Source organism: Pseudomonas sp. AF03-9 (assembly GCF_020515815.1).
GTDB lineage: Bacteria > Pseudomonadota > Gammaproteobacteria > Pseudomonadales > Pseudomonadaceae > Aquipseudomonas.
Genome location: NZ_JAHPJF010000011.1, coordinates 169,825 through 221,847 on the forward strand (window position 1 = coordinate 169,825; position 52,023 = coordinate 221,847).

At 58.8% G+C, this 52,023-nt stretch carries 73 protein-coding genes (1 of these 73 only partly in view); 30 read left to right on the forward strand and 43 right to left on the reverse strand.

What is annotated here, in order from left to right; translation table 11 throughout:
- From LIY36_RS14710 to LIY36_RS14730, 4 genes are all read right to left on the reverse strand, one after another.
- Positions 1 to 2,969 carry the 5' portion of a phage tail protein gene (locus LIY36_RS14710; protein ID WP_226456095.1) on the reverse strand. 799 nt of this gene lie to the left of the window's left edge, so the window shows 2,969 of its 3,768 coding nt (coding positions 1–2,969); the start codon lies at positions 2,967 to 2,969; its stop codon lies beyond the left edge, outside the window.
- A 344-nt stretch (positions 2,970 to 3,313) separates the two neighbouring features.
- Positions 3,314 to 3,577 (reverse strand): hypothetical protein, encoded by a 264-nt coding sequence (locus LIY36_RS14720; protein WP_226456097.1) that lies wholly within the window; start codon positions 3,575 to 3,577, stop codon positions 3,314 to 3,316.
- A gap of 34 nt (positions 3,578 to 3,611) precedes the next feature.
- Positions 3,612 to 4,223, reverse strand: coding sequence for a tail assembly protein (locus LIY36_RS14725; protein ID WP_226456098.1), 612 nt, complete (start codon positions 4,221 to 4,223; stop codon positions 3,612 to 3,614).
- Between the two features lie 61 nt (positions 4,224 to 4,284).
- Entirely contained in the window at positions 4,285 to 4,635 is a 351-nt protein-coding gene (locus LIY36_RS14730; RefSeq protein WP_226456099.1) for a hypothetical protein, read from the reverse strand.
- A gap of 134 nt (positions 4,636 to 4,769) precedes the next feature.
- Between LIY36_RS14730 and LIY36_RS14735 the strand changes: the two genes are divergently transcribed.
- Positions 4,770 to 5,369 carry a hypothetical protein gene (locus LIY36_RS14735; RefSeq protein WP_226456100.1) on the forward strand — a complete coding sequence of 200 codons (600 nt, stop codon included), beginning with the start codon at positions 4,770 to 4,772 and terminating at the stop codon, positions 5,367 to 5,369.
- Here the strand turns inward: LIY36_RS14735 and LIY36_RS14740 are convergent.
- The 19 genes from LIY36_RS14740 to LIY36_RS14830 form a co-directional block, all read right to left on the reverse strand.
- Complete coding sequence (locus LIY36_RS14740) at positions 5,345 to 6,118, reverse strand: C40 family peptidase (RefSeq protein ID WP_226456101.1); 774 nt, start codon at positions 6,116 to 6,118, stop codon at positions 5,345 to 5,347. The two genes, LIY36_RS14735 and LIY36_RS14740, sit on opposite strands and share 25 nt — an antisense overlap.
- A 2-nt stretch (positions 6,119 to 6,120) precedes the next feature.
- Positions 6,121 to 6,873 carry a phage minor tail protein L gene (locus LIY36_RS14745; RefSeq protein ID WP_226456102.1) on the reverse strand — a complete coding sequence of 251 codons (753 nt, stop codon included), beginning with the start codon at positions 6,871 to 6,873 and terminating at the stop codon, positions 6,121 to 6,123.
- A gap of 11 nt (positions 6,874 to 6,884) precedes the next feature.
- Complete coding sequence (locus tag LIY36_RS14750) at positions 6,885 to 7,223, reverse strand: phage tail protein (protein WP_226456103.1); 339 nt, start codon at positions 7,221 to 7,223, stop codon at positions 6,885 to 6,887.
- Positions 7,223 to 10,306 carry a phage tail tape measure protein gene (locus tag LIY36_RS14755; RefSeq protein ID WP_226456104.1) on the reverse strand — a complete coding sequence of 1,028 codons (3,084 nt, stop codon included), beginning with the start codon at positions 10,304 to 10,306 and terminating at the stop codon, positions 7,223 to 7,225. The genes LIY36_RS14750 and LIY36_RS14755 overlap by 1 nt, the downstream gene beginning before the upstream one ends.
- A gap of 27 nt (positions 10,307 to 10,333) precedes the next feature.
- Positions 10,334 to 10,636 carry a DUF1799 domain-containing protein gene (locus tag LIY36_RS14760; RefSeq protein WP_012724063.1) on the reverse strand — a complete coding sequence of 101 codons (303 nt, stop codon included), beginning with the start codon at positions 10,634 to 10,636 and terminating at the stop codon, positions 10,334 to 10,336.
- A 17-nt stretch (positions 10,637 to 10,653) separates the two neighbouring features.
- Positions 10,654 to 11,034 (reverse strand): phage tail assembly chaperone, encoded by a 381-nt coding sequence (locus tag LIY36_RS14765; RefSeq protein ID WP_019816779.1) that lies wholly within the window; start codon positions 11,032 to 11,034, stop codon positions 10,654 to 10,656.
- 3 nt (positions 11,035 to 11,037) lie between these two features.
- Positions 11,038 to 11,694: a phage tail protein gene (locus tag LIY36_RS14770; protein ID WP_226456105.1), complete on the reverse strand. Its 657-nt coding sequence runs from the start codon at positions 11,692 to 11,694 to the stop codon at positions 11,038 to 11,040.
- 73 nt (positions 11,695 to 11,767) lie between these two features.
- Positions 11,768 to 12,184: a phage tail terminator-like protein gene (locus LIY36_RS14775; protein ID WP_226456106.1), complete on the reverse strand. Its 417-nt coding sequence runs from the start codon at positions 12,182 to 12,184 to the stop codon at positions 11,768 to 11,770.
- Positions 12,181 to 12,777, reverse strand: a complete 597-nt coding sequence (locus LIY36_RS14780) for a hypothetical protein (protein ID WP_226456107.1) — start codon at positions 12,775 to 12,777, stop codon at positions 12,181 to 12,183. Before LIY36_RS14780 ends, LIY36_RS14775 begins: the two co-directional genes overlap by 4 nt.
- The gene (locus LIY36_RS14785) at positions 12,774 to 13,142 is read right to left on the reverse strand and encodes a hypothetical protein (protein ID WP_226456108.1); all 369 of its coding nucleotides are present in this window, start codon (positions 13,140 to 13,142) and stop codon (positions 12,774 to 12,776) included. Before LIY36_RS14785 ends, LIY36_RS14780 begins: the two co-directional genes overlap by 4 nt.
- 17 nt (positions 13,143 to 13,159) lie before the next feature.
- Positions 13,160 to 13,663: a DnaT-like ssDNA-binding protein gene (locus LIY36_RS14790; RefSeq protein ID WP_226456109.1), complete on the reverse strand. Its 504-nt coding sequence runs from the start codon at positions 13,661 to 13,663 to the stop codon at positions 13,160 to 13,162.
- 59 nt (positions 13,664 to 13,722) lie between these two features.
- Positions 13,723 to 14,298 (reverse strand): hypothetical protein, encoded by a 576-nt coding sequence (locus LIY36_RS14795; RefSeq protein WP_226456110.1) that lies wholly within the window; start codon positions 14,296 to 14,298, stop codon positions 13,723 to 13,725.
- 49 nt (positions 14,299 to 14,347) lie between these two features.
- Positions 14,348 to 15,316 carry a major capsid protein gene (locus tag LIY36_RS14800; RefSeq protein WP_078825126.1) on the reverse strand — a complete coding sequence of 323 codons (969 nt, stop codon included), beginning with the start codon at positions 15,314 to 15,316 and terminating at the stop codon, positions 14,348 to 14,350.
- Positions 15,317 to 15,327: 11 nt separating this feature from the next.
- Complete coding sequence (locus LIY36_RS14805) at positions 15,328 to 16,038, reverse strand: hypothetical protein (RefSeq protein WP_226456111.1); 711 nt, start codon at positions 16,036 to 16,038, stop codon at positions 15,328 to 15,330.
- 83 nt (positions 16,039 to 16,121) lie between these two features.
- Positions 16,122 to 16,553 carry a hypothetical protein gene (locus LIY36_RS14810; RefSeq protein WP_226456112.1) on the reverse strand — a complete coding sequence of 144 codons (432 nt, stop codon included), beginning with the start codon at positions 16,551 to 16,553 and terminating at the stop codon, positions 16,122 to 16,124.
- Between the two features lie 31 nt (positions 16,554 to 16,584).
- On the reverse strand, positions 16,585 to 17,682 hold the full coding sequence (locus tag LIY36_RS14815) for a minor capsid protein (RefSeq protein WP_226456113.1): 1,098 nt from the start codon (positions 17,680 to 17,682) through the stop codon (positions 16,585 to 16,587).
- Positions 17,657 to 19,117, reverse strand: a complete 1,461-nt coding sequence (locus LIY36_RS14820; protein WP_226456114.1) for a DUF4055 domain-containing protein — start codon at positions 19,115 to 19,117, stop codon at positions 17,657 to 17,659. The genes LIY36_RS14815 and LIY36_RS14820 overlap by 26 nt, the downstream gene beginning before the upstream one ends.
- Complete coding sequence (locus LIY36_RS14825) at positions 19,117 to 20,604, reverse strand: terminase (protein WP_226456115.1); 1,488 nt, start codon at positions 20,602 to 20,604, stop codon at positions 19,117 to 19,119. Before LIY36_RS14825 ends, LIY36_RS14820 begins: the two co-directional genes overlap by 1 nt.
- A gap of 1 nt (position 20,605) precedes the next feature.
- The gene (locus LIY36_RS14830; RefSeq protein WP_226456116.1) at positions 20,606 to 21,205 is read right to left on the reverse strand and encodes a hypothetical protein; all 600 of its coding nucleotides are present in this window, start codon (positions 21,203 to 21,205) and stop codon (positions 20,606 to 20,608) included.
- Positions 21,206 to 21,292: 87 nt separating this feature from the next.
- Here LIY36_RS14830 and LIY36_RS14835 point away from each other — a divergent pair, with 87 nt between their 5' ends.
- Positions 21,293 to 21,505 (forward strand): hypothetical protein, encoded by a 213-nt coding sequence (locus tag LIY36_RS14835; RefSeq protein ID WP_078048333.1) that lies wholly within the window; start codon positions 21,293 to 21,295, stop codon positions 21,503 to 21,505.
- Between the two features lie 31 nt (positions 21,506 to 21,536).
- Here LIY36_RS14835 and LIY36_RS14840 read toward each other — a convergent pair whose 3' ends face one another.
- The 13 genes from LIY36_RS14840 to LIY36_RS14900 all read right to left on the reverse strand — a co-directional run bounded on the left by LIY36_RS14840 (position 21,537) and on the right by LIY36_RS14900 (position 29,014).
- Positions 21,537 to 21,965: a hypothetical protein gene (locus LIY36_RS14840; RefSeq protein WP_226456117.1), complete on the reverse strand. Its 429-nt coding sequence runs from the start codon at positions 21,963 to 21,965 to the stop codon at positions 21,537 to 21,539.
- 49 nt (positions 21,966 to 22,014) lie between these two features.
- Complete coding sequence (locus LIY36_RS14845) at positions 22,015 to 22,215, reverse strand: hypothetical protein (protein ID WP_226456118.1); 201 nt, start codon at positions 22,213 to 22,215, stop codon at positions 22,015 to 22,017.
- Between the two features lie 49 nt (positions 22,216 to 22,264).
- Complete coding sequence (locus LIY36_RS14850) at positions 22,265 to 22,609, reverse strand: hypothetical protein (protein ID WP_226456119.1); 345 nt, start codon at positions 22,607 to 22,609, stop codon at positions 22,265 to 22,267.
- Positions 22,606 to 22,944 carry a hypothetical protein gene (locus LIY36_RS14855; protein ID WP_010211438.1) on the reverse strand — a complete coding sequence of 113 codons (339 nt, stop codon included), beginning with the start codon at positions 22,942 to 22,944 and terminating at the stop codon, positions 22,606 to 22,608. Before LIY36_RS14855 ends, LIY36_RS14850 begins: the two co-directional genes overlap by 4 nt.
- Before the next feature lie 150 nt (positions 22,945 to 23,094).
- Positions 23,095 to 23,721 (reverse strand): hypothetical protein, encoded by a 627-nt coding sequence (locus LIY36_RS14860; protein WP_226456120.1) that lies wholly within the window; start codon positions 23,719 to 23,721, stop codon positions 23,095 to 23,097.
- Positions 23,722 to 23,847: 126 nt separating this feature from the next.
- Positions 23,848 to 24,393, reverse strand: coding sequence for a hypothetical protein (locus tag LIY36_RS14865; protein ID WP_226456121.1), 546 nt, complete (start codon positions 24,391 to 24,393; stop codon positions 23,848 to 23,850).
- Positions 24,390 to 24,965 carry a recombination protein NinG gene (locus LIY36_RS14870; protein WP_226456122.1) on the reverse strand — a complete coding sequence of 192 codons (576 nt, stop codon included), beginning with the start codon at positions 24,963 to 24,965 and terminating at the stop codon, positions 24,390 to 24,392. Before LIY36_RS14870 ends, LIY36_RS14865 begins: the two co-directional genes overlap by 4 nt.
- Positions 24,962 to 25,432, reverse strand: a complete 471-nt coding sequence (locus tag LIY36_RS14875; RefSeq protein ID WP_226456123.1) for a hypothetical protein — start codon at positions 25,430 to 25,432, stop codon at positions 24,962 to 24,964. The genes LIY36_RS14870 and LIY36_RS14875 overlap by 4 nt, the downstream gene beginning before the upstream one ends.
- Positions 25,429 to 26,226, reverse strand: a complete 798-nt coding sequence (locus LIY36_RS14880) for a hypothetical protein (RefSeq protein ID WP_226456124.1) — start codon at positions 26,224 to 26,226, stop codon at positions 25,429 to 25,431. The genes LIY36_RS14875 and LIY36_RS14880 overlap by 4 nt, the downstream gene beginning before the upstream one ends.
- On the reverse strand, positions 26,213 to 27,190 hold the full coding sequence (locus LIY36_RS14885; RefSeq protein ID WP_226456125.1) for a phage replication protein: 978 nt from the start codon (positions 27,188 to 27,190) through the stop codon (positions 26,213 to 26,215). Before LIY36_RS14885 ends, LIY36_RS14880 begins: the two co-directional genes overlap by 14 nt.
- 1 nt (position 27,191) lies before the next feature.
- A complete protein-coding gene (locus LIY36_RS14890; protein ID WP_226456126.1) occupies positions 27,192 to 28,043 on the reverse strand; it encodes a BRO-N domain-containing protein in 852 nt (283 codons plus the stop codon).
- Between the two features lie 69 nt (positions 28,044 to 28,112).
- Entirely contained in the window at positions 28,113 to 28,727 is a 615-nt protein-coding gene (locus LIY36_RS14895) for a hypothetical protein (RefSeq protein ID WP_226456127.1), read from the reverse strand.
- 50 nt (positions 28,728 to 28,777) lie between these two features.
- Positions 28,778 to 29,014, reverse strand: a complete 237-nt coding sequence (locus LIY36_RS14900; protein ID WP_017479602.1) for a hypothetical protein — start codon at positions 29,012 to 29,014, stop codon at positions 28,778 to 28,780.
- Between the two features lie 112 nt (positions 29,015 to 29,126).
- Between LIY36_RS14900 and LIY36_RS14905 the strand changes: the two genes are divergently transcribed.
- From LIY36_RS14905 to LIY36_RS14940, 8 genes are all read left to right on the forward strand, one after another.
- Positions 29,127 to 29,963 (forward strand): S24 family peptidase, encoded by an 837-nt coding sequence (locus LIY36_RS14905; protein WP_226456186.1) that lies wholly within the window; start codon positions 29,127 to 29,129, stop codon positions 29,961 to 29,963.
- Between the two features lie 4 nt (positions 29,964 to 29,967).
- Positions 29,968 to 30,213, forward strand: coding sequence for a hypothetical protein (locus tag LIY36_RS14910; RefSeq protein ID WP_226456128.1), 246 nt, complete (start codon positions 29,968 to 29,970; stop codon positions 30,211 to 30,213).
- Positions 30,210 to 30,428, forward strand: a complete 219-nt coding sequence (locus tag LIY36_RS14915) for a hypothetical protein (protein WP_226456129.1) — start codon at positions 30,210 to 30,212, stop codon at positions 30,426 to 30,428. The genes LIY36_RS14910 and LIY36_RS14915 overlap by 4 nt, the downstream gene beginning before the upstream one ends.
- 168 nt (positions 30,429 to 30,596) lie before the next feature.
- Complete coding sequence (locus LIY36_RS14920; RefSeq protein WP_060550193.1) at positions 30,597 to 31,538, forward strand: hypothetical protein; 942 nt, start codon at positions 30,597 to 30,599, stop codon at positions 31,536 to 31,538.
- A 101-nt stretch (positions 31,539 to 31,639) separates the two neighbouring features.
- Positions 31,640 to 31,984: a hypothetical protein gene (locus tag LIY36_RS14925; protein ID WP_176992363.1), complete on the forward strand. Its 345-nt coding sequence runs from the start codon at positions 31,640 to 31,642 to the stop codon at positions 31,982 to 31,984.
- Between the two features lie 167 nt (positions 31,985 to 32,151).
- Positions 32,152 to 32,460, forward strand: a complete 309-nt coding sequence (locus LIY36_RS14930) for a DUF2388 domain-containing protein (RefSeq protein ID WP_329959610.1) — start codon at positions 32,152 to 32,154, stop codon at positions 32,458 to 32,460.
- A gap of 198 nt (positions 32,461 to 32,658) precedes the next feature.
- Positions 32,659 to 32,871: a superinfection immunity protein gene (locus LIY36_RS14935; RefSeq protein WP_226456187.1), complete on the forward strand. Its 213-nt coding sequence runs from the start codon at positions 32,659 to 32,661 to the stop codon at positions 32,869 to 32,871.
- A 92-nt stretch (positions 32,872 to 32,963) separates the two neighbouring features.
- The gene (locus tag LIY36_RS14940) at positions 32,964 to 33,287 is read left to right on the forward strand and encodes a hypothetical protein (protein WP_226456131.1); all 324 of its coding nucleotides are present in this window, start codon (positions 32,964 to 32,966) and stop codon (positions 33,285 to 33,287) included.
- Positions 33,288 to 33,327: 40 nt separating this feature from the next.
- Here LIY36_RS14940 and LIY36_RS14945 read toward each other — a convergent pair whose 3' ends face one another.
- Positions 33,328 to 33,639: a DUF1654 domain-containing protein gene (locus tag LIY36_RS14945; protein WP_122753994.1), complete on the reverse strand. Its 312-nt coding sequence runs from the start codon at positions 33,637 to 33,639 to the stop codon at positions 33,328 to 33,330.
- A gap of 518 nt (positions 33,640 to 34,157) precedes the next feature.
- Between LIY36_RS14945 and LIY36_RS14950 the strand changes: the two genes are divergently transcribed.
- From LIY36_RS14950 to LIY36_RS14995, 10 genes are all read left to right on the forward strand, one after another.
- Positions 34,158 to 34,412 (forward strand): hypothetical protein, encoded by a 255-nt coding sequence (locus LIY36_RS14950; protein ID WP_226456132.1) that lies wholly within the window; start codon positions 34,158 to 34,160, stop codon positions 34,410 to 34,412.
- Positions 34,413 to 34,475: 63 nt separating this feature from the next.
- Positions 34,476 to 34,655 (forward strand): hypothetical protein, encoded by a 180-nt coding sequence (locus LIY36_RS14955; protein WP_226456133.1) that lies wholly within the window; start codon positions 34,476 to 34,478, stop codon positions 34,653 to 34,655.
- Positions 34,656 to 35,044: 389 nt separating this feature from the next.
- Positions 35,045 to 35,290 carry a hypothetical protein gene (locus tag LIY36_RS14960; RefSeq protein ID WP_226456134.1) on the forward strand — a complete coding sequence of 82 codons (246 nt, stop codon included), beginning with the start codon at positions 35,045 to 35,047 and terminating at the stop codon, positions 35,288 to 35,290.
- 62 nt (positions 35,291 to 35,352) lie between these two features.
- A complete protein-coding gene (locus LIY36_RS14965; RefSeq protein ID WP_226456135.1) occupies positions 35,353 to 36,540 on the forward strand; it encodes a hypothetical protein in 1,188 nt (395 codons plus the stop codon).
- Between the two features lie 50 nt (positions 36,541 to 36,590).
- Positions 36,591 to 37,085, forward strand: a complete 495-nt coding sequence (locus LIY36_RS14970; protein ID WP_226456136.1) for a hypothetical protein — start codon at positions 36,591 to 36,593, stop codon at positions 37,083 to 37,085.
- Positions 37,082 to 37,222 (forward strand): hypothetical protein, encoded by a 141-nt coding sequence (locus tag LIY36_RS14975; protein WP_198832548.1) that lies wholly within the window; start codon positions 37,082 to 37,084, stop codon positions 37,220 to 37,222. Before LIY36_RS14970 ends, LIY36_RS14975 begins: the two co-directional genes overlap by 4 nt.
- 10 nt (positions 37,223 to 37,232) lie before the next feature.
- Positions 37,233 to 38,099: an ATP-binding protein gene (locus tag LIY36_RS14980; RefSeq protein WP_226456137.1), complete on the forward strand. Its 867-nt coding sequence runs from the start codon at positions 37,233 to 37,235 to the stop codon at positions 38,097 to 38,099.
- Complete coding sequence (locus LIY36_RS14985; protein WP_226456138.1) at positions 38,096 to 38,767, forward strand: 3'-5' exonuclease; 672 nt, start codon at positions 38,096 to 38,098, stop codon at positions 38,765 to 38,767. Before LIY36_RS14980 ends, LIY36_RS14985 begins: the two co-directional genes overlap by 4 nt.
- A 9-nt stretch (positions 38,768 to 38,776) precedes the next feature.
- On the forward strand, positions 38,777 to 39,373 hold the full coding sequence (locus tag LIY36_RS14990; protein ID WP_226456139.1) for a hypothetical protein: 597 nt from the start codon (positions 38,777 to 38,779) through the stop codon (positions 39,371 to 39,373).
- Positions 39,374 to 39,442: 69 nt separating this feature from the next.
- Positions 39,443 to 39,772 (forward strand): hypothetical protein, encoded by a 330-nt coding sequence (locus LIY36_RS14995; protein WP_226456140.1) that lies wholly within the window; start codon positions 39,443 to 39,445, stop codon positions 39,770 to 39,772.
- Positions 39,773 to 39,813: 41 nt separating this feature from the next.
- Here the strand turns inward: LIY36_RS14995 and LIY36_RS15000 are convergent, their stop codons facing one another.
- Complete coding sequence (locus tag LIY36_RS15000; protein ID WP_226456141.1) at positions 39,814 to 40,473, reverse strand: hypothetical protein; 660 nt, start codon at positions 40,471 to 40,473, stop codon at positions 39,814 to 39,816.
- A gap of 410 nt (positions 40,474 to 40,883) precedes the next feature.
- Positions 40,884 to 41,069, reverse strand: a complete 186-nt coding sequence (locus tag LIY36_RS15005) for a hypothetical protein (protein WP_078825168.1) — start codon at positions 41,067 to 41,069, stop codon at positions 40,884 to 40,886.
- Between the two features lie 93 nt (positions 41,070 to 41,162).
- On the opposite strand from LIY36_RS15005, the gene LIY36_RS15010 reads away from it, so the two are divergent.
- A complete protein-coding gene (locus LIY36_RS15010; protein ID WP_226456142.1) occupies positions 41,163 to 42,032 on the forward strand; it encodes a hypothetical protein in 870 nt (289 codons plus the stop codon).
- On the opposite strand, the gene LIY36_RS15015 is transcribed toward LIY36_RS15010, so the two are convergent.
- Positions 42,033 to 42,737, reverse strand: coding sequence for an SLATT domain-containing protein (locus tag LIY36_RS15015; RefSeq protein ID WP_226456143.1), 705 nt, complete (start codon positions 42,735 to 42,737; stop codon positions 42,033 to 42,035).
- A 169-nt stretch (positions 42,738 to 42,906) separates the two neighbouring features.
- Complete coding sequence (locus tag LIY36_RS15020) at positions 42,907 to 43,137, reverse strand: hypothetical protein (RefSeq protein ID WP_226456144.1); 231 nt, start codon at positions 43,135 to 43,137, stop codon at positions 42,907 to 42,909.
- Positions 43,138 to 43,366: 229 nt separating this feature from the next.
- Here LIY36_RS15020 and LIY36_RS15025 point away from each other — a divergent pair, with 229 nt between their 5' ends.
- From LIY36_RS15025 to codA, 8 genes are all read left to right on the forward strand, one after another.
- Positions 43,367 to 44,041 (forward strand): hypothetical protein, encoded by a 675-nt coding sequence (locus LIY36_RS15025; RefSeq protein WP_226456145.1) that lies wholly within the window; start codon positions 43,367 to 43,369, stop codon positions 44,039 to 44,041.
- A gap of 46 nt (positions 44,042 to 44,087) precedes the next feature.
- A complete protein-coding gene (locus LIY36_RS15030; protein ID WP_226456146.1) occupies positions 44,088 to 44,417 on the forward strand; it encodes a hypothetical protein in 330 nt (109 codons plus the stop codon).
- Positions 44,414 to 44,791 (forward strand): ASCH domain-containing protein, encoded by a 378-nt coding sequence (locus LIY36_RS15035; RefSeq protein WP_226456147.1) that lies wholly within the window; start codon positions 44,414 to 44,416, stop codon positions 44,789 to 44,791. The genes LIY36_RS15030 and LIY36_RS15035 overlap by 4 nt, the downstream gene beginning before the upstream one ends.
- Positions 44,792 to 44,840: 49 nt before the next feature.
- Positions 44,841 to 46,058 carry a DNA-methyltransferase gene (locus tag LIY36_RS15040; RefSeq protein ID WP_226456148.1) on the forward strand — a complete coding sequence of 406 codons (1,218 nt, stop codon included), beginning with the start codon at positions 44,841 to 44,843 and terminating at the stop codon, positions 46,056 to 46,058.
- A gap of 49 nt (positions 46,059 to 46,107) precedes the next feature.
- Positions 46,108 to 46,605 carry a hypothetical protein gene (locus LIY36_RS15045; protein ID WP_226456149.1) on the forward strand — a complete coding sequence of 166 codons (498 nt, stop codon included), beginning with the start codon at positions 46,108 to 46,110 and terminating at the stop codon, positions 46,603 to 46,605.
- A 62-nt stretch (positions 46,606 to 46,667) separates the two neighbouring features.
- The gene (locus LIY36_RS15050; protein WP_226456150.1) at positions 46,668 to 46,880 is read left to right on the forward strand and encodes a helix-turn-helix transcriptional regulator; all 213 of its coding nucleotides are present in this window, start codon (positions 46,668 to 46,670) and stop codon (positions 46,878 to 46,880) included.
- A gap of 63 nt (positions 46,881 to 46,943) precedes the next feature.
- Positions 46,944 to 47,300, forward strand: a complete 357-nt coding sequence (gene queD / locus LIY36_RS15055) for a 6-carboxytetrahydropterin synthase QueD (RefSeq protein WP_003173033.1) — start codon at positions 46,944 to 46,946, stop codon at positions 47,298 to 47,300.
- A 92-nt stretch (positions 47,301 to 47,392) separates the two neighbouring features.
- Entirely contained in the window at positions 47,393 to 48,634 is a 1,242-nt protein-coding gene (gene codA, locus LIY36_RS15060; RefSeq protein WP_192300323.1) for a cytosine deaminase, read from the forward strand.
- Here the strand turns inward: codA and LIY36_RS15065 are convergent.
- Positions 48,627 to 49,601: a diaminopimelate epimerase gene (locus tag LIY36_RS15065; RefSeq protein WP_226456151.1), complete on the reverse strand. Its 975-nt coding sequence runs from the start codon at positions 49,599 to 49,601 to the stop codon at positions 48,627 to 48,629. The two genes, codA and LIY36_RS15065, sit on opposite strands and share 8 nt — an antisense overlap.
- 142 nt (positions 49,602 to 49,743) lie before the next feature.
- Between LIY36_RS15065 and LIY36_RS15070 the strand changes: the two genes are divergently transcribed.
- A complete protein-coding gene (locus LIY36_RS15070) occupies positions 49,744 to 50,895 on the forward strand; it encodes an MFS transporter (protein WP_226456152.1) in 1,152 nt (383 codons plus the stop codon).
- A 48-nt stretch (positions 50,896 to 50,943) separates the two neighbouring features.
- Here the strand turns inward: LIY36_RS15070 and LIY36_RS15075 are convergent, their stop codons facing one another.
- Positions 50,944 to 51,867 carry a hypothetical protein gene (locus LIY36_RS15075; RefSeq protein WP_226456153.1) on the reverse strand — a complete coding sequence of 308 codons (924 nt, stop codon included), beginning with the start codon at positions 51,865 to 51,867 and terminating at the stop codon, positions 50,944 to 50,946.
- Positions 51,868 to 52,023 lie beyond the last annotated feature (156 nt).

The following is a 52,023-nucleotide window of genomic DNA, read 5'->3' on the forward strand; positions in this document are numbered from 1 at the left end:
TGCAACTTCACCTGTTGCGCAAACTTCGCGGCGGCATCCCAGTTTTGTAGGGCGCCGGCAAGATCACCCTCCCCGTCATCCTCGCGCCAGCTTGCCTGGAGCGATTGCAGCGCCGAAGCGTTCGCCGTGACCTTGCCGTCCACGGTCTCGATTGATGCCTTGTTCTGCTGGATCTGGAGCGCCATGGCCTGGGTTGTTTGGGCAATGGTGCCCATGTTGAACCAGAACTCGACAGCGGGCGGCGGGGTATCCACCGGCACCGTCTTGAGCGCCTGCCACAGGTTCTGCCCGGTGCGAACAATCTGCCCAGCGCTGTAGGTCTTGGCCGGGTCGTAGACAAGGGCGTCCGTTACCTGGTCGATCAGAGCCTCCAGCTCCTGCTTGGCCTGCTCCAAACGATCATTGACCGAGCCGGGGCCGGACCCGGAAATCAGATCGATCTCATCAAGGATCTCTTTGGCCAGTTCGGACTCGCCCACCTGGCCGGCGATCAGCTCCAGGATTGGACTGGCGCTTGAGCTGGCCTGCCCCAACACGCCATTGACCACCGGATAGAACGGACCGACGTTGCCGGTGCGGTCCACCAGGCGCGCCCAGAAGAAGAACTGCGCGCCGGCCGCCAGGGCCTGCATGCTGTAATTCGCCTGGGGATACGCCAAGTCGGCAAGCTTGGTAGCCGCCGACAGGTCATTGGCTGCGCCATACCACAGCTCGGTGCGCTGAGTGTCCTCGGCGCCGGGCGGGAAAGCCCAGCGGATGCCGATGCCGAACAGTTCGCTGGTGGTGGTCAGGGACGAAACCGCCGGCGGCAGGCCGACTTTGCCTTCCAGGTTGGTCAGGTTGGAGCTTTTCCAGATCGACGAGATTTCAAAGGCACTCACCGAGCGAACACGAGCCAGATAGGCGCCGGAGTAGATGCCAGTGACGTCGACACTCGTCGAGCCGGTGCGCTGCAGCTTGATCCAGTTGCCGCTGTCCTTACGCCACTCCACGTCGTACGCGACCGCGCCAGGGACGGCAGGCCACGAGATGTTCATGGTGCTGATTGCCAGGCCCTGGTCCACGGAGTAATTCGAGGTGATGCCCACGCTCGACGGCGCGGGAACCACGGTGATCGGCACAACGCTGATTGGCCGATCCTCCAGCCGGGCGCCGGTATCGATGTGATCGAACTTGCTCGGGTCGTACTGCACGGCCGAGATTTCGAACACACCGGCTTCTGGGCGGGCCACGCTCACCACGCGGTAAAGCGGGATGGCGAGGTCGTCCGCATCCAGCGCCCACACCAGTTCGCGCTCAGGCGGCACGGAGTAGGCCAGGGTTACGGTGACCTGTCGGCCGCTGACCAGTTGCACGGTGCGGCCCTCGCACTTGCCGTCTGGCAGGTTGAGGATCAGCCGGTCGCCGGGCTTGGCCTGGGTGTCGCGGTCCAGGGTGATGACCTTGCCGTTCACCGCCGAGATACGGCCGCCCACCGGACGCCCCGCCAGCAGTTCGTCGGCAATCGGGATCACGTATCCGGGCAGCGGGATGCGCCCGTCGAGTCCAACCTTGAAGGTGACAGCACGGTCTTTGGAGTTGGTGAGCAGCGCCCACTTACCACGGCGCTGTGCCTCCGACTCGCGGGTGCAGCCGATGGCGCTGATCTCCAGCGGGTTGTCGCCGTAGCGCCGCTGGAGCTTGGCATCCGTGACCGCCGTGACGTCGGTGTCGTAGTTGTTGGCCGGGTTGTCGTAGCTGATCAACGCACGGGTGTAGCGCGTGCGCTCCGAGGCGCTGGAGTAGGTGAACTTGCCGTCGATCACGTTCGCCCGGGTGTAGGCGAAGTCGAAGTCGGTGGCGCGCGGCATGTCCGCCAGGGTGAAGACCTGGCCCTGGGCCCAGTAGGTCATGCCCCGGTAGATCGTCGAGATGTCTTGCAGCAGTGACCAGGCGTCGGCCTTGCTCTGCAGGTTCAAGTTGCAGATGAAGCGCGGCTCCTGGCCGCCCTTCCCGTTCGGCACCATCTGGTCGCAGTACTGGGAGATGCGGTAGAGCTCCCACTTGTCCACCATCCACGGTTTGATGCGCCGGCCCAGGCCGAAGCGGTCGGCCGTGGTGATGTCGTAGGTCATCCAAACAGGGTTGTCAGTCCAGGCCTGTTTGAAGGTGCCGTCCCAGATCCCGGTGTAAGAACGTGCCACGGGGTCGTAGTTGCTCGGCACCTGCATCTTCTTCAGCTTGGTCTCGACAGTCACGGCCGGAATGCTGCGGAACTGCTCGGCCGAAAATTCGATGTAGAGCAGCGCGGTGTTCGGGTAGCGGATCTTGGCGTCGATCACCTCGGTGAAGCCCGCGATCTGCATGGTGTCTGCGATTTTGTTGTTGTTCTGGTTGGTTGTCAGACGGGTGATACGCATCAGCCAACCGGTGGTTGCCCGGGGCAGATCGATACGACGGGTGCGCTCGTACAGGCTGGTGGTCTTACCGTCGACGGCCTCACTCAGCGCGTTCTGGTACGCACCGCCGTCAGTGGCCAACTCGACCTGGTACTCGATGCGGTAGCCGTTAATATTGTTACTCGAGTCCACGGACTGGAGCGCGGGCCAGGCAAACCGGACACGCACGGCCGATAGCTGAGTGTTGCTGATCGCCCGCACCCACGGAGTACCACTGCGCAGCTCAGTGCTGATGGCGGTCTCGTTTTCAATCGATGGAATACCCTGGATATAGGTCTGATCGACCGCCCCGGTGCGCCACTCCCACTTCACGTTCGGGAAGTTCATGTTGCCTTGAGGGTCTTGCAGCGGAGTGTTGTCGAGGTAGATGTCGCGCGCGGTTGGCGTTCCTTCGAACTCACCTTCGCCCACGGCGATCAGCATTTTAGCGATGGCGACAGAGCGCAGGCTGTCCGGGGCTTCCGTTGGCGTTTTGGGTTTCTCTTCGCCGCCCTTGGCGCCGTGGATGTCTAAGTTGCGTGCTGCGCCCATGCTTTTCTCCAGGCAATAAAAAACCGCCTCATGGGCGGCGTGGGTATCTGTACAGCGTGGATGAAACGCCAGTAACGCTGGTGCACGCCGGGGTAGTAGCGTTGCGACTTCTCACAACCAAGGAGCGGTCATGTCAATTCGAAGCCTGGCGACAAATCTTCCGAAAGATCCAGATGTACCCGGCAGTGTCCTGGGCTGGGCGGTAGTTCGCAGCTCCCCGTGGAGCTTTATCGACATCTACGCAAACAAAGAAGCCGCTGAGGCCGAGGCAAAGCGACTTGGTGGCGGACACTCTGTGAAATACGGATCACACGAACTCGGAACTGACAACTTCATAGGCGGTTCTACGCCTGAGTCATAGCCTTGAGTTCTCCCGCTGAAAATTGGATTCGCCCGGGGCCTGACGCAAGCTCAGCAGCTAGGCCCGGCTTTCCAATGTAGGTACGGCGATAGCCGTCGTCGCCTTGGTACTTCCCGGTGAACGTCATTCGATCAATTTCCATGCCGCCGTCCAAGATGGCAACTTCGGAGCTCGCTCCGCAAAGCGCGCCGCCCTGTGTGGTGAACAGATCCCAGATCGTCAATATGTAGCGTTGGGTTTGCTTCATGTGGATGCCCTTTGGTGACTTGCTTTTTCCCCAGCTACATCTGGTCTTCGGCATAAATGGCGGCACTGATGATCGCCCCTCCCACCCGCCGCTTGCCGTAGCACAGTGGGACCGGGTTGCCGGATGCCGTGGTGTTCTTGGCGCTGCCGAAGGCGTAGCCGGGGGTGTTCTCTGGCGCCGCGCTGGTCTTCAGGCCGCCGGCCTGGGGGCTGAGCATCTGGATAACACCGCCCAGCACCATAGAACCGCCCATCATGATCAGCGCAGAACCGAATGGCGCACCCGCGCCGAAAGTGCCGCCGGTGATGACAAGGCCGACAACAATCAGTACAGCGCCGATAATGGTTTGCAGCGCCCCGCCGCGCTTACTGCCGGTGATGACCGGGGCAATACGAATATCGCCGCCACCCGCAAATCCAAGCTCCTTTTCTGCCAGGTTCGTCTTTCCTCGGAATACGGCGAACTCAACCCCCCTTGATTTGGCGTTCGACAAAAATCGCTCGAAGCCGGGGATCTGCACGCACAGCGCCTTAATAGCCTCTGCCGGCGACTTCACTGCCATGCGGAAGGACCGGCCAAACTGTCGAAGCTGACCGTAAAGCATGACCGTAGTCATGGGCTGGTAATTGATGGCGAGTGCTGCCATTGAGTTTTCTCCAGACAATAAAAAAGCCCGCCGAAGCGAGCCTTTGATGAAATGGTGCGGCCTATAGGCAGCCTTGCAGCGCGGTCAATCGCTTATTCGCAATCCAGTTGCCGACCACTACGTAATACTTCGCTTCGGCCCCCGAACCCTTGGGCTGGATGTCAACGAAGTACTGAGACCCCTCGGTGAATACCGTGTATCCGGTGTCGCGGCCAGGCTGAAGGGTGGCGCCAGGCGTACCGCCGAAGATCGACTGGTTCTGCCATTCGTACTGGACGCATTTAGCCAGCGCAGCGTCCGTTTTTTTGGAAGTGAGAACCTTGTACGGGCCAGATTGGCGAGCCTCGTTCATGGTTGGCGCCATACATCCCGCCAGCATCGCCACCGCTACCGCTGCTATCAAAATCCGCATGATCGATCCTCGTCCTGAAAGTGGCGACTGTACCCCGGACCTGGCCAGGCATCCAGCGTGGATGGAATGCCAGTAACGCGTGATTGGGGAGCGGTAGTAGCCTCCGCCCAATCAAATGCTGGCCAGGAGGCCCCATGTCGTCCCTACTGTTCTACACGGATGAAAACGAAGCGATTGTGGCCACGGACACGCTTTTACATTATTCCGTCGATACGCCCCCAGGCTACGTGAGTAAAGCTATCGCCATCCCGCACATGCGCATGGTCATCGCAGCGACAGGCTCCGCCCTGCTTTTCAGCCGCTGGGTCGGCCTTGTGAATAACCAAGGTTTTGCCCTCGATGTAGACGCGGTCGATGCTCATGCGCCCCAAGAGCTTCAGGCCCTCTGGAGCGAATTGAATCGACATGCCCCCGCCCTCAAGGACCAATCTGCATCGATCTATCACTTCGGGATTTCCGACGACTCTGGAAAAATCCATGGATTCGCTTACCGTTCCGGGTCGGACTTTAAATCCGAGGCTTTAGATTATGGCCTTGGCGTAAAGCCAGAGCTTATGGATAAAGCGGGGATAGACTGGAGCTCGTTCCCAACGTGTGCACCCGAGATAATGCGTGCGCAATCGCTGCAGGAAGATGGAAAAACCAAAGATCGCGTCTATATCGGCGGCTCAGTGCATGTCACTCACCTGACAGAGGGCGGCTTCTCCATTTACTCCATGGGCAAACTGGCTTGAGCATCTTCGTGCCTGAGGATCAGGCGTGTTCGGTCATGCCAGGGTCCGCCATAGACAATGATCTCAGACGGCCTGCCATATAGGTGGTGCAGCAAAAAAGGGCCAGGGCCGAACGTGCCTGACTCTTCGCCAGGTAGCGCCGGATCAGTACCCAGATAAATCCCAGCATGATTCGGGTGAACCGTCCGGCCGACGTGCATGACGATCAGGTCACCGTGCTGCGGCTGATCCACCCGCACGAAGCCCGCGGCCTTGTAGTTCGCCTCGTACAGGCTGGCGTTCTCCGCACTCTCCCACCAGCCATCGGTGCGCTGGAAGGCTTCGAACTCAAGCCCCCATTCACGCTGGTACCAGTCAGCGCAGACCTGCCAGCAATCCCAGGCACCGTGTACAAATGGACGCATGAGCAGCGGCGTGCTGCCGGTGGGCGTGATCGTTCGTAAGTCTCCCTCAGGCCACGACAGAATATGCCAGGGCAATTCCGTGGCCTCGCACATGGCCAAGTCATGCGGTGAAGGCCTGCTGGTGGCGTCCGGGTGCGAATGAACAATCCCGATCACCTCGCCCAGGTCTTCCGCCGCAGCGTAGCCCTCTGGATCAAGCCGAAACTCTTCATTCGGTTCCGTGGCGATGTTCCGGCACGGGAAGTACTTCTGTGCCCGGCCAACGGCCAGCAACAGGCCGCAGCACTCACGCGGATATTCCGCCGCCGCGTGCGCCTGGATAGCCGCGACAATGTGTTTGCGCATGGTCAGCTCCTGGCAATGAGTGAAACAGCGGGGAATCCGCCGAAGGCCAATTCTTTGTTCTCGCCAAACCGCAACTTGCAGGAAGAAAGGCAACCCTTGCACTGATCCTTCGCCGGATCGTCCGTGGGGTTGTCCTCGTCATCGAACATCGCCGCACCGGTGTAACCGCAATCCGGTCCCCGGTAGCCATTGGTCATGGCCCAGTGGCAAAACGTGGTCATCTGCCGCCCGGGCAGGCCGTGGTTATCGATCTCGCCCGGGGAGGAAAGCTCCCAAACCACTGCCTCGCCGTCCTCACTGGTCTTCTGGTCGATGAACCAGATTTCCAGCGCCTCCTGGGTCGGATCAGCCGTTGGGTTCCCCTCCGGAAAGTTCGCCGCATCCAGGTACTGCACCAGAGTCTCGCGAACCGTCAGCTTGAACTTGAGCATGTCCTCGAAGGCCAGGCACAACGCCGTGACGCGCCCGTTGATGTTGCCAGCGGCGAACGTCGGGCGTGAGGCGGTGCCGTCGCTGCTGGAGGAAATGCCCTCGATCTGCACCGGCCAGGCCGCGTATTCCTCGCCCTGCCACCAGATGGACTTGGCGGGCAGATCCTCTTCCGAGTGTTCGTAGGCCAGCAGCTCTTCCGGCGTATGCGGAATCGCGTGCCCGTGGAAGCGCAGGTAGTCGGCGCCGTATTCGGTTCCGTCGATTTCAAACAGGCGAATCTCGCCGCCGGGCTCCAGTTTCTGGATGTCCGTGATCAGTGCCATGGGCGGCTATCTCAGGGGTGAAAGGTTTGCTGAAAGGTGGCGTTGATGGCGTAGACCTGGCCGCCGCGGTGCACGGGTTTGTAACCGTTGCACTTATAGAGGCCAAGTTCCCCGAGGGGCGGCGTCCAGAGGAACGCCTTTGCCCCCTTGTGCCGATCAAGGAACGCCTTGATCAAAATCACCCGAGGCTTGGCGCCAGTGAAGACGAGCGGCCAGGACTGTGACTGGCTGTTGAGGCCATCCTCCACCGACTGCTCGTACCCGTCGCCGAACTGTTTGGTGCGGACGCGCTGGGCAACATCCCCTTCCGCGCCCTTCTCCGTCTCCCAGATGAATCGTTCGATGGCCATCAGCGCCCCTTGATTGCTTTGTTGATGACGCCGCCCTGGCGCATGTCCTTGGTCCGCAGCTCCTGGTACTTCTGCTCGACGAACGTTGCCAGCTCTTTGCCGAACAGGTCGTAGCCAGGGTCGTCAGATGAGGACGACGCGTTGCCGTCGCCATTGATGTGCACTTCGACATTGATCTGCGTGCCGCCGGCGCCGCCACTGCCCATGGCCATAACGCCAAGCTTGCCGCTGGAGGTTCGCGTGAGCGGCATGATTGCCTCTTCGCCCGCCTCACCCATGATGCCGGTCTTGCCGTTGGCCATGCCGAACGCCGTGGGCTTGCTCACGACAGAGTTGGTGAAGGCACCGCCGTCGGCGAACATCTGCACGCCGCCGGACCAGGCGCCGCCCAAGGCTTGAGCGTACATCCCGGTGTAACCGGCTTGAGATGCCCCTAGGTTCGACGACGTGGCACCGGCAGACCCGGCCGCCATGCCATTCCCACCGCCGGCCGCGCTGCCACCGAAGTAGCTCGCAGCCGCGCCGACCAGACTTCCCAGCAATGCCGAACTGGCCTGGCGCGTGGCAATGCGCGCCATATCCGCCAGGATCGACTTGGTGAAGTCGGCAAACGACAGCTTCCCGGTCATGGCGAAGTTGACGACAGCGTCCTCCATGGAGCTGAAGGCGTTACCGAACAACGATTTGGTCTGACCCGCCACGTCCTGCGCCGAATCCAGATAGTTTTGCCAGGCCGCCGTCGCGCCGTTGGTCCAATCGCCCTGGGCGCTTTCCACATCCGCGTAGTTCTGCCGGATCTGGTCGGTGGCCTTCTTGTTCGCGTCGGCGAGTGCTTGCGATTTGCGGGTGAACTCTTCGTCCGACATCTTGCGCGACGGATCGGAACGCTGGTTTTCCAGCTCCAGCGACTGCTGAGCAAACCGGTCTTGCTGGCTGTTCAACTGCCCGTTGAGCGCGTTCTGGCGATCGCCCTGGCCAACGCCCAGGACGGCACGTTGCCCGGCCAACTCCAGCGCCCGCTGTTGCTGCCCCAGCGCCTGCACGTACGAACTGATCGCCCGCTCCTGCTTGGCGAGTCGCCCGGTCTCGTTGGTCGCCAACACTTCAAGCTGGCTGTCGGCATCCTTCTGCGCCTTGACCATCCCTGCGCGCGCGTCGGCGATCTTCTGGTCCAGCTGGATGCTTTGCGCGGCAGACGTGGTCTTCTTGCCCTTGGCGGCTTCCAGTGCGGAAATTTCGGACTCGTAGGCGGCCGTTACCTGGTCGCGTTCGTTGCCGATCAGCGCCTGGCGCCGCACCAGGTAGTCGGCCTCGGAGAGCAGGCCAGCCTTCTGCGCGGCGTCCAGTTCCTTCTGGTAGTTTTTGTAGTCGGCTGCGATGGCCGCCAGGTTGTTTTTGGCGTCGTTGAAACTGGTCAGGTCGACCTGGGTGCCGGGTGTTTTTGGGTCTTTGAACTTGTCGTTGATGTTGGCGATGTTCTTGTCGATCGTCGCCTGGGCCAGGCGTGGGTCATTCGGCGCTACCTTGCGGATGTCGTCGAGATGTTTTTTGTAGTCCTTGACCTCCTTGTTTCGCTTTTGCTCGTTGGACAATGAGGACTTGGTAATCGCGTCGATCTTGTCGCCGGCTACTATGGCTGCTTGCTGAGCTTTTCCCTGGTCATCGAAGTACTTGATACGAGCATCGTCTGCGTCGCGCTGCAGAGTGAGGAAGTTGATCTGCGCTTGAATCTGGGCGCGGACCTTCGGACTCACCTCCTGGGCGTTCATCCGCGTGCCACCGACATCGAAAGCTTCGGAACCGGTGAGCTTGGTCTGCAGCTCTTTGATCTGGTCGTTGTAGCTCTTCTGCCGACCTACGTCGCTGATTCCGTCCAGGGCACCGCTCGCAGCACTCTTGATGCCCAGCCAAGCTCTCTCCCACAGGTTCAGGTTCTCGATTACCTGGCGGGACCTAGTCTGCACAGTGTCGGCGTAGGTGTCGGTCAGCAACTTGGTGGCGCCGATCTCGTCACCCTGATCCTTGAGCGCGACGATCTGCGAATAAACAGAAGCAGTAAGGAAGTGATACTGCGCGTTCAACGATTTGGCGGCAGCTACCGGGTCGTCGGCGATCTTGACGAATTCGGCAACAGTCGCCTCGATTGATTTGCCGGTGGCCCTCTCCATGGACAAGGCCGCCTCGGCTATCCCCACGAAACTGCCGCTTGCGAGTTTTCCGCTTGCCGCCAGGGTGGCCAATACATCAGCTGCCGCCCCTGTAGTGCCAACGACTGCGGACACTTGGCGCGACATGTCACTCAGCTGGGTAGAGCTCGTCCCCGCAAAGTTGCCAGTCAGAATCAGCGCCTTGTTGAAAGCATCCGTTTCTTTGTTGCCGCTGTAGTAGGCGTATGCCAACCCACCTATGGCAGCAGCGACCAAGCCAATCGGCGCGACCATCGCCAACAAAGAACTGGCCGACGCGCCCGCCCCGGCGCCCAACTGAGCCACGGCACGAACGCCGCTACCCCAATCCCCCGACGACAGCGCATTGCCCAACTGCACGACGTTTTCCTGCGCCTGACGGGTGCCCAGGCGCAGCTTGTCGAAACCGGTGGCCGTCTTTTCGAGCTTGGCGTAATCCTTGTCGATCTTGCCCAGGGCCTTGTTGTAGTCCTCCTGGCTCAGGCGCCCCTCGTCCAAGTGCTTGCCAAGCTGCTCGACCTGGGTGTCCAGCTTTGCCAGCGCAGCGCGGGCCGGGTCGATGGCACCCAGCAGGCTATTCAGGGCCTTCTGCTCGTCCAGGGCAGACTTGGCCAGGGCTACCTGCTGCTTGTCCAACTGCGCGGAGATCTTCGCCGCCTCGGCCTCGCCATAGGCGCCGGTCTTGGTCAGCTTGGCGAGTGCATCACGCTGCTTTGCCAGGTCCTGAGTGGTTTTGGCGCTGGTGGACAGCGACTTTTCCAGGGCCTGCATTTCGTTCATCAGTGAAACGGCGGACTGCTCGGCCCGGCCGCCGGCCTTCGCCATTTCGTCCAGGCTCGTTTTCGCCTGGATTGCATCGGCCGAGTCGATCTTGACGCCGAGTTCTGCAATGTTCATCGACTCACCTTGAATAAGTGCCCGTGGTTACGGGCTGTTTTCCCTTTCCTCTGCCATAACGCGCAGGGCTTCGCCTTCCAGCACCTGAAGGTCAGGGAAGATTTCAGCGAGTTTCTTTTTCTTGATGCCGAGGAACCCGGCCACGTCGCGTATGCAGCTGTAGTCGAGACCGATCGCGCCGCCTGCGCCTGCTCGCCACTGGGTGGACATGCGGTTGAAAAGGAGGAAGGCCGGCCAGTTGCATGGCCAGACCTCCACCTCTTCAACCAGGTCGCCAGGGGCAAGGCCGAACATGCCGATAATCGCGTCGGGCACGCTTGGCGAGTACATGGCGCGGGCAGCGTCGGTCAGTTTCCCAGGCGGGCCTGGCTGTATGCGCCTTCGTAGGCCTTAACGACCGCCTCGGCGGCACCCTGGCAGGACTTCACGAATGCGACGATGTTGTCGTCGTTGTATTCGTCGTCGAAACCCCAGCCGATTACCAGGTCCTTGATTTGCTGGGTTTGCTGCTCGGTGTCCACGGCGACCACTTCCGACCAGGACGGCTTGTCGCCTAGCGCGGCCCGCGCCTTGTTCCGCGCCTCGTTCCATTCATCGAACAGCGCTGCAAGCTCGGTGCGATCCCGGTACTTGAAAGTGAACTCCACCTTCTCGGGTTCGCTGCCGACGATCGGGATCAGCACGGGCGCATTGAACGTAGCCTTTTGCGCAATACGGATCTTAGCCATGGGTTACACCGCCGCAGTCAGGTAGCGGGTCGGCTCTGCCTGCAACGCCAAGCTGATGGTACGGGTCAGCAGATTGTTACGGGACACCGCCGGCTGTTTGGAGAACGACGTGTAGGTGCCGTACAGCAGGGTGTCGTTACCGGGCAGGTTCAGGCGCGCCGCTTCGACCTGCTTGCCCGCGTCCGCCTTCAGCAGTACCCCGTTGAACGCCTGGGCCGGGTCATCGGCGATGGTCAGCACCATGCTTGCCGCAGATTTGTCGGTGGGGATCTGCTTGCCCTGGTCATCCTCGAGGAACACCACGTCGAGGTAGTTCTGCTCGCCGCCGGAGAAGGCTACGTCGGAGATCTGAGGGATCTGCACCCAGGTCAGCACCTTGCGCATCGTGCCCGCGCCGCCAGCGACCGGATAGACCTGCGTGTCGGTAGTGTCGATGCCTTCCAGGGTGATAGCCGTGGCGGTGGCCGCCTTCACGCGCACCACTTTGCTATCCAGCTTGCTCCAGCCGGACGTGAGCAGAACAATATCGCCGGCAGCGATGGTGCCACCTACAACGGTGGCCACCGCCTCGCTAGCGTTGCTGATGGTGGCGAACGCCAGTGCCGCGGCGTAGGTTGCGGCGTGTTGGAAGGTGCCGCCGTTCGGGAGTTTGTAGCCCATGGGGTATTTCCTCATTGCAGATGTAAAAAAACCCGCTCGATGGCGGGTTCTCGGGGTTGCCCAATGGGCGGGATCAGTTGGTGTCGGCTCGGTACAAGAACGAAACTGGAACGGTATAAGTTGAATCGCCCGCGATGCCAGGGCCTGGGTCAACTGGCGACATGGTCACCACGGTGACGGCGCCCTTCGTGTCCCTGGCGTATAGCGGGAACAGGTCTACCAGCTCGGTGGTGATCGGGCTGGTCTTGGTCTTGCCGGTGCCCGCCGGCGCGATGATGCTGACCTGAAACACGCCGGTGTACAGCCGGTGATCGCCGCCGAGCGTGTTGCTCGCGGTATCGCCCGGAATAGTGAAGGCTCGCAGGTAGGTTTCGTCCGCCGCCGGCGTGTAGGCCGTATTCTCGAAGACGATCTTCAGCTTCTCCGTTCTGGCTGCGTTCCAGGCGATGAGCTTGGCCTCGTAGATCGAGGCGATGATGGCGTGACTCATACCTGATTGTTCCTGATGGCCTCCAGCACGATCTGCTGAAAGCGAGCCACGGTGACCCGTACCATCCCGCCAGGGGCCTGGGTCGAGTGGCCGAACTCCAGCGGAATCGCGTAGGGCAAGTTGTTGATGATGTAGGCCATCTGGCCCGCGGTGAAGTCGCTCATTGCAGCGACGAGCGCGGCAGTGGTTTCGGCGCCACTTGGGTCCACCTCGTCGAAGGTGACGCTCTCGACCACGCCCAGCGAGATGTGCCAGTTCGCACGGAAGCGGCCTCCGACGTAGCCTTCGGGCGCCTTGATGTCCATGCCGTCGTTGAGCTTGCGGCCCTTCTTCAGCCTGCCGCCCTTGGTGAGGTTGGCCGGATCGCTACGCAATGCGCTGTTGTGGTCGTCGACCGCCTTGTTGTACTGAGTCGCGACGGCGTTCTCGGCCCAGATCTCCGGGTTTCCCACGGGCGACATACGGATCAGGCTGCTACCGACCTCAATGATGATCTCGCGCACGCTGCCATCGATGGCTTCGCTGGTTTGGGCGGCGAACTCGGCCAGGCTCAGGGCAAAGCTGCCGGATTGGCCGTTGCCTGCCCGACTCAAGAGCGCACCTGTAGCTCATACAGAATCGGCGTGCCGGCGGGGTTGATCTCTTTCAGGGGTGGGACGATTGACCATGTGCGACCCTGGGCCACGACCTTGTCGAGCAGACCCGGCACCCAGGTCAAACCCTGCGCGGCGATCTTGAGCTTCTTGTCGCCCTGCCTGATGAGGCTGTTGTTCTGGAATTCTTGGCCGGTGAAGTCGAGCAGGATGCCTTGGGCAATTTGCTCGACAGTCGCGCCTGGCGCTTCGCCGCCCGTTTCCGGGTCGTACTCGCCGGGCTCCGTCTTGCTGATGGTCACGGGCTGGCCGAACTCTGTGATCATCTCCAGAGCCATCACGGCCATTTCGTCGTAAAAGGCCATGATGGTCTCCATTACAGCTATGCGCGCACTGCGAACAGCCCGCGCTTTTGTAGGTAGTCGGCAAACTGCGTGGCACTCGGCCGGTCCGGCGCCGCCGGCAACAGCCGACCGCTGGTGTTGGAGATCGTGGCGTACTCGCGAGTTACCGCACCCTCGACGCGCTCCAGAGTCACAGCCCCTTTGCGCTTATCTACTGGATCGATGTCGTCCTGATGGATCTCGGCGGCCAAGGCCATCTGGCCGTACTGGATCCGCGCCGGCAGGTAGTTGTTCGGCTTGATCTCGCGATCCAACAACACTTCCCGGCGCGGCCAGGACAAGCCCTGCTCGCTGTTGGTCTTGCGCCCCTTCCAGACCATGCCATCCATCGCCAAGGCCGCCCGGCGCAGCAACGCTTCCTGCTCGGCAACGCCTGCGGGGATTACCGTTCCGAACTTCACGGCATACATGGCCAGGTCCTCGGCGCTCGCGTAGCTTTCGGCGTCAGGCTTGCCGGTGCCGTCCTCGATGATGAGTGTCATGCGTCAACTCGCAGGAATGGTTTGAAAATTGGCCGCCGGATCACCGACAGCCAGCAGTATTACTCCTTGGGCAACTCGGCGACGAGCTTTTCCAAGGATTCTTTCGAGGCGTTGGCCCGGTATGGCACCTTCGCTTCGTCGAGCTTAGCCTTCAGTTCGGCGATGTCCTTCGCGTCCGAGTCGTCCAGGCGAGCTTTGGCTGCCTGCTGGAGAAGGTCGTCCACCTGCAGTTGCAGGACCCTGACTTTTTCAGCTTCACCGTCACGCTCGCGGATGAGGCTTTCAACGCCGGCGCTTACCGCCTCGAACACCTGAAACAGGCGATCAGCGATCGGGCCAAGATCGCCTTCGGGGCGCATCAGCGCTTGATCAGCGAATGACTCGACGATCAGGCCGACAGATTCGAGTTCGGCACGAAAGGCATCGATGTTGATGCTGGAGCTTCCGCCATCGATCAGCAGTACCGTCGGCACTTCCTTGACCGTCACGTCAGGTACTTCGTCGGCGGCATCTTCACGACTTTCGGTAGCGCTCGCGTCGATGATGCGCAAGCCATGATCCTTGGCCAGTGCCTTGACGTCTTCTTGGTACTGATGGAATGGACCAGGCAGATACCAGATGTTCTTGTTGCTCATGATCATGTCCTCGCCAAGCCGGGCACTGGGCCCGACTCAGCTGTCAGGGTTACTTGGAGGCATCACCGATCAGAGCCACACCGGCGGTGTGCTTGATGCTGGTGGCGGTCTTGTCCCAGTTGGTACCGGTCGCCAGTTCGGCGTCGGTTGGCGACTTGCCGCCGGTGGTGGTGTCCCAGGTGTAACCCTTCAGGCCCAGGCCGAAGGTGTAATCGGTTTGGAGTGTGGTTTCGATACGCTCCTTGCCGTTGGTGGTCTGGACGTTGCTGATGATGTCGCGGCCGTCGTGAACCAACGCAGCACCTTGCACCAGGGACAGGATGATTTCCTTGTTCGGGGTGCCGGCCTGCATCAGCGCCGGGGCATCCGTCACAACGGAGATCTTGCCGAGGATGTCCACCACGCGGACGTTGCCAGCCTGGAACAGCTGCTGCTGGTTCGCCAGGTTCTGGCCGACCAACTTGTGATAGCTGGTGCCCTGCATCACCTGGGTGACCAGGTTCTGGCTTGCGTCGCCGAACTTCGCGTGCGCGTTGTTCAGGCCAGCGTAGGTGATGCCAGCAGTAGCCGACACATCGTTGACGGCAGCAGCCTGGGCAGTGATTGCAGCAACCAGGGCGGCGATCGCGGTGTTCAGCTGATCCTTCAGCAGGATTTCAGCGAACGCACGGCTGGCGACCTCGATGCCTTGCGCGGTTGGACGCTCCAGCCAGGTCATCTGCGATGGCTCGTAGCGGATCGGGCCGAAGCCGCCGGCTACCTTCACCGAAGTGTTCTTCAGCTCGGTCAGATCGGTTGCAGCGACAGTAGCGTTCGCGCTATAGCGGTCCACGCGACGCTGGGCAGCGGCCAGAGTCTGGAAGAACGACTCTTGGAGGAAGTCACCAGTGAAGCCGTCCGGAGACAGCACGATTGCACCGCGGCTGGCGGCGTTGAAAGCGGCGAGATACTGATCCAGCGTCTCGAGAGTCGCCGGCATGATGTATTCGTTGAAAACCTGCATTTGCGACAGGGACATGAGTTTTTTCCTTACGATTGTGGGAGATCCGGGAACCGGCTCGCGATTGCGGCCGTACGTTCCTCTTTGGTGCCGCCGATTTTTCCTTTTGCGGCCCCGCCGCCACCTCCAGCACCAGCAGCCCCGCCGCCAGATGCCTTGCTACCCGCGATCAACGGCGCGAAGGCCGTGTCGTTTGCGAATTCTGCTTTCAGCTCATCCAGCGTTGCCGCCGAGAGCTTGCCCTGCTGGTCGAGGACGACCACGACAGGCTTCCCGTCGCGCTGTTCGACGCTCAGACGGCGCTCGATGTGCGGCAACAGGGCTTTGGCGCTGCCTGGGATTGCCAGGGCAGACGCGATGTCAGTAGCGGTACGGCCGACGGTCAGATCCCGGATCTGAGTGCTCAGCGTTCCACGCTCCTGTTCCAGCATGCTGTTCAGCTCAGCTTCGCGGCGGTTGTATTTTTCAGACCAGGACTTTTCGAGCTCCTCGACGTTGCCGGACTTGCGAGCGGCCTCTTCACGCTCCAGCCGGGCCTGCTCTTCAGCATCCTTGCGAGCCTTCTCGGCGGCTTTCTTCTCGCCGAGCAGCTCTTCCACCTTCGACTTTAGGCCGGATACATCTTCTGGTTGCGGCAGGCCTTCGATACCGAGGACAAACTTGCCTTCCTTCTCGGTGTATAGCGATTTAACGGAGTCATCGAGACCGTCAAGAGTGTCCAGCTGATATTTCAAACCCATTTGATTGTCTCCCAGAGACGTGTACAGGCCCTGCCTGCGGACATAAAAAAACCCGCCGAAGCGGGTTTAATGAAGTGAGTGATCTAGTAATGGGACATTTCTAACCAATTGACATGTTCCTGGTTATAGGGCGGGGCCCAGTCCTCTTCGTCTGCGCGAGCTATTGCATTCCAGATTGGAGTGGACTTGACGAGCGCATCGTACTCAAGTGTTTCTAACGAGTAGATCTTGCTCATGAACACAGGATCTAGAGGCGGATTTGTATCGAACCAATCTATAAAGCGTTTGCGGTGAGCCTTAACTGATGCCCGGATAGACGGTGATCCGGTCAGCTGCTGGACGTAGAGCACTGCGCTGGCCTTATCAACAAAGCATTGGTGTGCTGCTTGATCAATCTTATCAGAAACCCCTTTTTCCATGACCGCTCGAAGCATCTGGTCATCGTACTCGCACATAATGGCGATAAGACTTTCTCGCAACAGGATCCTTTCCCCGAAAGGTAATCTGCCGAACATAGTTACTCTCATCCCTAGTAAATGCCCGATGTTATCCAATAACATCCAGGCCCGCACGCTCAAATGCCAGTGGCTCAAGGGCTTTCATCTGCTTCAGCGTCAGCGGCGCAAAGTTCCGATCCAGCTGCAGCTCGGAGAATCGTTCGATGCTCAGGCCACCTTCGCGGAACAGCTTGGCGCGGACCGGGCCGATGGCCTTGTCCTGAAACGCTGCTGGCTGCTGCTGGAGCCAGTCGTAATAGCTGAGGTCTGCCCTCACCTGCTGGGCACCGCCGTCGCCGATGGATGCCCGAGTGGCATCCTTGGCGAACAAGGCGCTGAAGCGCGTCACCGCAACCACCGTCGAGCGGCAGTTGATGTGGATCGGTGGCCTTGGCCCCTCAGTCAGCTTGAACCGTTGCTTATCCAGCGTCCGGCACTGGCTGGTGGTCTTTGAATCCAGGGTGCTGACCCACTCCACCGACTGCACGACGTCGCTGTTCTCCTTCAGCGTCTCCATGCGCGCTTGGGTGGCGACGTGCTGAACCGCCGTCCGCACGATGGCGCCGGCGTTGCGGTTGGTCGTCGCCAGGATGCCGTCGTTGTACTGGAGCGCCTTGGTGCCGCGAATGTTCTTGATGATCTGGAAGTTGGTCTGGCCTTCGAAGAAGCCCTGCCTGATCGCACCTGTGAGACGTTGCCGCTCGGTGGCGGTGAAGCCATCAATGAACGACTTGAGCAGCTTCCCGCCATCCGCACCGCGCACGCTGAGCGGATTGGTGAGGATTGCCGCCCTGATTGCCGCAGCACCTGGCACCGCCGCGTCGAAAGTGACGCCCACCGGCGCCGCCCGGGTCAAACTGGTCGCCTCAAACTCGGCCTCGTAGTTGGCGATGTCCACCAGATCGAGGTTAAGCTTCTCGCTATACCGGTCGAAGATGCCCAGCAGTAGGCTATCAACCTCGCTCAGCAGCCGCTCCAGGCGGGCGACGGTGTAATCCGTCAGATCCGCCCGGGTCAGCCGCTCACGGATCGAGCGGTCGATCTCCTTGAGGAAAGGCGCGAACTTGGCTACCTCGCCCGACTTCAACTGCTCCAGAAACACAGCGTGCCGGATGGTGGCGTCAAGGATTGCTTGGTTTGCCGCCATTCAGGTTCGCCTCGTCGTCATCCAGGTCGGGGCCGGGATTCTCCGTTTCCAGTTCGTCGCGGATCTGGTCGTCGGTCTTCTCCGGGTCAATCACCCCACGGTCACGCAGGTACTGCCAGAAGTCACCCGCCGGCAGCTTGCCGCCCTGCACTGCGTTGAACAGTGCAACCAGAACCGTTGGGTCCAAAGTGATTTGGCTGAAGTCTTGGTTGAGTTTGTAGACCGCTTCACCGGTGGCGTTCACGAACTCGGCCATCCAGGCCAGGCACTGGCTATACGCTTCGCTAACGTTGCTCACCACCAGGGAGAGAACGCTGTGCTCAGCGGCACTGTCGTTGTCGGCCTGGGTTGCGGTCTTCACCGCGCTACCACGCTCAATCAGTCGGGCGCCCAGGGACACCATGTCCTGCTTCTTGGCGTCCATGGCCTCCTTCACAAGCGTGTTCGGCTCAGGCTGAGCAAAGCCACACGACCCGCTGGCAGGAAGCGTCAGCGGCGCCCTGGAGCCGACATAAATGCCATTGGCCTCAAGGTGATCGCGCCAGGCCTCGTCCAACCCCGAAATCCAGAACTGCGGCTGGCCCGAGAACCAGACTGAGTCCTCATAGTCAGCGCTGTTGCAGTAATGGCCGATGTTCAGCACGGCCATGTCGTACAGCGGTGAGTCATCGATGCTGGTGTCGTTGTTCTCGCTGCCGAGAAATTGAAAGGGAATCACGCGCCATGGTTGCCCGGCACCATTGAGCGGGGTGAATGGTGGGATGACCATCGCCGTTTCGCTTGAGCTTTCCTGCCATAGCTCCTGGGTATACACGCCGGCGACATCCAGACGCAGCACGCGGTACTGCACAACCTTTTCGCTACCAAAGCCATCATCAGTGTCGATGTCCGCCTCTTCGCGCAGCACCACCAAGCTTAGCAGGTGCTGACCGCCGACTTTGCGGGTCTTCCAGTTCCTGATTGATTCAGCTGGGTAGCTCGCAACGTTCGCACGGGCGCGCCCAGCCTGCTCGTCTGCCTTGCTCACCGTACCGGCCTGCACCGCGGCGTAGTCCACCAGCAAGCCGTGCCGACCAACCTCAAGCAGATGCCCGATGACCGACTGCGACTGCTGATAAACGCTCACGCCCTGCCCGTCGATGTCCGTGGCGACGTAATCCAGTGCACCGGGGACCGTCAGCGTTGGCCAGGTACGAAACACCGCACCAACCAGGCTGTGTTTCGTGCGCCCCGTGGCGTTGTAGTACACGGCCCGCTGCTTGTACGACTTGTACCGTTCAAGATTCTCAGGGCTGGTGTCGTGCTTGTTGGGCCTGGGCAGATAAACATCGCCGCGCCCCTTTACCGTCTCGGAGCCCTTGCACACGTCGCGCACCAGCCGCCAACGGGACTGTGCCGCGTCGTACTCCGGGCGGGTGTATGTGACGTCTGCCATTAGCGTGCGAATCCCATTTTGATTGATTTGACCGGCTTCTTTGCGCTCTTGGCGACAGCGAAGTACCGGAATGCATCGGAGCCGTGAGACGTCCAGTCATGCAGCGGCTTGTCTTTCCAGCAGCCCTTCTTGTCGTCCCACTCCTTGCGATAGTTCTCGAGGCAGGCAATGCCCTCTTCGCACTTGGATTCGTCGAAAGCACACTTGGATAGAATTTCCCGAGCCTGCTCGATGCCGTCGTCCACCCCGATTTTCGGGACGACCTGGAACGTCATCCGATAAACCTGCCCGTCGATTTCGTAACCTTCTCGGGCGATGTCCTTGCGCGTCTTCGCGTCACTACCGAACTCACGGTTCTCAATGTCATGCGGCCCCCAGTGCTCGGAGTAGGTGTAACCCTTGTCCTTGAGCACCTTCATGTAGTGCCGCAGGCCTTCGCCTGAGTTCTCGTAGTAATCGATGACGTGATACTGCTCGCCAACCTGGCGCACGAACCAAATGGCGGTGGAGTCGCTCACGCCGATGTCCCAAATGGTCATCACCGGCAGGTGGCTGTTGTCGGGCAGAGTGCCGATGCGCTGAGCGGCATACAGCTTGGTGAACTGCTGGGCGTAGTAAGCGCCCTCGACCGACTGCTGGAAGGCTTCGACGGGGATCGACGGGTACTCCCGCTTCATGTCGTCGCCGAGTGTCTTCTCCTTGGCCGCATACCAGGCGCGCTGGCCCGGGCTGGTGTCGATACCATGCTTGGCGAACAACTCGTTGAAGTAGTCGGTCAGGCGCTGCGGCAGCACCACGTCGGTCGAGTTAAGGCTGTAGGCCTTGTTGTTCCACCAGCTGAAGAAAAAGAACTTCCAGTCGAGCAGGCCAAGCGGAACACCGGCTAGTTGCTGGCGCTCTGCTGACTGACTGTAATCAAAGAAATACCCGGCTCGACCTTCAGCCGTCGACTCGATGGTGACGAAACACTCAGCAGCGACAGCCTCGAAGGCGCCGGTGACGATCTCCCGCGCCTTGTGCGGAAACTTGGCGCAGATCTTTCCGAACTCGGATACGTGCAGGTAGCGCAGCGTGCCGCCACGGAACGAGGTACTGACGTACAGCGAACCGCCCTTGCTAAACACCAACTCACCGGCGGCGTCATTTCGTGCTGGGTTGGCAGCGCGAAGCTCTTTCGGCAGGTTGTCGTAGGCGTATTTGACCTTTTCCCTGAAAAGTCGCTTGGCATCGTTCAATGTGTGAGCGATCAAGGCGCACTTGGCAGCCTCGAACAGCGCCGCATCCAGCTGGACGATGCACACCAGCGTCGTGAAGCCAAGCTGACGCGCCTTCAGGATGATGTTCCGGGTATGCATCCCCTGGAAGTAATCGATCTGCTCCTGCGTCATGCGGAAGCGAACCTTCTTGCCCTGCTTGTCGGTGATGAAGTAGAGATTATTCAGTCGCCAGAATCGATCCCGAAGCAGTTTCATGTGCTCGGGTTTCATATCAGGCGTCCTGTGATAATTCGTCCATCATCTTCGAGATCTCGTCGGCGTCGTCCGTCTTTTCCTTCTCGTCCAGGCTGAATGCCTGACGCTCCAGAACTTGCAGGTTCTTCATTGCAGAGGAAAGTTGAAACAGGGTTTTGGAATTGCTGGGTAGCGCCACGGCGGCGAGCATCGAAGCCCGGCGCATTCCGTTGCTGTCTTCCGAGGTTTCATCCTCGATCGCGTCTTCGATCTCTTCGCGGCGCTGAATGGTATTGAGCAGGTCATCCATCAGCAGGTTCGCAAGGTTCGTGGCCTTGCGAATGTCTCGGCGATGGCTGCGAACCACCCTGGCCCCTTCTTCTGCGGCCTCTTCGATGATCTCGGCGTCAAGTTCGCAGTTCGCGCCTTGGTCGTTGCGAACCTCTCCGCGAACCAGCTTGCTGCGAACCTCTTTGCGCACTTGGTCAGAAAGGTCTCTCGCCCATCCTTGAACCTTGGCTTTCTTCCGGATTGCCGTGTCGCTCACGCCTTGGCGCTCAGCGATAGTCCTGATGGAAAGCGAACCGGCCCGGTAGGCGCGTTCGATTGCCTCCCAGTCGGGTTGCTTGGTTGTCATAAATTGTCTCAGGTAGACCTAAAGGCGGGATTGAAATAGTGGCGCGTTGCCGGTATTGGTGGCATTCAATTCAATGGAGATCGAGTCATGACGGAAGGCATCAAAAATATCGGCAATATTTCATCGCACACATACCGCAGCCAATCAGCTGAATCGCAAAGAGCGATGGCGGTAGCTGCCGCCTTGGATCTCATCGCACTGAATGTGAGCGGGGCTCACAGTGGCGGCCTCTTGGAGTCCGAACTCAAAAGCCTTGGCGATTACGCAGACAAGATCCAAGAGGCATTAAAATCTAAGTGATTCATCCGTGCCGCATTCACCTGCGGCACATCTAAATTAGATAGGTGGCAAAAACCTTCGTTGCCACATAGCAAGCAAACGACATGAATAGAGTCGTATTGCGCGCCCTATAAAAAATCAATGTTCGGTGCGAGCTCCTTTTAAGAGCAGTCTGGTACCGGTCAAAACGCTCTTCGGTTTTGACCTTGCCGGTCTCCAAATCCGCCAGGTATTGAGAGTTGAATTTCACCATCTCAATCACCGCTTCGATTCGCTTAAAGCCAAAAAAGGCTGCTGCCGCCATCACGACCAGGGTCCACAGGTACATCGTTTCAATGTTGTGACCCAAGGGACCAAAAGGAATCGTCTGAGCCATATAAGCGCAAGCAGCTAAAGTGGCACCCAAGACAAATCGGTCAAACCCCATCGATTCAGTGCTAGCCGATTGATGAAGCAGCACACTGCGCATATCCGTGCTCATTTTCGCTCCTTGAGATAGTCATTCATCTCATGATAACCCTCTTCAATGCTCATCCAGCACCCTGAGTAACCATCTGATGCGTCTGCGCGTGGGCGTGCCCGTGGAGCAACCCAACGATTAGACCTTGGGGCAGTCCTGCTTTCTTGGCAGCGTCCACTGCATCAGCTACGGCCTTGTCGAGACTGGTTAGCGCAGCATTGATGTCCTGGCTCATCGGCAGCGCGTGGCGCAGTCGGGTGACGCTGCTCATCTGCAAAACCTCGCGCCACGATCTGGCGCATTCGAAAACGTGGTGCGGATTACTTGGATCGACGCTCGATGCCGCCCGGCGCCTTGTCACAGTGCAGAGAGTGCTCGCAGTTCAGCGTCCGGCACAGCCAGACCTTTACCCGCTGCCAGTACGTAACCATGAAGATGTGCCGGACACCGGCGAGAGCCAAGGCGACGTGCAGCGTCAGGCCCGCGGTGGTCGGGCCGAAGAAGATGTTCTGGCTGCGCACCGACACGACGAAACCGGTGATGGCGATTGTGGTGTAAATCAGCTTCCCGAGGATGCCGTCCCTAACCTTCCCGCTCAATACGCACCAGGCTGCCCACAGCGCGACAAGGCCGCAGGCGATGGAGTTGATCAGTTCAAGATTCATGGTGGATTGCCTCCCCCGAACCGCTGGCGAATAAGCGCCCAGAGGTCAGCGGCTTTGATGGCTCGATTGATCGCTGCCAGGAGCGAACCGCCGAACGTGCCCAGGAGAAAACCAATCCCGGCGACGATCTTTGGCTCTGTGACATTCAGGTAGGCGCTGACCATGCTCGTCAGGTACAGCGAGCAGGCCACCCCGGTGATCAAGAACACCATCCAGGCTCGCCAGTCCGACAAGTCATCCTTGTGCCACCAACTCGCAACAACAGCTCCAATAAGGCCCGCAATCAACAATTCAAACCTGTCGATCTTGTCGAGCAGGCGCTGTAAATACTCCATGCGCTCGACTCCGTGGGGCATGTTTGAAATAGGTCAGCCCCGGCGGCACTCCCTGCTCAGTGCGAAGGGTGTGGCGAGGCCGAAAACGAAAAAGCCCCGGCGAATGCCGAGGCTTGAATGTGTATCCCGCTGTAGAAAAAGGACGCCTGACTACTCAACCTCCGTCAGGCGGGGCAATGTACGCTTTATGACCTCTTTTTTGGTTTCCTTCCATGCTTGATGCAAGTCATGAAAGTCTTCATCAACACCCCAGCGATGACCAAAGGACGGGAGGTCAAAACTTTTCCTCAATTTGCATGCCAACAAGTGGGCCTCGTAACCAAAGTAACCGACCACTTCAGCCTTATGATTGTGTACCTCGGTCGGATCGAAAGAGGACTCATAAATCCAATATAGATGCTCACTTGCCAAGGCTTTTTCAGTGGACAGCCATGCTAGATCACTTGCATGCTCAGCATCTAAATGCTTCAGCGTGTCCTCGGTGACCTCTAAATCAGGATATGAACATCTTGGCCAGTTTTGGTAGTGAGTGTGCGGATCCATTGGACCGGTTACTTCGTGATAGTCCCGAACGTTTTGCCGAGATTGAATAACATAGAGGTCCAGCCTCGCAATGACCCCTATTGCAGCAAATTTTGCGTCTCTCACCCTGTCTCGACGCTTAAAGAGCCAGTCTTTGAACCAGCCGATCGCAGAGGCGACCACACCACTTGCCAAGACAATTTTTAGAATGTCTCCCCAGCCGAGAACGGTAGCCCCTACCTGAACCGATTCCATCACCTAATTCCTTATAAAACAAAGCCCGACTCAGTGGCCGGGCTCTCGGTATCAATCCCTAATGCGCAAGATCGACAGGATGGATAAATATTCTCTCACTTTCTCACTCAGCGCAATGGCTTTTTGCTACGCCGCGCAACTTTCGATAAGTCCCTCTGCGTCGAGGAGTTCCTGAGCGGCAGTGAGCGCCTCGTTCACCTGGTCATCCAGTGTCTTGCGAATCGTCGAGCGCCACCGGTACCGAGTCGATTCCGGCTTGCCGTCGTTATCCCAATTTGTGATGTCGTACCAGGCGGCGGGCAGCAACGCGGCGGAACGCTTGCCCTCGGCGCCGGCCACTTGTGGAATCGCCCAAGTCAGAACCGCACATTCACGGAACCGTTTCGGTGCAGGAGTACGCACCGAGTTGAGCAGTTCCAGGATGGCGCCGTGCTTGCGCTCCTGGTGCGTCGAGTACTTCGCTACAAGTGCTCGCCAGTGCGCCGGGGTCAACGCCTTGTGTAGCCGACCGAACACCCAGCAGTCCTGGAGAAACGCCGCCTCCTTGCCGACGATCCCCCCCTTCTGCTTGGCGCACTGCACCTTTGGCTCGAAGTCGCAGCCGCCGGCGGAACTGATGGTCTCGGCCGCGAGCGCACGAACTACTGCTGAAACAACGTTGCGATAGGTCATGCTGCAGCCCTCTTGAGTTCACGGGTTTTGGCTCGGTAGTCGGCCTTGATGGCCTGCAACTGCTCGATGGTATGGCGCTGGGGATCATGAGGTCCTTCCAGCCAATCCACTTTTTCGGCACCGATGCGCCTCACCAGCTCCAGCCGGTAATTCACAATGTCGCCCGACTTGTGGTTGTTGCACGGCGCGCACTGGCGCCACACGTTCAGCGGCTCGAAGCGAAGCTCTGGGTTGCCACCGACAGTGCGGTAGTGCCCGGCGTGCCATTGGCCGTTGTGGTGCCGGCCGCAACTTACGCACGGCAGGCCGATATCCCGCTCGCGGATCCAGGCGTTGAATGCGGCCTGTGCCTCCTTCATGTGCTGGGCACGCGGCTTGATCTTCACTTTCGCGGCGCGCAGTTCCTTGCGGCCGATCTCGGCCAGCGACTTGCGCGCCTTCGCCTGGTTCACTTCCTTGATGGCCAGACCGCACTTCGGGCTACATACGGCCTGGCCGAACCGCTGCGGCGGGAAGCTGATGCCGCATGCCGGGTTCTTGCACTTCTTAGGTTTGGGTTGCCTGGCGATCATGCAGCCTCCTTGCTGAGTAGATCAGTGAAAACCACACCTTGGCCTGTGAAGTAGGTGGCGATGCGGTCGGTGTAATTGATGCCTTGAGCGCGATTGAACAGGCTGGTCACCGGGAAGCCATCAGGGCCGAACAAATGACACTCCCCCATCATGGCCAGCTTCGTTTCATAGGGCAGATGGCGCATGACCCGGTACCACTCGGCCTGAAAGCCGGCATCCTCGTTCAACAGGATCTGCACGCCGAAGTGCAGCTTGCAGTAGCGCCGGGCGTCAGCCGCGTCACCGATCTGGGTCATTTCGGCGATGCGCTTGTACATCCCGAACCACAGCCGGTTCTGGTCGAGCGTGCGGTCCTTGCCCGGGCGCAGGGTTACCACGACAAACTTCTTGTCTTTGTACATGGCGCTGATTTTGGTGATGACTTCGGAGAGCTTGGCCTGGCAGTTGACGCTGATCTTGTCGGTCATTGCGCTGCCCTCTTCTCTTCCAGTTCCCGGGCTTGCTTTATCAGCAGCGCCCGGCGATCCGCCAACTCATTGGCCGCTTCAATCCGCATTTCGGTTTTTCGTTCGGCGCTGGCCTTGCGCATCTCCAGCATAGAGTTTTTGACCAGTTCCAATTTCTGGCGCAGCACTGGTGCAGGCTGGGTGACGGCGCCGGTGAGCAAACCGGCAATGGCGCGGCCATCCTCGGTAACTGGAACAATGCTCAGGTCAGCCAAGTACTTCTGGCCGTGCTCTTGGGGAATGCGTTTCAGCTCCAACGCCTTGGTGACGGCCTGGATTCGCCGGTTGGAGTCGAAGCCTACGGATACATGCCAGTTGACCGGCTTCGCGTCCTCGCGCGCCTGGCTCACGAACCGCTGGTAGGCGTCGATAAACGCCATGCGCGCGCCGATTTTGTCCCCGCCATCCAAGATGGGTTTCGCAGCGGCCAGGGCCAGCTGGATTTCGTCGGTCAGCACCACGGTTTCAAATTCGTCGTTGGTGGTCATGGCGATAGCCCAGGCCTCATCCTTGCCGGGACGGCCGTCGGAGGACTGGACGCGCTGCAGGATGTCAGCCATTGCCAGCTTGCCCTTCACTTCGAAGCGGCAGGCCTTCAGCGCGGCTTTGACGACCGGCACCGGGTAGGCGCAAAGGTCTTCGGCCATCATTGCGGCAGTGCCTGGGTTCATTTCCTGGCCCATGGCCTCGGCGGTGGCACAGATGGCGGCGGCCAGCCCGGCAACCTGCTGGTCGTTCATTTCAGAGGTATTCATTGCGGTCACCTGCTTGGCGTTTGGCCAGAACCATCTGGACGGCCTGCTCGGCTGCGGAGTGGTTCGCCTCGGTCCGCTCCATCTGGCGGGCGGTTGTCCCGTTGATGCGCTGCCCGGTCACCCACTGGGTGTGGTAACTCTCGGCGTTGGCCAGCAGTTCGTTGAGGCTGTGGCACTTGCGCAGAACGGCGGCATCGCTGGTTTTCAGGAAGTGAGCGGCGACGTGGTGGGCGACATCGGCGCCGAGGCGGTCAACCAGTTGGCCGAGTTGGCCGCCGACCTTGGCATTCCACACCGGCCAGGCGCCGTAGCGTTTGCGGTAAGCCATGGCGTAGTTCGCCCAGACCTTGAAGGTTTTGCAGGTCTGATCTTTTGGGCCCGGCATGTCGGCGGGGATCTCGACCCGCGGGGTATCGGTACGATCAACCACCAGCACCAAGCCGCGGGACTGAGCCGGCTTGCCGGTGGCGTCCTGCAAGTCCTGACTGGTGTCCTGATTGGTACCCTGATGATTGGTATCCTGATTTGTCGGAGATTTATCCGACCCTTGCCCGGATTTTTTTCCGACCTTGCTCGGAGATTTATCCGAGGTAGATCGGATTTTTTTCCGACCCTTATTGTTTGGTGGGGTCGGATATTTTTCCGACCCGTCGAGCTTCTGGTTCCACTCGATCGCTTTCTCTGTGAGGCGAAAAAGCGTGATGTTCGAAGTGCTGGAAAGCTCAATCAAACCGGCCTCTTCCAGGGCCTTCAGCATGCGGTAAGCGGTGTCCGGCTTATCGGTGAGCAGCGGCAGCTCCTCGATGATCTTGGCCTTGCTCAGCGCGAAGAAGATCCCGTCATCAGTCTTGATTGGCTTGGTCCAGCTCGGGCAGCCGTAGACGAAGGCGAACAGCAGGGCTTGCTGAGAATTCAGCCCCCACTCCAGCGCCTTCACTTGGTTAATCGTGACGGTGTATTGCATGTCAGGCCTTCCCGACCTTAGCGGCCAATTCAAGGAAGCGATCCACGTACCAATGAGGTTGCGTCTCGCGGGGGCATTGAGGGCTGGTGAGGTTCTTGCCGTAGGCCTGACCCTTCTCGGTCACGGACCAGAAATCCACCATTTCCTGCTTGGAGTTTTTGCGCTGGAGCAGAGTCAGGAAGCCGTGAGCCTTGAGTGCAAGGTTGAAGGCGCGGGCCGTGCTGGCGATGGCGTGATCTTTGATCAGGGCGGTGATTGCCTTGGTCGGCATCGAAGAGCCGCCAGCGGCGTCAGGGGCGGCATCAACGGCGTAGCCTGGGAGGAACTTGGCGTCCAGTCCGTTGCTGGCGGCGATCTTGGCCAGCATCATCATCTTGCTGGAGTTCGCGGGCTTCAGCAGACGGTCGAAGCATTCCAAGATGGCCAGCTCACCGACGATTTTGGAGTTGTTCGGGCCCTGGGCAGAAAAGGTGCCGGTCTTGCGAATGCTCGGCAGGACCTGACCCACCACCCACTCTTCAAACTTCTCGGCGGCCGGCAACTTGGACTTCATCACCAGCCGGTACAGATCGCGCTCAGGAATGATGGTCATGAAACCACCACCCTGTTTCGGGGTAGTGGTCGCAGCCTTGCAGTGACGGGCCACGGCGTTCTCAGGCTTGGAGTAGCCGAGGGCGTCGGCGACGTCGCGCGCGACAAACCACGGATCGCCAAGCTTGTCGGTAATGACCCGGATTGCGGCGCCGTCGAAGTCGAACGGAATCACTGAGGAATTGCGCGCCACGTTTTCAGATTGCGAAAAACGTGGCGCGAGATTGTTGGGGCTATTGATCGATTCGGTGTGTTGGTGCATGATTCGCTCCAGTTGTTTACCGCTGTAGAAAAAGCCGACCTCGTACGTCGGCTTTTTTGTGTCTGTAATTCAGGCGATGGATTTCAGTGCAGGCTTGCCGTTGATCAGTGCCTCAGCCTTGCGGCGCAATTCCCCCGCCTTCGCTTCAACCTGACGGCACTGCTTGGCGAACGCTGGCAAGTGCGGCAGGTCCTGCTCGCACATCACCTGGTCGTCAAACACTTCGCTGCCGGTGTCGATCACATCGCCGAGCGCACGGATGAGCGCGCCGAAGCTTTTGTTCGCGCATTGGTCGCTGGTCATCTGGCGGGCGCCGGTCAGGCCGTGGCGGCTCGCCAGTTCGTTTACGCAGTGATCACGGAATTCAGGCTCAAGGGCGTTTACCCACGACTCTTCCAGCCACGAAGGCATTTCCTGATCGCCGTTCAGCCAGCGCTGTACACGCTTGAGCCAGCGGCCGGTTGCTTTCACGAACTCATTCACGTCGCCGGTCAGCTCCACAGATTTGAAGTCCGGGACGTCTTTCTTCTTGGCGCGATCAGGAATCGACAGGTGCAGTTCGCGGCTCAAAGCCTGAGCGAAGTCGTCCTGGCTCAAGCTGGTGCGCGCGATCTGGTTTTGAGCATGGGCGACCAGCACCTGATCACGGGTTTGTACGGTGTGTCTGGAACTGGACGTTTGCATGGGGACTGCTCTCTTCTAATCTGGCTTCAATGGAACGGCGGACAGGGATGTCAGGCGGCGCCGCGTAGGACTTTGTGCGCTAGATCGAGAAGATCAGGGCGTAAGCCTGCGATGGTGATCTCACCACCGGACGCGTCTTGAAGGCGTTCAGCCAGGTCTGCCGATGCCTTTCGGTGACCGCCTGCTAGCTGCCACAGGTGCCCTACCGTTGTCTTAGCAGCGGCAGCCACTGACTGGCGCCGTTCGTTTGAAGCGCTGGCGAGCCAGTCACGCAGATGGTCATTCATGGGATCTCTCCTTAAACATAGGAGAAATTTAGCTTATGGCTAATATATCAGCAAGGAATATTTAGCTTTGAGCACATTTAGCATTGAGCTAAACGCTGGCATTCTTGCCCGCATGGATATTTATGCGATTCGCAAGCAGAAACTGATCAGCCTCATAGGAACCCAGCGGAAAGGCGCGTGCGCCGAGCGCTGGGGGATGGCTCCTGCGCACCTGAGTCAGATTTTGTCGGACAAGACTGCGAAGAATTTGGGAGACGACGTAGCGCGGAGAATTGAGGCGATCGAGAAGCTGCCCAGAGGTTGGTTCGATTCCATATCTCTGGGCGAGTCGATGACTCTGGGCGACGATCAGATATCGGGCGACGAACCAGGTGAGGCTTCAGCGCAGACCGCAGCGGACCAGATAAAGCAGATGCTTTCGAGGGTCAAAGGATTAACTAGCACCGCTCGTGACCGGATCATCGCGGCGGCTGACGAGACAAGCAACGTCATTACCGTCGACTTCTCACGCCCCGGCCAGGTCGGCGACGAGGTCTGGATTGCGCATTACGACGTGCGCGCAGCGATGGGCGGCGGGCAGATCCCGCACGAATACCCGGAAATGCTCCAGGACATCAGAGTCAGCCCCAAGCATCTACGCGATCTGGGCGTCACGTTCAAAGAGCACTTCCACCTCAAGATGATCACAGGGTGGGGTCAGTCGATGGCGCCGACGATCAAGGATCGCGACCCGCTCCTCGTGGACATCACAATCCGGGAGTTCACCGGCGACGGCATCTACCTCTTCTCGCACGACGACATGCTGTACGTGAAGCGCTTGCAGAAGAAAGGCAAGGATCGCTTCAAGATGATTTCGGACAACAAGCACCACGACCCCGAGGACATCCGTGTCGACGACACCCATATCCTGGCTCGGGTGCTTTACGTGTGGAACGGACAACCGGTATGACTCCATGGCCCTGACCAAACCCAACCAGCAGCTGCGCCGCGACCTGAAAGATGCTGCGGCCCTGCTCAAGTGGTCGGGCGTCGACCTGTTCGGAGTCGCCAAGCGGCTTCTCGCTGCCGGCGATGAAATTAGCGCAGATGAGCTAATGATGATCGCGCTGAGCTACCAGGCGATGGAGGACAAGCTTGCGGGTTATGCGGATGAGGTAAAAGCGGGTCAGATAAGCCGGGATGCGGAACAGCGTAAATGACTGCATGGCGAGAGCAGAGCTTCTGGAGCAAGGTTGGGGTAATTGCTTGCCTGGCGTTGCTTATGATGATCCCCGGCTACTCCGACGCAGCTGGTCTTAGCTGGAGCTCATCCGGTCGTAAGCGAGTGTTCAGCCCTGGCTTCGTTGTGCTCTGCGCCATCGTGGCTGTGGTTGAGCTGATAGCGCTGAACCACTTCTACGGCGCGGGCGGATGAGGTGAAGACGCGGAAGATAAATCGAAGCAAGCCCTCGTAGGCGCGTGGCTTGGAGTGGCGGGAAGTTATAGCTGTATTGCACTAGACATTCGCTTGATACAAGCACAACTCTGGACAAAGCCATGATGGGCAACTCCGGCCAATGGAAAACAATGAGAAGGGATCGTCATGTCTGATTTTGTGCTTCTAGTCGAGCATTCTGTAAAATATACGAACAAGCAGCCGCTAGCGGTAAAGGATGTAATAGACTCACTTTCTGCCCTAGAAAAGGTATCGGTTTACTTTCTTCCTGAGGCGCTTTCAGAGCTAACCGGTGCGGGTGTGATGTCAGCAGAATTGCTGATTGAGGGCTTCCAGCACGGATCGTTTATTGAGGACACGCTTATCAAGCTGGTCTTCAAGAACAAGGAAGAGATGGACAAGTTCTTGGACAGGGTTCGTGAGGGCGGAAAGAATGTGTACAGAAATTTACCCGGCAACGGAAGCCCGGTCTTGAAAGGCGCGGTAGCCGTGACATGTGTAGTTGGCGCACTAGTCGCTGCTGGTGCTGGCTGGGCTATCATCAACAAAGCGCCTCCATCCCCCTCCCCTGTATCCCTAAATATCACCGACAGCACTTTCGTCGTTATAGGCGCGGAATCGTATTCCATGTCGCCTGAAAAATTCGCGGAAGTCATCGAGAAAGTCGGTTCCACCGACAAGAAGAAGCTCGCTCAGGCGGCGGTGAAAATTATTGCGCCCGCCAAAAAAGAGGAAGGCGCTACGGTCGTGATGGGTCAGGAAGACAGCCTTTCTATCCCGGTCGAAACTGTTGAACAAACACCAGACGCCATTGATTTTGAGCCATTTGAGATCGATGAGCCTCACCCCGACGCAGACGTAGAAATTCGGGCGACTGACCTGGACTCTTCGAGCAAGGGTTGGGCCGCCATAATTCGCGGCCTTGTGGATCGAAGAGTTAAGCTGGTTTTGGAAGACGGGGTTGACCCTCAGAGCCTGGCTGGAAAATTTAAAGTCCGCGCTGACGTTATAGTAAAATTCCGCATGTCTGCTAAAACAAAAAAGATGGAGCCAGTATCTATTACGATTCAAAGAATGATCGAAGACTAGAATTTTGTTGAATCACCCAAAATCCCGGCCCTGCGCCAGGCTTCTTGTATCTATGCCCTGAGCTGATAAAATCTGTGCCCCTCTCGAATGGACTCGTTTTCATGCGCCTATCCTCGATGCCGCTGGCCTTATGCGCCATCTTCACCTGCATCTCCTTAACCGCCCAAGCCGATACCAAAAAAGAAAGAGACATCCATTGCGCGGCCTACTACGAAGTGCTTTCAGTAGCTGGTGACCAGCCAGACATAAGCCGCAGTCAGTCCTCAAGAGCCTCCTATGTACTATTGGTGCATGCCGGCTATACCCCGGAGGCTCAGGAAGAAGTAGCGCAAAAAATGGTGGAATTGCACAAAGAGACACCAGGGCGGATGACGCCAGCTAGCACTGCCAAGCTGCGTGAAAAATACGATGCCGAATGCAAAGTCCTTCTGAAGGCCGCCTTGTGAAGATCCTGGTGCTTGTGAGAGCTGCTACCCTGGCGGTAGCAGCATAAACAGCCATCAATGAGCCCGGCCAAGCGCCGGGCTTCTTGTTTCTGCCAAGCGCCCTACTCTGCTATCGTGACGCCCTCAGATCGCAACGGAAGCATCGAAGAATGTACCCATGGAAGACCTTGGCGATCGCCCTCACGGTGTTGAGCAGCGCTGACGCTATAGCGTTTGAAGTCAAGAATCCCGTCGAAAGAACACTAACCGTCACCACCATGGTCCCAACGATGATCCTCGGCGGAACCACAGCATTCACAGTCTACGGCCCCTCAATGATGATAAAGGCGAAAGACGACGCCCTTGCGTTCATCGGCTCCGATGGCGAGATTCGCGGCGCTCAGTTTGAGCAAGCAGTTCACTTTTATCGCACGACATACAGCCCTCCCCTGATGACGGACCAGCAACTCGCCCTGGCAATTGCGACTACGTTCTGAAGTCGGCGCTGGATGCCCCCCAGCGCCACACTAGATCAGATGAACAGCCACTACCCAAAGAAAACGCAGCGTGGTACCAATTGGCCATCGCCAAGTTTTCACGGAGAAGCTGCGATGAGGGTATTTGGATTAGCAATGCTCGCCCCGACTTGCCTGATCAGCTATTTCATCAGCAACGGCGACAACTCAGTCGCGATAATGGCTAGCATCGTGTTCTGCGTTAGCGCCACGGCCATTTACCTATTCCCTTCAATCTGCGTCGCACTGGTACAACCAATTCCCCCTCGCCGGATATTTATCATCAATCTGCTAACAGGGTGGACATTGATCGGCTGGTGCGTTGCCTACTACTTAGCGTTGTGCGATCCACAAAGCCAGCAAGTCGAGGACGAGTCCCGCGAGCAGTTGTAGACTCGGAAGAACTCGCTAACGCACAGCCGAGCCTCAATGGTGGCTGTACGCCACGAATGCTAAAGTACTGACTCAATTATGGGAGGGATCCAATGAAAGCAATGATCGCAGCCGTTCTTATCTCGACGGTTACGGCCTCATCTGCCATTGCGGCAAACAAAGCATACGACTGCCCTCAAATGGATAAGATGGCCGAATCTGTGATGAAGGCCCGCCAAAATGGCGTTCCCATGGCAAAAATGTACGAAGCGTCCGTGACCGATAACAGCTATACGTCCAGAGTCTTCAAAATGCTTATTGATGGTGCGTACAAAGAGAGCGCCTACTCATCTCCCAAGTACAAAGAAAAGGCAATCGTGGATTTCAGAGATACAATCTTCCAGGCCTGCCTTCAGCAACAGGAGCAAAAAGGCTAAGGATCGCAAAGCCCGCCAAGCGCGGGCTTTTTCATACCCGTCAGAAAGGCGCCAACTCCTCTTCCTGCTCAAACTCAAGCTCTCCCCTCCCCGCCACCTCGACTTCCTGCTGCTCCCACCTCACCGTTACGCTGCCGTCGTCATTGAGCGTCAACTCAAGCTCGTCTGTTTCAGCGATCACGCCCAACACTTCTTCCCACTCCCGATCTCCATCCGTGTCCAGGCGATGAATCGTCACCCAGCGCTGCGCCTGCGCCACCGGATGATTGATCATCGATGAGACGCGCAACCCCAGCCGCTCAATGCCGCTCATTTCCTGTCGTGCTGCCGGTGCCGCCTGCTTCTTCGCCATGAAATTCCCTCCCATAAAATGCTGTATATCCATACAGCTTAAGGAAAATCATAGCTCACTGCTAAGCGCCTCGTAAAGCGCATATAGAACCCATCTCCCCGCAGGGAGTCGCAGCAATCCATCGTATTAATTTCGCCAAACGCTAAATATTTAGCTTGGAGCTATTGACGATATTTTAGCTTGAGGCTAAATTGACTCCATCGCAGCATCACACAGCCACTGCGAAGGGCCTCCGCCCGCCGCTCTTTGGTTTCACCCCTTGCCGGATCACCACCGGCCCAGATTCAAAGGCAGCGATGAACCGGCCTAAACGGTTCAGAGGGTTGGCAACTGACCCGGGCGTGCAGCGTAAAGCGCCAAGAACAGTTATCCAGCGGGAGAACAAGCCGAAAGGCCCGCGGCTGGAAGAACATTTGATTCAAGCCGGTGACCGACGCCAGTAGCGGGTCACGGCGGAAAGCATCACTGAGCAGCCTTCTCGCGAGGGCTGCTTGGGATGACAACCGGGAGTAAGTGAAATGCCGAAGTACATGCTCGACTACATCCGGCTCTGCCGGGAGTGCAGCCTGGATCTGCGAACGATCGGCAACATGATCAACATCGTGATTCCAGCTCTGCAGCTTGAGGCAGTCGGACTGCGCAGCGCGGTCAGCGAATTTGCCGGGGAATTCCCTGAGCTTGAGCAGGACGCCGAACTGCTGGAATCAGCTATACGGGCCGGAATCCAGCGCTGCGCGCCTCAGCCGGGCCAGCAAGACCTGTTCGCAGCATGACGGACCTTTTCACTGATGCCCATCCAGAGCGGTGGGCATTGGGAAAACAACCGGAGCAAGACGATGACACGCAACGATTACGAAGAAATTGAAGCATATGCAACGGTAGCGATGATGGGGCTACTGTCCGCAGGTGGGGCTGGATCACCCCCGCAGGTTGCTCGCGATGCATTTGAAATTGCTGAGGAAATGCAAAAAGAACGCATAAAGCGCTTGGGAGACAAGCCCCCTTACGACTGCTGAACCATCCTCCTGCGCACTCACAGAGTGCGCAGCGGGATGCGGACGAAACCGCGGCCTATAACCGCCCACCTGCATCACCGCAACAAGCAGATGAATGCCCAGGCTGATGGGCAAGTGTAAGACCTGAGGGGTCGCGGGAATCGTGGCCGGTAGAGTGAGTAAGCGCCCAGATGGCCACGGCGAGTCCAAGAATAAGCGGCTGAAACCTTCGCCCCGGTGAAACTCCGGTGTCACTAAGGCCGCTAATAGCCATGCCGGGATCAGCTCCGGCCATCTGCCACCCCCTTCCCCACCTCTATTGCGTCAGCACTCCTCCCCCGCGCCCATCGGCAACCAGCGGGAGGAGTGAGTGTTGACGAATACAGGTGAACCAACGAATGGAGTTGACCATGAATCAAAGTCAGCACGCTTACTGCGATGTAGCGCTCGCAATGAATCAGCGCCGCAATATGGCCTTGGCGCTTTGCCTCGGCCTGGTCGGCTCCAGTGCACCCAAGACCTCGCCGCTTTATCGCGTCATCCCGGCAGGCAATGAGTTCTTCCACGTCGTAGATTCCACCACCGGCAAGGTGAAAGGGTTTCGCCGCGACCACAACGAAGCCTGCGCCCTCGCCCGCAAACTCGAAAGCAAGTAACTACCCCTTCCCTACCCATATCCGAACCAAGGCGCCCCGCAAGGATGGCGCGGGAGACAGTCATGTCTAAAAAAATCGTCGCCTTCCGCAACAAGGGTGTTATTGACCCGAAAAGCATCACCACCTTTGGCGTGTCCTCCAAGGAAGGTGAAGGAGCCATCGGGTTCTTCGGCACCGGCTTGAAGTACGCAATCTCCATCATCCTGCGCCAGGGAGGCTCGATCACCATCTACGCCGGCATGGACAAGATGGAATTCGGAACTCGCCAGGAAAAGATCCGCGTCGACGAATTCACTTTCGTAACCATGAACGGCCAAGCGCTGGGGTTCACAACTGAGGTCGGCAAGACTTGGGAAACCTGGCAGGCCTTCCGAGAGGTTTACTGCAACACGCTGGATGAGCAAGGCGAGTGCTTTGTGACCGATGAAGAGCCTGAACCAGCAGAAGATGAAACACTGATCATTGTGCGCGGCAAGGACTTCTACGATTCGTGGGTAAACCGTGACGCCATCATTCTTGGCTCGGAGCCACTGCACACGCTTCCCGGCCTGGATGTCCATGCTGGCACCTCTGAATATGTTTTTTATCGCGGCATACGGGCGTTGAAGCTCTCGGCGCCGTCGATGTACACCTACAACATCAGTTCTGGCCTTGAGCTGACTGAAGATCGCACGATCAAGCACTCGTTTTACGCAGATCACTACATCCGTCAGGGATTGAGCCAACTGACTGATAAGTACGCAATTTCACGCGTTGTTGTACCAGCAGATGGTTTTTACGAGCGGTCGATCGACTTCTCCAACACGACGCCAAGCGAAGAATTTTCGACGGTCGTTCGTGTGCTGGCCAAATCATTCACCAAGGACTTAAACCACACCGCCGTCACCGCATGCCGGGGCAACCTGCTCGACTCGCTGGCAAATGTCGAGCATATGCCTCTGACCAGCGTTGACCAGGTGCGAATGGATCGCGCCATCGCATTCTGTAAAGGCATCGGCTTCTCGGTTGATGAATATCCCATCGTCGTTACCGAATTCCTGGGTGAAGGCGTACTTGGTCGCGCCCACAACGACCACATCTTCATCAGCAAACGCACGCTGATGATGGGCACCAAGATGCTTTGCGGGACGCTGATCGAAGAGTTCATTCACCTGCGCCACAAGCTGCGTGATGAAACCTACGAAATGCAGAACTTCCTGTTCGATGCCCTGGTTTCGATGGGCGAGCAACTTACCGGCGAGCCCTTGTAACTCACCCTCACATCGCACAACGCGGCATTCAACACCGCGCCGGAGGCTCTATGTCTCAAGAAAATGAACAGACCCGTTCGGTTGCTGATTTGCGAACCATCGCCCACGCCGCGCCAACGGCCAAGATTGAGCGCGAAGAGCTGGCGGTTGCTCAACAGCATGCTGAGCGAGAGCGAATCGCCAAGCTGGGCGGCTCGGCGGAACTGGTGCTGGACTTGGAAGCAAGGCTTGCGGCTGCTGTCGATGACCGCAAGCGCGCCCAGGTCGAGGCGAACTATGCCAAGAAGAAGCTGGAGCAGGTTTTCGAGTCGGTCAGCACGGCTGTAGGGAGGGATGTTCGCCAGCTCAGCATTGTGCACCTTGGCATGGCCCTGACAGACAGCAAGTCGAAGCTTGTCACGCTGGCAGGTTACATCGACCGGGCGCGGACACTGGATGACCTAGTAGTTCTCAAGCGCGTAGCCAGCAACCTCGGCGTGATCCAGCCACAAACCATGGCCCAGGCAGCCCAGTTGATGGGGCTGAGCCACAGGAGGGCTGTATGAGCCCGGCAATGGCCGCCCAGTTCGACTGGATGACGGTCGGAGCCTTCTCGCCTGATCGGTTCACCGGCGAGCAGCGCAAAGAGTACGAAGAAGCCGCTCGCCGCATCCAGCGGCAGTGGGACAACCAACCAAACTGAGGAAACTCAAATGTTCAAGAAAGCCGAACGCAAGCAGGCCAAGCTACGGCTGGCACTTGCCGGGCCGTCTGGATCAGGCAAAACCTACTCCGCCCTTCTTCTGGCCCAGGGGCTGGGTGGCCGCATCGCGGTTCTCGACACCGAACACGGGAGCGCCTCGCTATACGCTGATCTTGTTGACTTCGACGCGATGGAGCTGCACGCCCCCTACTCTCCCGAGCGCTACATCGAAGTCATCGCCGCTGCTGAGCAGGCCGGGTACGAAACCCTCGTCATCGATAGCTACTCGCACGAGTGGACGGGCTCAGGCGGCTGCCTTGAGATCAACGAATCCGTTGCCCACCAGAAGTTCCGGGGCAACACCTGGGCAGCCTGGAACGAGACCACGCCGCGCCACCGGAAGCTGACGGACAAGATCCTCACCAGCTCAATGCACATCATCTGCACCATGCGCAGCAAGACGGAGACGGTTCAGGGCGAGGGTAAGAAAATCCTCAAGCTGGGCATGAAGTCCGAGCAGCGCGACGGCACCGACTACGAATTCACCGTGGTGCTGGACCTAACCCACGACGGTCACACGGCCACCGCCAGCAAGGACCGAACGAAGCTGTTCGACCAACCTGAGCTGATCAGCGCAGATACCGGTGTGCGCCTGCTGACCTGGCTGAACTCTGGTCTGAACCCAGAAGAAAGGGCCAAGGAGCTGCTGGTGGATGCTTTGGCTGACATCGCTTCAGCTAAGGACATGCCCTCCCTTCAATCCGCGTTCAATGCGGCCAAGGCGATTGCCGTCGGCTTTGACGACCTGGTTCAACAGGTCGTGTCAGCCAAAGACAAACGCAAAAACGAACTCTCCTCACAAAGGCAATCGGCATGACCGCATACATCTTCGACAGCGAAACAACTGGCCTCAACGATCCACACCTAATCGAGGCAGCATGGCTCCAATTGGAAAGCATCAGCAGCCTCGCGGTTACAGCTGACTTCCTCCAGCGCTACAAGCCTGGCAAGCCGATCGAGTTGAGTGCTCTGGCAACCTGCCACATCCTCGACGAAGAGCTTGCTGGCTTTCACCCGCACACCGACTTCAACCTGCCGATCGATGTTGAGTATTTGATCGGTCACAACGTGGATTACGACTGGCGCGTCATTGGCGAGCCGGACGTAAAGCGCATCTGCACGCGGGCGCTGAGTTCCAAACTCTGGCCGGACGCCGACAGCCACACCCAGTCCGCAATGATCTACCTGCACTACCGTGCCGAAGCGACAGGCCTGCTCCGCAACGCCCACGCAGCTCTGGATGACGTGAAGAATTGCAGGCTGCTGCTGGTAAAGATCCTCGATCAACTCGCTGCCGAGCGTGGCCGGCAGGTCAGCGACTGGGAAGAGCTGTGGCAGATCTCAGAGGATGCGCGAATCCCCACGATTATCGGATTCGGCAAACACAAAGGTGCCGCCTTTGCGGATCTGCCTAGCGACTACAGGCGCTGGCTCCTGAATCAGCCGGACCTTGACCCATTTGTTCGGAAGGCGCTAATGCGCTGAGGGTGAATCATGATCAGCAACAACCTCAGCCTGGTCGAGGCTCTACGGCCAAAATCCAATGAGCTTGCCGACCAGGTCGCGGAATTTGTAGCGGCAGGCGGCCAGATCGTAGAAGCCGAACCGTACCACTACAAACCAAAGCCCATCACCTACAGCACTCAAATGCCGACGGCACCGAAGCCATTTGTTCGGCGCCGCGTTGAGCCCGTAGCGCCGCCACCGCCTACCCCGCTGGAGCGCCAGGAAGAACAGCGGCGACAGCGAGTAGCAAAGGTCATGGAACTGGCGCCAACCCACACGCAAAAAGAAGTCGCCCTGGCAACAGGCATTGGCAGGCGAACCCTGTTGAGCATGTCCAAGGAATTCAATTTCAGCTTCAAGCGTGTGCACTGCCTACCCAACTCCAGCCCCGAGCAAAGGGCAGCAATTGCCAAGCACGAACTGATCTTGGCTGAACGAATTAAGGCCTACAAAGAGCTTGGTATCAGTCGGCGCCAGTGCTGCGGGAGGCTTGCGATTTCAAACAAGACCTTGGAGCGGCTGCTGGCAAAGTTCAGCATCGACTACCCGAAGGCACGACGCGGCAGCACCTCATGCGCCGCATAGCCCGCACCCAGCAACGCAAACGTCAAACCTGGCTCGCACTGCCGGCCAGCGGAATAGAAGAGGTAGGCCATGGCAGCAGTACCGCAGAAAGAACGCTCGGCCAAGTCTGCCAGGAAGCGTGTGGCACTTGCCGAAGAGGAATTGAGGCTCAGGGTTCGCCCCGGCACCCGCCAGGCACTGGCCGACCTGATGGAGTGGTCAGGCATTACTGAGCAAGGTGAGGCGATGACGCTGATGATTCATCACCTTCACGCCATGGGCGCCACCAGGTGCCAGCCACTACTCAATCCACCGCGCCACGTTTTCGAACCTTCGGAAAAGGTGGCGCGGGAATTTCGCAATAAAAGCCTTCTCGCCATCCAGAAAGACCCGGGCGACGAGATCATCGAACCCGCATAACCAAATCTACTCGCCGCATCCGGTAAGTACAGGCAGCTTAGTCACGCGATCTTTCGGCAGAACTCTGTAAGTCCTGGAACAGCGAATGAGCCAGGGCTTACAAACTGACCATGCGGCCCCGGCCAGAAAAACCTAAATTCTTGTTGGTCCTCATATCGATCTGGCGGCTTCACAAATGCTGGTCGGCCGGGCGCCTGCTGAGTGCCTGTGAAATGTCTTTGCTTATAAACAATCGGCCCGAACTGGCCTATTCCCGTTTGCCATCTTTTTAGGAGTTCAGAGTTCAATAGCAGGAAGAACGCTTCTGGATTGAAAATCTCGACACAGTGTTTTCCAAAGTCGTCAGTTAGCTTCTCTTTAGTGAATCCCAGGGTCATGCAAAGGACGTACCCATCCGTCGAACGCACAGCACCACAATTAATGATCGTATTGTTTTTGCACGTCTCATCCATCTCAATGCCGGACATCGCCGCGACGTAGGCAAAGTCAGGATTGCTTATATCTCCCGTGATAGGCCTTCCGGAATTGTATGTCTGCATACCCTCCCCGACATCACGCTGCTGATCGTTTTCGTGTTTCCGGCACGTGTCGAGGGTGCTTAGATAAATCTTTCCAGAAACGAACTGATCTACGTGATCAGGATCGTTCATGTACCTATAAAGCTTATCCGGCCAAGCTATCGAGCCATTGTTAAAAGCCATACCCGCTCCTTAATCCGGCTCCATGCCGGTAACCCGTAATACCCCATATCAATCTCGGACGCAGATATTTTTAGATTCTAGCTTGAGCGAACTATGAAAACTGCCGCTATCGCAATCACAGCGACGACTCCAAACACCATCCGTGCGAGCCAAGGAGCTGTTAGCCAGACGCCGGTAACCCCGGCAATCTGCCCAATGTTTTTTTCGCTGAAATAGCGGCCAGATGGCGGCTCGCGAAAAGGATTTCCGCAGTGGGGGCAGGAGTAGGCTTTATCAGAGATTTTTGCAGAGCATTCAGGGCAGTCAATTAGGCTCATGATTTTTTGTCCGTTTTAATTAATGGCTGCAAACCAATATGAAGACTTCATTTTCTGATTTTGGTTCTGCGGGAAATCATATGAGCCCACTCATTAACGAATCACGCCAGCCGGCTCAGTAGCAGGCAGGCCGGCGAGGTCACGCCACTTCGCCAGGTCAGCGATCAACTTAAGGCCTGGGCGCACCTCAGCTTCGAGCGCTTCATCAGGAAGGCTCAGCAGGCGGACAACCTCAGCGCCGATCAGGCGTATCGCTTCCACATCGGTTTTCGTGCTCATCGCAGTCACCGTCAGGTTTTTGCTGAGTGCAAATCATCAACCCAATTTACGAATCACGCCAGCCGGCGAGGCAGACGGCTGTCTGGAGCAATTATGAACCCCTTCCTGATAACGGGCCCGGCCCAGATCGGCGTCTCCGGAGGCCGAACCAGCGGGCAGATGCTACGTAAGATCCTCGACGCCCACGGCGGAAAGCTCCCTACTGATGTTCACGCCTTTTTCCAGAATACCGGCAAGGAGAGCGAAAAAACGTTGGTGTTCATTGATCAGATCGACAAACGATGGAACGTCGGCATCGTCTGGATGGAGTGGTGCCGAGTATACGGCCAGCCTGACGATGCACCGTGGTACAAGCTGGTGAATTTCGAGACGGCCAGCCGTAACGGTGAGCCCTTCACGATGATGCTCGAGTACTACGCGGCATACCGAAAAGACGTGAAGAACCTTCCGCCGGTGTTGCCGAACTTCTCGAACAACATGTGCACGGCGTACCTGAAGGTGAAAATTGGCGAAAAGCACATGCGCGCCCTGGGCCACGACGAATGGGATTGCGTAGTCGGTATCCGCTACGACGAGCCGAAGCGCTACCACCGCATGATGGCTGCCAATGACCGCGGCGGCACCCGTTGGGACAACGTCTGCCCTTCCTACACCGCCGGCATAACGAAGGAAGACGTCGCCGAGTTCTGGGCCGACCAACCGTTCGACCTCGGCATGAACTCCGACTTCGGCAACTGCGACCTGTGCTGGAAGAAGAGCGAAGGCAAGCTGATCAAGACCATTATGGATGATCCATCACGGGTTATCTGGTGGTCAGGTACCGAAGAGCGCTTTGGCCAGGTGTTCCGGCAAGATCGCGCTGATTACAAGACCATGGGCTGGTCCGCCGAGCAACGATCCCGGCAAACCGACTTCAACTTTGAATATCTCGCAGAGGATATCGACTGTTTCTGTGGAGACTGACTACGCTTCTGCGATCCGAAATGCTTTGGGCAAAAGTGTCGTAACTCCAAGCATGTCAGTAACGAACATGACTTCCATCGCCATAAGTATCAAGGGCATAAGGTATGGATAAAAAGAGTACCAATAAGTCGCCGTCAAAAATCTAAGACGCGGAATGCCGGTTAAAAAATAGTCATTGCGCATATCAAGCCATGTGCGCCTGTAATCGACGCGAGCGTGATTCTCCACATCAGTTGTGATGCGCGAATATTCCCTTTCGAGCCGCTCTAGCTCAGCGGGGTCATTCCCCTCCGCGGTGCCCTTAAAACGATTCATCTCCCTAATCAGCTCCTTGAGTCGATTTCCGCACTCCGTTAAGAGCTCTGATCGCAGTTCGTACTTTGCAGTACCGATGACAACCGAAAATACCAATACGGCTACAGCCAAGAAGATTTGCATCATGTTTAGAACAGATGGTGCTACGGAAAGCGTGACCTGAGAGTTTTGAATGAGCGGAATGAGGATCAGGCCAAGCGATAAGACAGTAGTAGTAAAAAAAGAAAACCGTGCATAGTTCTTGAGCCTGTCAGCTGCAGCGAAGCGACATTTCACCGTAGTTCGCATGCTCATGTGTAGCTTATCAAACGCAGTTGACGCAGCTTTTTCCCTCGGCCCCAAAGACCAAAGCCAAGTCCAGCCATCCTTCAACAATTTCCAATCCGACACGGCAGCAAGCTCCTAATCCTGGGTGCGTGCTGAGCATACGAAATCCCCAACCTGAAAGCGACATGCAAACCTGCCAATGGATGCCCCCAGGCCCACGCTAACAGGCGATCGGCGACAGCAAGGCCGTCACCGTGGTTCGCTGAATCGGCCGGCGCCTGCTACAGCAGCTTTAAGCTCGCTCAGCAATCATCCTGGCTCCAACCTCACGCCCAGCAACCTGCGCCAGACCACGGTCAACATAGGTTTGGTCACCAGCAACAACCGGCACCACCACCTCACCACCGCGCTTCACCTCGACGTTGATACGCCAGGTCTCCCGGCCTTCCTCGTCCTTGTCGCACTCCATGTAGTTCCAAACCTGAAAGCCTTCGATCTCATCGTAAATATCGTGCTTTGTCATGGTCCAGCCCATTTAGAGGAAGGGGCCATCGTAGCTCAAAGCCAGCCGGTACGGATGATCGCGGCGACAAGGCGAAGGATGGCAGTTATCAGGTTGATCCACTCGGTCAGTCGTTTCATGTGTTGGGTTCCTAAAAACCAAGAAATCCGAAATGACTTCTTTGGTTATAGGTGCCCCATTAATTAAACAGTCACTCCACCGCCAGGGCATGGCCCGGCAAGGACTTCCCATGCCTACAGAAAGCAATGCGATCTCTTTCCATCGCGAAGATCGATACAACGTCATCAAATACACCGATTTAGACAAGCTTTCGCACGCCGAGAGGCGCGCCGTAAGCGGATTCCTGCGGAGAATTCATGAGTCGGTGTTGAGGGAGGGTGCTCCTGCTCGCTCGTTCCTGGTTATTGAAAGCGACTGGCCCGAGTACGAACCCGCCTGGCAGATGATCGAGCGCCGAATGACCGGGCAACCGGAAGTGTCAGCCGCCGAAGAACTAGACGCCGTGCTGCACTGGCGCGGCAAGCATGCAGTGGCGATCAAAGAGCGTGACGCCCTGCAACAGCGCCTGACCGCAGCGGATGAGCGCATTGATCAGTTGACCAAGCCACAGGGCGTGCAGGTGACCTGCATGCCAGTTGAGCGCTGCTACGACGTCCGGGCGAAGATGATCATCGCCTTCAACGAAGCCAAAAAGGCCGGCGGTGATTTGGATGACGCGCTCGACGCCGCATACAAGTCAGCCCTCCGCTATTCGCCTAACCCACTGAGCGCCGAGCAGCTCGCGCCGGCATCGGTTGCTCTGCCTGTCGATCCTGAGCGCGAGCGCCTGATGGAAATCGTTCAGCAATACCCAAACGTCGACCCGCTCAAGTACGACGCCGCAGTTCGAACACTCCGCAAGTAACCCCTCCCCCTTCAAAGTCAGCCGCTATAGCGGCAAGGACGAAGTCATGCCTGAAGAAATCAAATTGATCCAGCCAGCCCCAGTCGTTCGCGACGAAAATGGCATGTTTGCTCACCCGGATATGCCCGACTTCGACGAGGGCGACGGTGATAAGTGCAAGGCCTGGGTTGCCGAGCAGGCGCTGGAAGTGACCATGGTCAGCCTCGAATACCACAGCGACGAAGCGGTATCTGAGCGCTATTTCGAAGCTGGCGACCCGGATTGCAGTTACTGGGAGCCGGATCGACCTGATGGCGAAGGCTGGTTCTGCCAGGCCATCCACTACACCGACGACGGTCCGGTCTGCTGGTGGGCTCGCCGGGAGGTTGCGTCGTGAAGGCCCTGTCAATTCGCCAGCCCTGGGCCTGGCTGATCATACACGGCGGCAAGGACATCGAGAACCGCAGCTGGCACACGAAGTACCGTGGCCGGTTCCTGGTGCATGCAGCCCAGGGCATGACGCGGGAAGAGTACGTTTTCGCCAGAGCCTACGCGGCCGCTGAAGGGGTCAACATCCCTGACCGCGAACAGTTGGAGCGCGGCGGAATCATCGGGACGGTCGAGCTGGTTGATAGCTTCGATACCAGCAGCTCGCCCTGGTACATGGGGCAGAAGGGCTTCCTTCTGCGCGATCCAAAGCCGCTGCCGTTCACTCCGCTCAAGGGACGGCTCAACTTCTTCGAGGTACCTGATGAACTGGTGACGCCATGATCGCCACCCTCTGGTTCGCCTACGTGTTCATCTACAAGGGGCCAAGGCCATGAAACAGCATCGCGTTTTGATCGGCGACTGCATTGAGTCGATGCGGACGCTGCCAGATAAGTCTGTCCAGATGTGCGTCACCAGCCCGCCCTACTACGGTTTGCGGGACTACGGTGTAGACGGCCAGATCGGCTTGGAGGAAACGCCGGCTGAATTCATCGCTCGACTGGTTGAGGTTTTCCGGGAGGTGCATCGAGTACTCCGTGACGACGGTACGGCCTGGGTCAATATGGGTGACAGCTACGCCAATGGCGGCCGATCGTCTCGCGACTCAGATGAAAAACTGCCAGCGCGAGGCATGGGGTTTCGCCCAAAAGATCCGGACGGCATCAAGCCCAAGGATTTGATGGGCATGCCGTGGCGTTTGGCTTTTGCGCTCCAGGCCGACGGATGGTACCTGCGGCAAGACATTATCTGGCACAAGCCAAACCCAATGCCTGAGTCCACCCGCGACCGGTGCACGAAGGCCCACGAATACCTTTTCCTTCTCAGCAAGTCGCGCCGGTACCATTACGACAGTGACGCGATTCGCGAGCCAGCAAACCTAACTGGAAAAGGTAGTGCCAACGGCTTCCGTGGCGGCGCCTATGTCAACGGATCCACCTTCGACAATGCGGAAGGCGGCAAGCGCACATCAACGGGCAACACCGTACCGCCGAACAACGGAGTCGGCTGGGGCCATGGTACTGACGCAAAGGCTCGCGACAGGTCGCGGGTCACGGTACCGACCGGCTGGGATACCTCAACCGGTGAAGGTGCTCACGGTGCTTTCCATAAGAACGGTGCAGAGCGATCACGGCGGGATAGCTTCAAGCGCGACGATTCGAAGCGAGAACAGGTAATCCCAGGCCAAACCAAAGGTACGCATCGCCCGGACCGAGAGGAAAGCTCCTGGGACGTCGAGACCCGAAACAAGCGCAGTGTTTGGACGGTGGCGACTCATGCGTTCAAGGAGGCCCATTTTGCTACGTTCCCGCCCGAACTGATCCGGCCGTGCATCCTGGCCGGGGCGCCACGTGGCGGCGTGGTGCTGGACCCATTCGGCGGTGCCGGGACCACAGCCGTCGTCGCCATGCAGGAAGGTCGCAAATCAATACTGTGCGAACTGAACCCGGAATACGCCGCAATGGCTGAACGCCGGATCGCGGCAGCTTGGCTCGACGGCGCGGCGCAGATGGATGTCTTTCGCGACACCGTGCAACACCCAGCAGCCTAATCCAAATCCCCCTACATGCCTGCCGGTGAGCGGCGGGCGAGGTATTCCTATGTCCGAAGAAAAAAATGCATTCCGCGAAGCCGCTATCGAAGCGATCTCGGATATGGCACAGCACCTGCCACTTGATTGCGAGCTGCTGGTGGTGGCCTGCCGCCCCGGCAAGAAAGACTTTGACCTGGTGCTTCCTTCGCCTGAGTCGAACCTGAACAACGCCCTGGACGCACTGCGCCGCAATGGCCTGACCATCGACGGTGATAACGCCTACAAGCGCGACCTGTGTGACGCGATTGTCGGGGCCTTGGCCATGGGCGCTCAGGACACCAACCCGCCACCTGCCGATCACTGGGGCCAACGGTTCTGGGATATAGGCCGGGAGGAACGCCAACTGCACGAAGAACTGGTCGCGGCGTTGAAGCTCACTCGCGAAAACCTGCGGGCCTGCCAGGCAACCATCCACCTGTGCGGCGGTTTTGACCCTGCCTATGTGAACGATGCACAGGCAGCGATGAAGGTTGCGGACGAAGCCCTGGCCAAGTTCTCCATATAACCCACCTTCTGCCGCCCAGCGCGGCTCATTGACTCACGCCGCCCTCGGCACGGAGAATCAACATGGCAGCAGCAGAGAAAATTGATCGCTTCCTTCGCCTCGACGAGGTGCTTCACACTACCGGCCTGGGCCGCAATACTGTTTATCGGCGGATCAGGGAGGGCACATTCCCAAAACAGGTTAGAATAGGCCCCAATTCGGTCGCCTGGCGCCAGTCGGCAATTGCTGAATGGATGACCTCAATCACGCCCAGCAACGACCAATCAGTACATTGATCAGTACACCAGCAACTGACAATAATCCCAAAGCCACGCAACACAAGCCCTACAGGTCACACCGTGGAAATCTTCAAAGAGTTTACCTTCGAATCCGCCCACCGCCTGCCGCACGTACCGGACGGCCACAAATGCGGGCGCCTGCACGGGCACTCGTTCAAGGTGGCGATCCACCTGAGCGGCGACCTGGACCCCCATACCGGCTGGATTCGCGACTTCTCGGAGATCAAGGCGATTTTCAAGCCGCTCTACGAACGCCTCGACCACAACTACCTCAACGACATCCCCGGCCTGGAAAACCCGACCAGCGAAGTGCTGGCCAAGTGGATCTGGAATGAACTCAAACCCCTGCTGCCGGAACTCAGTGCAATTCGCATCCACGAGACGTGCACCAGCGGGTGCATCTATCGCGGCGAATAAACCGCCCGTACGAAAAACCACCCCAGCGGTGGTTTTTTTATGCCTGGCTCCCTTACAGTCGTGGCTTCCCGCCGCTCAAAAGGAACTTGCCCATGCACATCATCAACGCCCGCCTGCGCAACCGTGAAGGCCTGCATGATCTGCACCTGGAACAGGGCCGGATTGCCAGCATCACCCCACAGACCACGCCACCGCCGTTGCAGGCCGACGACCTGGATGCCGCCGGCAACCTGGTGATCCCGCCCTTCGTCGAGCCGCACATCCACCTCGACGCCACCCTCACCGCCGGCGAACCGCGCTGGAACATGAGCGGCACGCTGTTCGAGGGCATCGAGTGCTGGGGCGAGCGCAAAGCCAGCATCACCTTTGAAGACACCAAGACCCGCGCCAAGCAAACCATCCAGGCCCTCGCCGCCCACGGCATCCAGCATGTGCGTACCCACGTCGACGTCACCGACCCGGACCTCACCGCGCTCAAGGCCATGCTCGAGGTACGCGCGCAAAGTGCGCACCTGATCGACCTGCAAATCGTCGCGTTTCCCCAGGAAGGCATCGAGTCCTACCGCAACGGCCGCGAACTGATGGAAGAAGCCATCCGCCTGGGCGCCGATGTGGTTGGCGGCATCCCGCACTTTGAATACACCCGCGACCAGGGCGTGAGCTCGGTCAAATTTCTGATGGACCTGGCTGAGCGCAGCGGTTGCCTGGTGGACGTGCATTGCGACGAAACCGACGACCCGCACTCGCGTTTTCTCGAAGTGCTCGCCGAAGAGGCCCGCAGCCGTGGCATGGGCGCTCGCGTCACGGCCAGCCACACCACCGCCATGGGCTCCTACGACAACGCCTACTGCGCCAAGCTGTTTCGCTTGCTGGGGCACTCCGGGATCAACTTCGTCTCCTGTCCGACCGAGAGCATCCACTTGCAAGGCCGCTTCGACAGTTTCCCCAAACGCCGGGGCGTCACCCGCGTCAACGAGTTGCTCGAAGCCGGCATGAACGTGTGTTTCGGCCAGGACTCCATCGTCGACCCCTGGTATCCGCTGGGCAACGGCAACATCCTGCGCGTGCTGGAGGCCGGGTTGCATATCTGCCACATGCTCGGCTACAGCAACCTGCAAAGCGCCCTCGACCTGGTGACCGACAACAGCGCCAAGGCCATGGCCCTGGGCGACCGCTACGGCCTGGAGCCGGGTCGCCCGGCCAACCTGTTGGTGCTCTCGGCGGACAGCGACTATGAAGTGATTCGCAGCCAGGGACTGCCGCTGTATTCAATCCGCCACGGCAAGGTGTTGATGAAACGTCAGCCGGCGCAGGTGGAGTTTTTGCTCAGCTGATTTGCCGCCGGGCGGTGCCGAACAGGCTGACACTGCGCAGCGTCTCGGCCTGCACCTGCAAGCGCACCGGCGCCGTACCGCCCGGCATCACCACCGCGACCTCCCCCGCCGCGACCCAACCCGCCCGCCACGCCGCGCAGGCCACTGCGCTGGCACTGGTGCCGGACGACGCCGTAGGGCCTTCTCCACGTTCAAACACCCGCGCGAGCACACGGTTGGCACTGTCCCGCGCAGCCCATTGCAAATTGACTCCGGCCGCACAGGGCTGGCCGCGGCCAACCGGCGGCGCAAAGGCAATTGCCTGCAGCGCTTCAAACAACCCGGGCTGCTGCATCTGTGCGTTGTCGGGCAACGCCGAAGGGTGTTCGACCAGCGTCACGCAATGGGGGTTGCCCACCCGCACAAACTGACTGTGCGCCCACTGCGGGTTGATCGCCGCCAGTGCGCTCACGTGGCTGGGTTCAGCAGCGCCGACGCCCGTCGCACCCACGGCCGACGGCCCGAACGCGGGCTGGCCCAATGCGAGCCAGAACCCGCTCACCTGGGCATACACCGCCGGTTCCACCCAGGTACTCAACGGCGAGGCGCCAGCCGGTTGATCGTGATGCACACGTAACTCGCTGGCCTCGGTCATCATGCCTTGGTCTGTCAGGGCCTGGGCAAAGATGGTCAGCCCGTTGCCGCTACGCTCGGCCAGGGTGCCGTCGGTGTTGACGATCAACAGGTCAAACGGCGGCGCAGCCTGGAACGGCCCCACCAACAGGCCATCGCAGCGGTGGGCCTTGGCCTGCGGCGGGCGTGGGGTTGATCCCCAGCCGCATTCGGCCGCGACCGCCGCCGGCGCCCAGGTCTTGCGGTGATGCGCCGCCACGACGGCAGTGTCGGGAACCGCTATCCCCTGGCGGCGCAAGGCAGCCGGGCTGACCACCCCATAAATATTGCCCCGCGCATCGTAGAACTGAGTCATACCCACGCCCGCCAGGATTGTTTCATTGATTCATCCATCCGCTTGCCCACACACAGGGTCGGCAGCGTATTACAGAACCTTCCATCTGTGGGAGGATGTCGCGCCGGACACCGTTCGTTGAACGCAAAACCAAGGATTTTTCATGACTGCCATCCCCACCTCAGCGCCCGTGGTTCCCGGGCGACTGGAGCAAATGTCGACCCGCATCGCGTTTTTCATCGCCGGTTTCGGCATCGCCGCCTGGGCACCGCTGGTGCCGTATGCCAAGGCCCGTGCTGGGCTCGATGAAGGCACGCTCGGCCTGTTGCTGTTGTGCCTGGGAGTGGGCTCGATCATCGCCATGCCAGTGGCCGGCCTGCTCGCCTCGCGTTTCGGCTGTCGGCGCGTGCTCTGCGCCGGCACGCTGCTGATCTGCCTGGCCCTGCCGATGCTGGCGACGGTCAGTTCGATTCCCTTGTTGATCGCCGCGCTGTTTCTGTTCGGTGCCGGGTTGGGCACGGTGGACTCCACGGTCAACCTGCAAGCGGTGATCGTTGAGCGCGCCAGCGGCAAAACCATGATGTCGGGATTTCACGGCTTGTTCAGTCTGGGTGGGATTGTCGGCGCGGCAGGTGTTTCGGGGTTGCTCGGGCTGGGCTTGTCGCCGTTGCAGGCAATCTTGGTGGTGGTCGTGATCACGTTGGCGGCGCTGCTCAAGGCCGCCCCACACTTGCTGCCTTACGGCAGTGAAAGTTCAGGCCCGGCGTTTGCGATTCCCCATGGCGTGGTGCTGTTTATCGGCTGCCTGTGTTTTGTCGTGTTTCTTGCCGAGGGCGCGGTGCTGGACTGGAGCGCTGTGTTCCTGAGCGGCGAACGCGGCCTCGACGAAGCCTATGCGGGTCTTGGTTACGCGGCATTTGCCCTGACCATGACGGCCGGGCGTTTGACCGGTGATGCGATCGTGCGTCGACTGGGGCCTACCCGGGTGATCGTGGCCGGTGGTTCGCTAGCGGCCGCCGGTATGTTCCTCGCCACCTTATCGACGGCCTGGGAAGTGTCACTGCTGGGTTATGCCCTTATCGGCGCCGGCTGTTCCAACATCGTGCCGGTCCTCTACACCGCGGTGGGTAAACAAAAGGTGATGCCCGAACACATTGCCGTGCCCGCCATTACCACGCTGGGGTATGCCGGGATACTCGCCGGACCTGCTGTGATTGGCTTCATCGCCCATGGCAGCAGCCTGGCGATCGCCTTCCTGCTGATCGGCGGGTTGCTGGCAGCAGTCGCGGCCAGCGGCAAGATATTGCGGGTGTAGCCATGAGCTTTTTGTGCCAGACAAAGAGCTCATAGGCCCGTCAGGGCATCATTTGCCCTTCTCTTTCTTGTCGTTTTCCAGCCAGCGATCAAGGCTGTAGTTTTTCAGCCAACCATCATTGTTATGACTGCCGAAAATGCTGGTGCCGTTGGCTTTATTGCTGTCCAGGGACGCCAGCAAGCCTGGCCGATCGACCAGGTTCTTGGCGAGGTACACCTGCTGCGGACTGTATTTTTTCATCGGAAACCCGGTGACCGGATCCCGCACCAATGCGCCTTTCTTGTCGGTCAAGTTGGGGTCCTTGCTCATTTCAATGATTTTGTCGGTCTTCACGTAGCGGTGTTTTTCGAAGAAGAACGTGCGGTCTTCCGAGCGATCGCGCAGCTCGTCAAACATGCCCCTGAACGCCTCGACCACCTGCGCATCGGTTTTCGCATGGAACGGGTCGGCACTTTGCGTATTGTTGGGGTTGGTGTTGCCAAGCAGGGCGCTGGCCGCCTTGGAGAGGCTTGAAGGTGTGATTTTTCCGCCTTTGCCCAGGATCGTATCGTTCAGGCGCGGACGGTTGATGATCTCCCTGGCCAGCATGATCGTGCGTTCGGCAACGGTGCTTATGTTCGGGTCCTCATCAGCGATTTTCTGCAGTCCCGCCTGGTTCAAGCTCCCGTCCTTGGTGAATTTGTCGAGCAATGAAAAGCTGTTGCTCAACGCCGTGGCCAGCAGGTGGTCATCTGAACTGACATACGGGTTACCCGCCTTCATGCCGCCGTAAAGATTCTGAGCATCGAAATGCGGGTTGTTTAAGCCCATCAGCGGACTACTGGAAAAACCCGACATTACCGGACGCTGCCCCACGCCCTGAGGAGCGTAACCCGAGCCTGACGCCTGTGCGTTCGCACCCGGCGTGTTGGAATTCAGCTGGTCTAACGAAGGTGGCAGCTTGAAGCCAAGTTGATTGATCCCGTTACTCATATTTCACTCCACACGATTTGGACGACGTCGCCCGCGCCCCGAATCCTCAATCAGCAAAATGCTCCGATTGAGGATGCAGGTCTGGCGCAAGGTGTGTGGCGTTGCAAAACCAATGGTTCCGGCAAAGCGCAACTCTGCACCCGGACAACCTTGAAC

Coding starts and splice junctions, on each gene's coding strand:
- LIY36_RS14975 (WP_198832548.1), top strand. CDS start 37,082: ATGAGCCCGGCAATGGCCGCCCAGTTCGACTGGATGACGGTCGGAGCC.
- LIY36_RS14935 (WP_226456187.1), top strand. CDS start 32,659: ATGGCTAGCATCGTGTTCTGCGTTAGCGCCACGGCCATTTACCTATTC.
- LIY36_RS15045 (WP_226456149.1), top strand. CDS start 46,108: ATGTCCGAAGAAAAAAATGCATTCCGCGAAGCCGCTATCGAAGCGATC.
- LIY36_RS14855 (WP_010211438.1), bottom strand. CDS start 22,944: ATGGAGTATTTACAGCGCCTGCTCGACAAGATCGACAGGTTTGAATTG.
- LIY36_RS14875 (WP_226456123.1), bottom strand. CDS start 25,432: ATGACCGACAAGATCAGCGTCAACTGCCAGGCCAAGCTCTCCGAAGTC.
- LIY36_RS14770 (WP_226456105.1), bottom strand. CDS start 11,694: ATGGGCTACAAACTCCCGAACGGCGGCACCTTCCAACACGCCGCAACC.
- LIY36_RS15065 (WP_226456151.1), bottom strand. CDS start 49,601: ATGACTCAGTTCTACGATGCGCGGGGCAATATTTATGGGGTGGTCAGC.
- LIY36_RS14755 (WP_226456104.1), bottom strand. CDS start 10,306: ATGAACATTGCAGAACTCGGCGTCAAGATCGACTCGGCCGATGCAATC.
- LIY36_RS15025 (WP_226456145.1), top strand. CDS start 43,367: ATGCCTACAGAAAGCAATGCGATCTCTTTCCATCGCGAAGATCGATAC.
- LIY36_RS14745 (WP_226456102.1), bottom strand. CDS start 6,873: ATGGCACTGATCACGGACATCCAGAAACTGGAGCCCGGCGGCGAGATT.
- LIY36_RS14725 (WP_226456098.1), bottom strand. CDS start 4,223: ATGGCAGCACTCGCCATCAATTACCAGCCCATGACTACGGTCATGCTT.
- LIY36_RS14940 (WP_226456131.1), top strand. CDS start 32,964: ATGAAAGCAATGATCGCAGCCGTTCTTATCTCGACGGTTACGGCCTCA.
- LIY36_RS14915 (WP_226456129.1), top strand. CDS start 30,210: ATGACTGCATGGCGAGAGCAGAGCTTCTGGAGCAAGGTTGGGGTAATT.
- LIY36_RS14720 (WP_226456097.1), bottom strand. CDS start 3,577: ATGAAGCAAACCCAACGCTACATATTGACGATCTGGGATCTGTTCACC.
- LIY36_RS14850 (WP_226456119.1), bottom strand. CDS start 22,609: ATGAATCTTGAACTGATCAACTCCATCGCCTGCGGCCTTGTCGCGCTG.
- LIY36_RS14785 (WP_226456108.1), bottom strand. CDS start 13,142: ATGGCCTTTTACGACGAAATGGCCGTGATGGCTCTGGAGATGATCACA.
- LIY36_RS14730 (WP_226456099.1), bottom strand. CDS start 4,635: ATGCGGATTTTGATAGCAGCGGTAGCGGTGGCGATGCTGGCGGGATGT.
- LIY36_RS15020 (WP_226456144.1), bottom strand. CDS start 43,137: ATGACAAAGCACGATATTTACGATGAGATCGAAGGCTTTCAGGTTTGG.
- LIY36_RS14820 (WP_226456114.1), bottom strand. CDS start 19,117: ATGGCAGACGTCACATACACCCGCCCGGAGTACGACGCGGCACAGTCC.
- LIY36_RS15070 (WP_226456152.1), top strand. CDS start 49,744: ATGACTGCCATCCCCACCTCAGCGCCCGTGGTTCCCGGGCGACTGGAG.
- LIY36_RS14965 (WP_226456135.1), top strand. CDS start 35,353: ATGTCTAAAAAAATCGTCGCCTTCCGCAACAAGGGTGTTATTGACCCG.
- LIY36_RS14790 (WP_226456109.1), bottom strand. CDS start 13,663: ATGACACTCATCATCGAGGACGGCACCGGCAAGCCTGACGCCGAAAGC.
- LIY36_RS14960 (WP_226456134.1), top strand. CDS start 35,045: ATGAATCAAAGTCAGCACGCTTACTGCGATGTAGCGCTCGCAATGAAT.
- LIY36_RS14740 (WP_226456101.1), bottom strand. CDS start 6,118: ATGCGCAAACACATTGTCGCGGCTATCCAGGCGCACGCGGCGGCGGAA.
- LIY36_RS14810 (WP_226456112.1), bottom strand. CDS start 16,553: ATGTTCGGCAGATTACCTTTCGGGGAAAGGATCCTGTTGCGAGAAAGT.
- LIY36_RS14920 (WP_060550193.1), top strand. CDS start 30,597: ATGTCTGATTTTGTGCTTCTAGTCGAGCATTCTGTAAAATATACGAAC.
- LIY36_RS14750 (WP_226456103.1), bottom strand. CDS start 7,223: ATGGCCATCGAACGATTCATCTGGGAGACGGAGAAGGGCGCGGAAGGG.
- LIY36_RS14775 (WP_226456106.1), bottom strand. CDS start 12,184: ATGAGTCACGCCATCATCGCCTCGATCTACGAGGCCAAGCTCATCGCC.
- LIY36_RS14860 (WP_226456120.1), bottom strand. CDS start 23,721: ATGGAATCGGTTCAGGTAGGGGCTACCGTTCTCGGCTGGGGAGACATT.
- LIY36_RS14805 (WP_226456111.1), bottom strand. CDS start 16,038: ATGGGTTTGAAATATCAGCTGGACACTCTTGACGGTCTCGATGACTCC.
- LIY36_RS14900 (WP_017479602.1), bottom strand. CDS start 29,014: ATGAATGACCATCTGCGTGACTGGCTCGCCAGCGCTTCAAACGAACGG.
- LIY36_RS14885 (WP_226456125.1), bottom strand. CDS start 27,190: ATGCAATACACCGTCACGATTAACCAAGTGAAGGCGCTGGAGTGGGGG.
- LIY36_RS15040 (WP_226456148.1), top strand. CDS start 44,841: ATGAAACAGCATCGCGTTTTGATCGGCGACTGCATTGAGTCGATGCGG.
- LIY36_RS14990 (WP_226456139.1), top strand. CDS start 38,777: ATGATCAGCAACAACCTCAGCCTGGTCGAGGCTCTACGGCCAAAATCC.
- LIY36_RS14880 (WP_226456124.1), bottom strand. CDS start 26,226: ATGAATACCTCTGAAATGAACGACCAGCAGGTTGCCGGGCTGGCCGCC.
- LIY36_RS14905 (WP_226456186.1), top strand. CDS start 29,127: ATGGATATTTATGCGATTCGCAAGCAGAAACTGATCAGCCTCATAGGA.
- LIY36_RS14865 (WP_226456121.1), bottom strand. CDS start 24,393: ATGACCTATCGCAACGTTGTTTCAGCAGTAGTTCGTGCGCTCGCGGCC.
- LIY36_RS14735 (WP_226456100.1), top strand. CDS start 4,770: ATGTCGTCCCTACTGTTCTACACGGATGAAAACGAAGCGATTGTGGCC.
- LIY36_RS14950 (WP_226456132.1), top strand. CDS start 34,158: ATGCCGAAGTACATGCTCGACTACATCCGGCTCTGCCGGGAGTGCAGC.
- LIY36_RS14910 (WP_226456128.1), top strand. CDS start 29,968: ATGGCCCTGACCAAACCCAACCAGCAGCTGCGCCGCGACCTGAAAGAT.
- LIY36_RS14995 (WP_226456140.1), top strand. CDS start 39,443: ATGGCAGCAGTACCGCAGAAAGAACGCTCGGCCAAGTCTGCCAGGAAG.
- LIY36_RS14835 (WP_078048333.1), top strand. CDS start 21,293: ATGACGGAAGGCATCAAAAATATCGGCAATATTTCATCGCACACATAC.
- LIY36_RS15030 (WP_226456146.1), top strand. CDS start 44,088: ATGCCTGAAGAAATCAAATTGATCCAGCCAGCCCCAGTCGTTCGCGAC.
- LIY36_RS14800 (WP_078825126.1), bottom strand. CDS start 15,316: ATGTCCCTGTCGCAAATGCAGGTTTTCAACGAATACATCATGCCGGCG.
- LIY36_RS14970 (WP_226456136.1), top strand. CDS start 36,591: ATGTCTCAAGAAAATGAACAGACCCGTTCGGTTGCTGATTTGCGAACC.
- LIY36_RS14760 (WP_012724063.1), bottom strand. CDS start 10,636: ATGTACTCGCCAAGCGTGCCCGACGCGATTATCGGCATGTTCGGCCTT.
- LIY36_RS14795 (WP_226456110.1), bottom strand. CDS start 14,298: ATGAGCAACAAGAACATCTGGTATCTGCCTGGTCCATTCCATCAGTAC.
- LIY36_RS14895 (WP_226456127.1), bottom strand. CDS start 28,727: ATGCAAACGTCCAGTTCCAGACACACCGTACAAACCCGTGATCAGGTG.
- LIY36_RS14955 (WP_226456133.1), top strand. CDS start 34,476: ATGACACGCAACGATTACGAAGAAATTGAAGCATATGCAACGGTAGCG.
- LIY36_RS14985 (WP_226456138.1), top strand. CDS start 38,096: ATGACCGCATACATCTTCGACAGCGAAACAACTGGCCTCAACGATCCA.
- LIY36_RS15075 (WP_226456153.1), bottom strand. CDS start 51,867: ATGAGTAACGGGATCAATCAACTTGGCTTCAAGCTGCCACCTTCGTTA.
- LIY36_RS14825 (WP_226456115.1), bottom strand. CDS start 20,604: ATGAAACCCGAGCACATGAAACTGCTTCGGGATCGATTCTGGCGACTG.
- LIY36_RS14815 (WP_226456113.1), bottom strand. CDS start 17,682: ATGGCGGCAAACCAAGCAATCCTTGACGCCACCATCCGGCACGCTGTG.
- LIY36_RS14890 (WP_226456126.1), bottom strand. CDS start 28,043: ATGCACCAACACACCGAATCGATCAATAGCCCCAACAATCTCGCGCCA.
- LIY36_RS15005 (WP_078825168.1), bottom strand. CDS start 41,069: ATGAGCACGAAAACCGATGTGGAAGCGATACGCCTGATCGGCGCTGAG.
- LIY36_RS14840 (WP_226456117.1), bottom strand. CDS start 21,965: ATGAGCACGGATATGCGCAGTGTGCTGCTTCATCAATCGGCTAGCACT.
- LIY36_RS14845 (WP_226456118.1), bottom strand. CDS start 22,215: ATGAGCAGCGTCACCCGACTGCGCCACGCGCTGCCGATGAGCCAGGAC.
- LIY36_RS14765 (WP_019816779.1), bottom strand. CDS start 11,034: ATGGCTAAGATCCGTATTGCGCAAAAGGCTACGTTCAATGCGCCCGTG.
- LIY36_RS15050 (WP_226456150.1), top strand. CDS start 46,668: ATGGCAGCAGCAGAGAAAATTGATCGCTTCCTTCGCCTCGACGAGGTG.
- LIY36_RS14830 (WP_226456116.1), bottom strand. CDS start 21,205: ATGACAACCAAGCAACCCGACTGGGAGGCAATCGAACGCGCCTACCGG.
- LIY36_RS14870 (WP_226456122.1), bottom strand. CDS start 24,965: ATGATCGCCAGGCAACCCAAACCTAAGAAGTGCAAGAACCCGGCATGC.
- LIY36_RS14925 (WP_176992363.1), top strand. CDS start 31,640: ATGCGCCTATCCTCGATGCCGCTGGCCTTATGCGCCATCTTCACCTGC.
- LIY36_RS14980 (WP_226456137.1), top strand. CDS start 37,233: ATGTTCAAGAAAGCCGAACGCAAGCAGGCCAAGCTACGGCTGGCACTT.
- LIY36_RS15010 (WP_226456142.1), top strand. CDS start 41,163: ATGAACCCCTTCCTGATAACGGGCCCGGCCCAGATCGGCGTCTCCGGA.
- codA (WP_192300323.1), top strand. CDS start 47,393: ATGCACATCATCAACGCCCGCCTGCGCAACCGTGAAGGCCTGCATGAT.
- LIY36_RS15000 (WP_226456141.1), bottom strand. CDS start 40,473: ATGGCTTTTAACAATGGCTCGATAGCTTGGCCGGATAAGCTTTATAGG.
- LIY36_RS14945 (WP_122753994.1), bottom strand. CDS start 33,639: ATGGCGAAGAAGCAGGCGGCACCGGCAGCACGACAGGAAATGAGCGGC.